This window comes from Geodermatophilus saharensis (genome assembly GCF_900188205.1).
In the GTDB taxonomy this organism is placed as follows: Bacteria; Actinomycetota; Actinomycetes; order Mycobacteriales; family Geodermatophilaceae; genus Geodermatophilus; species Geodermatophilus saharensis.
The window spans coordinates 1-55,461 of sequence record NZ_FZOH01000007.1 but is presented as its reverse complement, the minus strand read 5'-3'; the positions used below and the strand labels follow the sequence as shown (position 1 = coordinate 55,461).

Annotated in this window: 41 protein-coding genes and 1 pseudogene; 30 read left to right on the top strand and 12 right to left on the bottom strand. The window is 74.7% G+C overall.

Annotated elements, in window-relative coordinates; genetic code table 11:
* The 4 genes and pseudogenes from CHC04_RS24285 to CHC04_RS16685 all read left to right on the top strand — a co-directional run.
* Nucleotides 1-747, top strand: a pseudogene (locus tag CHC04_RS24285) (PKD domain-containing protein); the annotation flags it as partial.
* Nucleotides 744-1,763: a glycosyltransferase gene (locus CHC04_RS16695; RefSeq protein ID WP_176450061.1), complete on the top strand. Its 1,020-nt coding sequence runs from the start codon at nt 744-746 to the stop codon at nt 1,761-1,763. The pseudogene CHC04_RS24285 and the gene CHC04_RS16695, both read left to right, overlap by 4 nt.
* 13 nt (nt 1,764-1,776) lie before the next feature.
* Nucleotides 1,777-2,787 carry a glycosyltransferase family 2 protein gene (locus tag CHC04_RS25035; RefSeq protein ID WP_245817337.1) on the top strand — a complete coding sequence of 337 codons (1,011 nt, stop codon included), beginning with the start codon at nt 1,777-1,779 and terminating at the stop codon, nt 2,785-2,787.
* Nucleotides 2,784-3,539, top strand: a complete 756-nt coding sequence (locus tag CHC04_RS16685; protein ID WP_245817335.1) for a polysaccharide deacetylase family protein — start codon at nt 2,784-2,786, stop codon at nt 3,537-3,539. Before CHC04_RS25035 ends, CHC04_RS16685 begins: the two co-directional genes overlap by 4 nt.
* Nucleotides 3,540-3,562: 23 nt before the next feature.
* Here CHC04_RS16685 and CHC04_RS16680 read toward each other — a convergent pair whose 3' ends face one another.
* From CHC04_RS16680 to CHC04_RS16670, 3 genes are read right to left on the bottom strand one after another with little or no spacing between them, the layout of a single operon-like run.
* Nucleotides 3,563-4,600 carry a glycosyltransferase gene (locus CHC04_RS16680; protein WP_089405083.1) on the bottom strand — a complete coding sequence of 346 codons (1,038 nt, stop codon included), beginning with the start codon at nt 4,598-4,600 and terminating at the stop codon, nt 3,563-3,565.
* 56 nt (nt 4,601-4,656) lie between these two features.
* Nucleotides 4,657-6,129: a lipopolysaccharide biosynthesis protein gene (locus CHC04_RS16675; protein WP_089405082.1), complete on the bottom strand. Its 1,473-nt coding sequence runs from the start codon at nt 6,127-6,129 to the stop codon at nt 4,657-4,659.
* Nucleotides 6,126-7,430 carry a hypothetical protein gene (locus tag CHC04_RS16670; protein ID WP_089405081.1) on the bottom strand — a complete coding sequence of 435 codons (1,305 nt, stop codon included), beginning with the start codon at nt 7,428-7,430 and terminating at the stop codon, nt 6,126-6,128. The genes CHC04_RS16675 and CHC04_RS16670 overlap by 4 nt, the downstream gene beginning before the upstream one ends.
* A gap of 293 nt (nt 7,431-7,723) precedes the next feature.
* Between CHC04_RS16670 and CHC04_RS16665 the strand changes: the two genes are divergently transcribed.
* Together CHC04_RS16665 and CHC04_RS16660 are read left to right on the top strand one after the other, a co-directional pair.
* Entirely contained in the window at nt 7,724-9,208 is a 1,485-nt protein-coding gene (locus CHC04_RS16665; protein ID WP_176450060.1) for a tyrosine-protein kinase domain-containing protein, read from the top strand.
* A 2-nt stretch (nt 9,209-9,210) separates the two neighbouring features.
* Nucleotides 9,211-9,801, top strand: coding sequence for an arsenate reductase/protein-tyrosine-phosphatase family protein (locus tag CHC04_RS16660; protein WP_217897419.1), 591 nt, complete (start codon nt 9,211-9,213; stop codon nt 9,799-9,801).
* Between the two features lie 7 nt (nt 9,802-9,808).
* Here CHC04_RS16660 and CHC04_RS16655 read toward each other — a convergent pair whose 3' ends face one another.
* Nucleotides 9,809-10,963, bottom strand: coding sequence for a glycosyltransferase family 4 protein (locus tag CHC04_RS16655; protein ID WP_176450059.1), 1,155 nt, complete (start codon nt 10,961-10,963; stop codon nt 9,809-9,811).
* 270 nt (nt 10,964-11,233) lie between these two features.
* On the opposite strand from CHC04_RS16655, the gene CHC04_RS16650 reads away from it, so the two are divergent.
* The 15 genes from CHC04_RS16650 (at nt 11,234) to CHC04_RS16565 (ending at nt 32,585) form a co-directional block, all read left to right on the top strand.
* Nucleotides 11,234-12,040, top strand: a complete 807-nt coding sequence (locus CHC04_RS16650; RefSeq protein ID WP_245817332.1) for a CDP-alcohol phosphatidyltransferase family protein — start codon at nt 11,234-11,236, stop codon at nt 12,038-12,040.
* Nucleotides 12,037-12,810, top strand: coding sequence for a polysaccharide deacetylase family protein (locus CHC04_RS16645; RefSeq protein ID WP_089405078.1), 774 nt, complete (start codon nt 12,037-12,039; stop codon nt 12,808-12,810). Before CHC04_RS16650 ends, CHC04_RS16645 begins: the two co-directional genes overlap by 4 nt.
* 26 nt (nt 12,811-12,836) lie before the next feature.
* Nucleotides 12,837-13,646, top strand: coding sequence for an alpha/beta fold hydrolase (locus tag CHC04_RS16640; RefSeq protein WP_217897418.1), 810 nt, complete (start codon nt 12,837-12,839; stop codon nt 13,644-13,646).
* A gap of 137 nt (nt 13,647-13,783) precedes the next feature.
* The gene (locus CHC04_RS16635) at nt 13,784-14,242 is read left to right on the top strand and encodes an FAD synthase family protein (RefSeq protein WP_089405261.1); all 459 of its coding nucleotides are present in this window, start codon (nt 13,784-13,786) and stop codon (nt 14,240-14,242) included.
* 91 nt (nt 14,243-14,333) lie between these two features.
* Complete coding sequence (locus tag CHC04_RS16630) at nt 14,334-15,575, top strand: MFS transporter (RefSeq protein WP_089405076.1); 1,242 nt, start codon at nt 14,334-14,336, stop codon at nt 15,573-15,575.
* Complete coding sequence (locus CHC04_RS16625) at nt 15,568-16,605, top strand: TolB-like translocation protein (protein WP_089405075.1); 1,038 nt, start codon at nt 15,568-15,570, stop codon at nt 16,603-16,605. Before CHC04_RS16630 ends, CHC04_RS16625 begins: the two co-directional genes overlap by 8 nt.
* 331 nt (nt 16,606-16,936) lie before the next feature.
* Nucleotides 16,937-18,382, top strand: a complete 1,446-nt coding sequence (locus CHC04_RS16620; RefSeq protein WP_245817330.1) for a sugar transferase — start codon at nt 16,937-16,939, stop codon at nt 18,380-18,382.
* Complete coding sequence (locus CHC04_RS24280) at nt 18,382-25,269, top strand: DUF4082 domain-containing protein (protein WP_176450058.1); 6,888 nt, start codon at nt 18,382-18,384, stop codon at nt 25,267-25,269. Before CHC04_RS16620 ends, CHC04_RS24280 begins: the two co-directional genes overlap by 1 nt.
* Before the next feature lie 108 nt (nt 25,270-25,377).
* Nucleotides 25,378-26,439: a Gfo/Idh/MocA family protein gene (locus tag CHC04_RS16595; RefSeq protein ID WP_089405073.1), complete on the top strand. Its 1,062-nt coding sequence runs from the start codon at nt 25,378-25,380 to the stop codon at nt 26,437-26,439.
* Nucleotides 26,436-27,434, top strand: coding sequence for an NAD-dependent epimerase/dehydratase family protein (locus tag CHC04_RS16590; protein ID WP_089405072.1), 999 nt, complete (start codon nt 26,436-26,438; stop codon nt 27,432-27,434). The genes CHC04_RS16595 and CHC04_RS16590 overlap by 4 nt, the downstream gene beginning before the upstream one ends.
* Entirely contained in the window at nt 27,431-28,585 is a 1,155-nt protein-coding gene (locus CHC04_RS16585; protein ID WP_217897417.1) for a DegT/DnrJ/EryC1/StrS family aminotransferase, read from the top strand. The genes CHC04_RS16590 and CHC04_RS16585 overlap by 4 nt, the downstream gene beginning before the upstream one ends.
* Nucleotides 28,582-29,277 carry an acetyltransferase gene (locus tag CHC04_RS16580; protein ID WP_089405071.1) on the top strand — a complete coding sequence of 232 codons (696 nt, stop codon included), beginning with the start codon at nt 28,582-28,584 and terminating at the stop codon, nt 29,275-29,277. The genes CHC04_RS16585 and CHC04_RS16580 overlap by 4 nt, the downstream gene beginning before the upstream one ends.
* A gap of 17 nt (nt 29,278-29,294) precedes the next feature.
* Nucleotides 29,295-30,413 carry a DegT/DnrJ/EryC1/StrS family aminotransferase gene (locus CHC04_RS16575; RefSeq protein WP_217897416.1) on the top strand — a complete coding sequence of 373 codons (1,119 nt, stop codon included), beginning with the start codon at nt 29,295-29,297 and terminating at the stop codon, nt 30,411-30,413.
* The gene (locus CHC04_RS16570; RefSeq protein WP_089405070.1) at nt 30,406-31,011 is read left to right on the top strand and encodes an acyltransferase; all 606 of its coding nucleotides are present in this window, start codon (nt 30,406-30,408) and stop codon (nt 31,009-31,011) included. Before CHC04_RS16575 ends, CHC04_RS16570 begins: the two co-directional genes overlap by 8 nt.
* Nucleotides 31,012-31,085: 74 nt before the next feature.
* Nucleotides 31,086-32,585 (top strand): oligosaccharide flippase family protein, encoded by a 1,500-nt coding sequence (locus CHC04_RS16565; RefSeq protein WP_217897415.1) that lies wholly within the window; start codon nt 31,086-31,088, stop codon nt 32,583-32,585.
* Here CHC04_RS16565 and CHC04_RS16560 read toward each other — a convergent pair.
* Both CHC04_RS16560 and CHC04_RS23660 read right to left on the bottom strand, forming a co-directional pair.
* The gene (locus tag CHC04_RS16560; protein ID WP_217897414.1) at nt 32,518-33,816 is read right to left on the bottom strand and encodes a glycosyltransferase family 4 protein; all 1,299 of its coding nucleotides are present in this window, start codon (nt 33,814-33,816) and stop codon (nt 32,518-32,520) included. The genes CHC04_RS16565 and CHC04_RS16560 overlap by 68 nt on opposite strands.
* On the bottom strand, nt 33,813-34,565 hold the full coding sequence (locus CHC04_RS23660; RefSeq protein WP_141233832.1) for a glycosyltransferase: 753 nt from the start codon (nt 34,563-34,565) through the stop codon (nt 33,813-33,815). Before CHC04_RS23660 ends, CHC04_RS16560 begins: the two co-directional genes overlap by 4 nt.
* Before the next feature lie 674 nt (nt 34,566-35,239).
* Here CHC04_RS23660 and CHC04_RS16550 point away from each other — a divergent pair.
* The 5 genes from CHC04_RS16550 (at nt 35,240) to CHC04_RS16530 (ending at nt 40,503) form a co-directional block, all read left to right on the top strand.
* Nucleotides 35,240-36,235, top strand: coding sequence for a glycosyltransferase family 2 protein (locus CHC04_RS16550; RefSeq protein ID WP_089405067.1), 996 nt, complete (start codon nt 35,240-35,242; stop codon nt 36,233-36,235).
* A complete protein-coding gene (locus tag CHC04_RS16545) occupies nt 36,232-37,110 on the top strand; it encodes a DUF6492 family protein (protein ID WP_089405066.1) in 879 nt (292 codons plus the stop codon). Before CHC04_RS16550 ends, CHC04_RS16545 begins: the two co-directional genes overlap by 4 nt.
* A gap of 95 nt (nt 37,111-37,205) precedes the next feature.
* Nucleotides 37,206-38,540 (top strand): O-antigen ligase family protein, encoded by a 1,335-nt coding sequence (locus tag CHC04_RS16540; RefSeq protein WP_176450056.1) that lies wholly within the window; start codon nt 37,206-37,208, stop codon nt 38,538-38,540.
* A 3-nt stretch (nt 38,541-38,543) separates the two neighbouring features.
* Nucleotides 38,544-39,437 carry a Wzz/FepE/Etk N-terminal domain-containing protein gene (locus tag CHC04_RS16535; protein ID WP_089405064.1) on the top strand — a complete coding sequence of 298 codons (894 nt, stop codon included), beginning with the start codon at nt 38,544-38,546 and terminating at the stop codon, nt 39,435-39,437.
* A 121-nt stretch (nt 39,438-39,558) separates the two neighbouring features.
* Entirely contained in the window at nt 39,559-40,503 is a 945-nt protein-coding gene (locus CHC04_RS16530; protein WP_217897413.1) for a glycosyltransferase family 2 protein, read from the top strand.
* A 550-nt stretch (nt 40,504-41,053) separates the two neighbouring features.
* On the opposite strand, the gene CHC04_RS16525 is transcribed toward CHC04_RS16530, so the two are convergent.
* The 4 genes from CHC04_RS16525 to CHC04_RS16510 form a co-directional block, all read right to left on the bottom strand.
* Nucleotides 41,054-42,469, bottom strand: coding sequence for a hypothetical protein (locus tag CHC04_RS16525; RefSeq protein WP_217897412.1), 1,416 nt, complete (start codon nt 42,467-42,469; stop codon nt 41,054-41,056).
* A 91-nt stretch (nt 42,470-42,560) separates the two neighbouring features.
* Nucleotides 42,561-43,751, bottom strand: a complete 1,191-nt coding sequence (locus CHC04_RS16520) for a glycosyltransferase (protein ID WP_217897411.1) — start codon at nt 43,749-43,751, stop codon at nt 42,561-42,563.
* Nucleotides 43,748-44,530 (bottom strand): WecB/TagA/CpsF family glycosyltransferase, encoded by a 783-nt coding sequence (locus CHC04_RS16515; protein WP_217897410.1) that lies wholly within the window; start codon nt 44,528-44,530, stop codon nt 43,748-43,750. Before CHC04_RS16515 ends, CHC04_RS16520 begins: the two co-directional genes overlap by 4 nt.
* A gap of 247 nt (nt 44,531-44,777) precedes the next feature.
* Nucleotides 44,778-45,620 carry a methyltransferase domain-containing protein gene (locus CHC04_RS16510; RefSeq protein ID WP_089405062.1) on the bottom strand — a complete coding sequence of 281 codons (843 nt, stop codon included), beginning with the start codon at nt 45,618-45,620 and terminating at the stop codon, nt 44,778-44,780.
* A gap of 203 nt (nt 45,621-45,823) precedes the next feature.
* On the opposite strand from CHC04_RS16510, the gene mfd reads away from it, so the two are divergent.
* A complete protein-coding gene (gene mfd / locus CHC04_RS16505) occupies nt 45,824-49,354 on the top strand; it encodes a transcription-repair coupling factor (protein ID WP_089405061.1) in 3,531 nt (1,176 codons plus the stop codon).
* Nucleotides 49,355-49,512: 158 nt separating this feature from the next.
* Here the strand turns inward: mfd and CHC04_RS16500 are convergent, their stop codons facing one another.
* Nucleotides 49,513-52,428, bottom strand: a complete 2,916-nt coding sequence (locus tag CHC04_RS16500; protein WP_089405060.1) for an acetoacetate--CoA ligase — start codon at nt 52,426-52,428, stop codon at nt 49,513-49,515.
* Nucleotides 52,425-53,045, bottom strand: a complete 621-nt coding sequence (locus CHC04_RS16495; protein WP_176450054.1) for a 4'-phosphopantetheinyl transferase family protein — start codon at nt 53,043-53,045, stop codon at nt 52,425-52,427. Before CHC04_RS16495 ends, CHC04_RS16500 begins: the two co-directional genes overlap by 4 nt.
* Nucleotides 53,046-53,206: 161 nt before the next feature.
* Between CHC04_RS16495 and CHC04_RS16490 the strand changes: the two genes are divergently transcribed.
* From CHC04_RS16490 to CHC04_RS16480, 3 genes are all read left to right on the top strand, one after another.
* Complete coding sequence (locus CHC04_RS16490; RefSeq protein ID WP_176450053.1) at nt 53,207-54,208, top strand: SurA N-terminal domain-containing protein; 1,002 nt, start codon at nt 53,207-53,209, stop codon at nt 54,206-54,208.
* A gap of 3 nt (nt 54,209-54,211) precedes the next feature.
* The gene (locus tag CHC04_RS16485; protein WP_089405058.1) at nt 54,212-55,132 is read left to right on the top strand and encodes a nucleoside triphosphate pyrophosphohydrolase; all 921 of its coding nucleotides are present in this window, start codon (nt 54,212-54,214) and stop codon (nt 55,130-55,132) included.
* A 110-nt stretch (nt 55,133-55,242) separates the two neighbouring features.
* The coding region (locus CHC04_RS16480; RefSeq protein WP_141233828.1) for a helix-turn-helix domain-containing protein at nt 55,243-55,461 on the top strand (219 nt) is incomplete at its 3' end.

The following is a 55,461-nucleotide window of genomic DNA, read 5'->3' as shown; positions in this document are numbered from 1 at the left end:
TACACGGTGCGGTTGACGGTGTCCGACGCCGCGGGCCTGACCGGGACCACCACCCGGTCGGTGACCGTGACCGCGCCGCCCACCGGCCCGCAGCCGGGCGCGCCGCTGGCCGCCGACGCCTTCGAGCGCCAGGTCACCGGCGGGTGGGGCACGGCCGACACCGGCGGTCCCTGGGTGATCGGCGGCCCGGCGGCCAACGCCTCCGTGTCCGGCGGGCAGGGCCAGCTCCTGGTCCCGGCCGCGCAGTCGAACACGGCCGCCCTGACCCAGCTCTCCCGCCAGGACGTCGCGGTGCAGGTGGCGCTGACGCTGCCGCAGGCACCCACGGGTGGCGGCGTCTACGTCGGCGTGGCCACCCGCACGGTCGGCCTCACCGACTACCGGGCGAAGCTGCGGTTCCGTGCCGACGGCCAGGTCGAGGTCATGCTGGTCCGGACGGTGGACGACCAGGAGACGATCCTGGGCGGCTACCTGCTGCCCGGCGGCTACAGGCCCGGCACGTCGCTGACCGTCCGGTTCGAGAGCGCCGGCAGCGGCACCACGACCCTGCGGGTCAAGGCGTGGGCCACCGGCACCACCGAGCCGGCGGCCTGGGCGCTGGTCCGCACCGACGACGCCGCGGTGCTGCAGCGCGCCGGCACGGTCCTGCTCGACCAGTACGTGTCGGCCTCCGCCACCGCCCCCACCGCCGTCCGGTTCGACCAGCTGTGGGTCGGCGAGGCGGGCACGGCACCGGCCGCACCGTGACCGACACTGCCGTCGTGTCACCGGAGAACACCCTCCGCCTCCGGGCCGCCGCTCCCCGCGGCGGCCCGGAGGGGCTGGGCCTGGTCGTCGTCAACTACGGCTCCAGCGCGCTGCTGCGCCGGAACCTGGCGGCGGCCGGGCCGCTGGGACCCCACGTGCGCGTCGTGGTGGTGGACAACCACAGCACCGACGCCGAGCGCGCCGCGGTCACCGCGCTGGCCGCCGAGCACGGCTGGGAGCTGGTGGCGCTCCCGGACAACCGCGGGTTCGGCGCGGCCACCAACGCCGGGTTCGCCCGGGCCCGCGAGCTCGGCTGCGCCACCTTCTGCTGCCTGAACCCCGACGCCTCGGTGACGCCCGCGGTGCTCGAGGAGCTGCGCGTGGCCAGCCTGGCCGACCCGCTCGCCGTCATCGCCCCGCGGATCGTCGACTCCGCCGGGACGACCGTCTTCGCCGGGTCCACGCTGGGCCTGCGGGACGGCCGCACCGGCGCGCCGCACAGCCCCACCCGCTCCCGCGGGCCGGTCGAGGACTGGCTGACCGGGGCCTGCCTGGTGGTGTCGGCGGAGATGGCCGACCGGCTGGGCGGTGGCTACGACGAGGGCTACTTCCTCTACTGGGAGGACGTCGACCTCAGCCACCGGGCGCTGGCCGCCGGCGGCTCCCTGGTCGTCCGCCCCGACCTGGTGGCCGTCCACGACGAGGGCGGCACGCAGGGAGAGCGGCAGGGCGACGCCAAGTCCGACCTCTACTACCGCTACAACTGCCGCAACCGCCTCGTGTTCGCGGCGCGCAACCTGTCCCGCCGGCAGCTGCTCGGGTGGCTGCTGCGCACGCCGCGGGTCAGCTGGGAGATCCTGCTGCGCGGCGGCCGCCGCCAGCTGGTGCACTCGCCCCGCCCGCTGGCCGCCGCGGTCCGCGGCAGCCTCGAGGGCGCGGCGATCGCCCTCGCCGCGCTCGTCCGCGGCCCCTCATCCCCGCCCGTCGGGGTGAGGCGCGCACCGGCTCCCCGGTGATGGGATGCGGGGCGTGACCGCCACGACCACGGTGCCGTCGACTCCCGGCCTGCCCGACCCGGGCGGCGTGCGGGTCACCGTCGCCGTCCCGACGTTCCGGCGCCCGGACGAGCTGCGCGACCTGCTGCCGCGGCTGCTCGAGCAGGTGGCCGAGGTGACCGCCGGCGGCCGGTACGCCGCGGAGGTGCTGGTCGTCGACAACGACCCCGACGGGTCCGGCGCCGCGGTCGCGGCGGCCGTCCCGGGCGTCCGCGCCGTCGTCGAGGCCCGGCCGGGCATCGCCGCGGTGCGCAACCGGGCACTCGAGGAGGCGGCCGGGTCGCGGCTGCTCGCCTTCATCGACGACGACGAGCGCCCCTGCGAGAACTGGCTGACCGCGCTGCTGGCCACCTGGGAGGACTCCGGCGCCGCGGCGGTGTCGGGGCGGATCCTGGCCGAGTACGCCGGCCCGGTGGACCCCTGGATCCTCGCCGGCCGCTTCTTCGTCCGCCGCCGGATGCCCACGGGCACCGAGATCGACGTCGCCGCCACCGGCAACCTCCTCCTCGACCTCGACCAGGTGCGCGCCGCGGGCACCCGCTTCGAGTCGGCCCTGGGGCTGGCCGGCGGGGAGGACACGCTGTTCAGCCGCTCGCTGGCGCACGCGGGGGCCCGCATGGTCTGGTGCGACGAGTCGGCCGCGGTCGACCGCGTGCCGGCCGAGCGGACGACCCGCCGGTGGGTGCTCACCCGGGCCTGGAGCCACGGCAACGCCACGGTGCTCACCGAGCTGCGGCTGAGCGCCGGCGCGGTCGCCCGGCTGCGGATCCGCGCCCGCGGCCTGGTGCGCGGGCTGGTCCGGATCGCCGGCGGAGGGGCCCGCTGGGTCCTGGGCCGGGGAACCGGCTCGGCGGCCCACCAGGCCCGCGGGGCCCGCGCGGTCTTCCGCGGCCTCGGCATGGTGGGCGGCGCGCTCGGTGTCGTCTACGAGGAGTACGCCCGCGACGGGCGCCGGTGGCGCCTGGGCCGGGTCGCCCCCCGGTGAGCGCCACCGCGCTGGCCGCGCAGGCCACCCGCGCCGTCCGGCGCGGCGCGCTGACGCTGGCGCGCCGGGCCGCCGGCTCCGTTGCCGGGTCGATCGTGTCGGTCCGGACGGCGGCGCCGTCGGTGGCCCTGACCTTCGACGACGGCCCGGAGCCCGGCGGCACCGACCGGGTGCTCGCCGCGCTGGCCGACGCCGGCGCCACCGCCACGTTCTTCGTGCTCCTGACCCGGGTGCGCCGGTACCGGTCGCTGTTCGACGAGGTCGTCGCCGCCGGGCACGAGGTGGCCCTGCACGGCGCCGACCACCGCCCGCTGCCCACGCTCCCGCCCGGCGAGGTCCGGCCGCTGCTGCGCGCCGGCCGCGCGGAGCTCGAGGACGCCCTCGGCCGCGCCGTCCGCTGGCACCGGCCGCCCAACGGCCGGCAGACGCCGCGGACCTGGCGCGCGGTCACCGGCGCCGGGCTGACCCCGGTGCTGTGGGGCCCGACCACCTGGGACTGGCGGGACGTGCCGCACGAGCGGCGCCTGGCCAAGGCTTGGGAGGGGCTGCACCGCGGGGCGGTCGTGCTGGCGCACGACGGCTTCGCCGGCCCCGAGGACGGCGCGGACGACGGGCCGGCGCCGGTGCTGGACAAGGGCCGGCTGGTCCGCGAGGTGCTGGCCGGGTACGCCGCCGACGGGCTGCGCGCCCGGTCGCTGGGCGAGGTCCTGGCCGAGGGCACCGCCGTCCGCGAGGCGCGCTTCGTCCGCTGAGGTCCCTCGGGCCCCGCCGGCGTTCAGCGGCGCAGGGCCGCCCGGGCCCGCCGGTAGGCGGCCACGTGGGCGCGCCCGGCGTCGTCCCACTCCCGCCGGGACAGGTCCGGCGCGGCCGCCGGCGGCTCCGCGCGCAGCCGGTCGAGCGTGCCGGTCAGGTCCGCGCCGGTCAGCGGCGGCGTGTAGGTGTGCACCCAGCCGGCCCCGACCTCCTCGGCCAGCCGGCGGTTGACCGCGTTGTCCGGCACGAGGACCGGGGTGTCGAGCGACAGCGCGGCCAGCGCCCCGCCGGAGTTGTGCATCTCGCGGTAGGGCAGCACCACGAGCTCGGCCCCGGTGATCTCACCGACCAGGTCGGCGTCGGGGACGAACCCCAGTGACAGGCTGATCCGGGGGTCGGCCGCGGCGGCCTCCCGCAGCCGCTCGGCCAGCCCGTCGGAGGTCGGCCGGCCGGCGATGCGCAGGCTGAGCCCGGCGTCGGTCGTCTCGCCGAAGGCCTCCACCAGCCGGTCGACGCCCTTGTAGCGGCGCACCTGCCCGACGAAGGCCAGCCGGCCGGGACGGCGGTCGCGGCGCGGGTGCGCGGCGTACCAGTCGCGGTAGTGGCCGTGCACGATCGTCTCCACGGGCGTGCCGGCGTCGAGCTCGGTGCTGTCGTTGATCCGGATCCGCGCCGCCGTGACCCGCTCGGCCCACCGCAGCAGCACCCGCTCGCGCCGGGAGATGCCCTCGGGCAGCTCGAGGTTGTGCACCGTGCGCACCAGCGGCACGCGGGTGACCCGCAGGCGGAGCAGGAGGAGCACGAACAGCGCTTGGCGGACGAGCTTCTTCAGCGGGCCGTTGCCGTCGACGAGGATCTCCGGCCAGTGGGCGTGGAAGGCGTCGTAGCGGGCGGTCAGCGCCCGCCGCCAGGAGAAGGTGAGCACCCGCGTGCCGGGCACGGCGGCCAGCGCGTCCCGCAGCATCACCACGTAGGGGTTCGTCGTCTCCCGCGGCTCGGGGAAGGACTGCAGGACGGTGAGGGGCCGGCGCTCCGCGGCGGCCGGGACGTCGGCGCTCATGGCCGCGGTGTCCTCCTGGGTCGGGGAAGGGGCGGGCCGGGCCGCCGGCACGGCGGTCACCGCCGGGCCATCGAGCGGCCGAACGCGAGCACGCCGGCGAGGTCGGCCCGCACGGTGCGGGAGACGGCGGCCGCCAGGGCGACGATCGCGGCCCCGGCGAGCCCGGCGAGCAGGAGGACCACGGTGGTGGGCAGCGCACCGGCGGCCAGGGTGACCAGCCAGGCGGCGCCACCGGCGGGGACCGCGCAGCCGAGGACGCGCAGCGCCCCGGCCGCGAGCGTCCGGCCGGGGAAGTCGGTGATCCGCGAGAGCCACCACAGCGACAGCGGCCACTCCAGGCAGGCCGCCAGCGCGTAGCCGGCCGCCACGCCGACGACCCCCCAGGTGCTGCCGGCCAGGACGCAGGCCAGGCGCAGCACCGAGGTGCCCACCGTGTAGCGGAACAGCTGGGCGCCCAGGCCGCGGGACAGGTAGACCCACAGCCCGACGAAGGCCAGCGTCTGGGACGCCGCGGCCACGGCGAGCAGCGCGAGGATCGGCGCGACCCCGGACCAGCGCGGCCCCAGCAGCAGCTCCACCAGCGGCCCGGCGGCCCCGGCCACCACGCCCAGCGAGACGACGATCGGGAGGCCGAGGGCCAGCTGCCCGCGGCGCAGGTACTCGTCGAAGCGCTCGCGGTCGTCCTGCAGCCGCGCCAGCACCGGCAGGGCGACGGTGGTGGCGGGGGAGCGCAGCTGGTTCAGCGGGGTCATCAGCAGCTGGAAGCCGCGGTTGTAGAGCCCGAGCGCCGCCGCGTCGAAGCGCAGGCCGATGGTGACGGTGTCGACGTTGTTGCCGGCGTAGTTGACCAGCTGGGTGCCCACCAGGTGCAGCCCCAGCGTCAGGAACGGCCGCAGGCCCGGGGTGCGGCGCGGGCGCCCGGGCCACCAGCGCGCCGGGACGGCGACGAGGACCAGCAGGAGCGCGGACTGGACCAGCTGCTGGGCGACCAGCGCCCAGTACCCCGCCCCGAGGGCGGCCAGGGCGATCGCCACCGCCGCCGCGGTGGCCTGCGCGGCGACGTCGGCGGTCACCAGGGCGCCGAAGCGCATCTCGCGGGTCAGCGTCACCCGGTACTGGGTGGCCATCCCGTTGAGGACGAAGGTGGCCGACAGCGCGCAGGCGATCCCGGTCAGCGCCGGGCGGTCGAACAGAGCGGCCAGCAGCCCGGAGCCGGCGACGACGACGAGGCACAGCAGCACGCCGATCGCGGTGTTGATCCAGAACAGCGCGTCGCGGGTGTCCTCGGACAGCTCCGGTGCGCGGATCGCCGCGGTGCTCAGCCCGAAGTCGCGGACGATCTCCCCGATGCCCACGACGACGAGCACGATCGCCAGCAGGCCGTAGTCCTCCGGCAGCAGCAGCCGCGCCAGCACCAGGATGGAGCCGAACTGCACCACGGTGCGCAGCGCCTGCCCGACCAGCGTGATCCCGGCGGCCCGCGCGGCGCGCGGCGCGGCCGGCGGGCGCGGGGCCTCGGTGGCGGTCACGGCCGGACCGTTCCGGCCGGTGCGGCGAGCGGGACGGGGACGCCGTCGCGCGTCGCGGGGGCCTCCTGGTCCGGGTCCCCAACCCAGGGGCCGGCCGAGCCGAGCAGCACGAGGGCGACGAAGAGCACCGCCGTGGCGTTCCACTCCAGCAGGTCGAACGACATCACCATGCCGACGAGCAGGAGGGCCGCCGGGCGCACCTCGGGGACGCCGCGCAGCAGGCCGGCGACGACCAGCCCCAGCAGCGCGGCGAGGCCCACCAGCCCCGCGAGGGCGAAGGTGGTCACGAGCTGGTTGTCGACGGCGAAGAAGCCGTCGAGCTGCAGCAGGCCGGAGGCGAACAGGTCGTCCAGCGACCCCGTCCCGCTGCCGAGCAGGGTCTGCTCCACCGGGCGGTCGAGCAGCCGGCCGGCGGCGTCCAGCGCGGCCAGCCGGTGCGTCAGCGACCCGGTGCCCTCCAGGCTGGCGACCACCGGGAGCCGGGTGTCGTGCAGCACGAGCACCGCCCCGGCCAGGGCGAGCACGACCACCACGCGGGCGGTCGCGCCGATCCGCAGCGCCCGCGGCGTGAGGACGGCGACCACGGTGGCCAGGCACAGGACGAGGGCGGCGCTGCGGCTGCCCGACATGGCCAGGCCGTAGCAGGCCGCCGCGCCGGCGAGCACCCGGACGGGCACCGGCCAGCGGGTGACCGAGGTCAGGCACAGTGCGGCCGCCAGGGCCATCAGCGTGCCGAACGGGATGGGGTGGGCCATCGTCCCGGTGGACCGGCCGCCCAGCGCCGGGACCAGGTCGTTGACCCCGAACGTCGTCCCCGGGGTACCGAGGTAGCCCCACGGTGCGGGCACGCCCAGGTGCGCGCTGCCCAGGGCCACCGCCAGCTCGGCCAGGGCGAGCAGGACCAGGCCGCGGGCGAGCAGCCGCACGTCGGCGGGTCCGCAGTTCACCGCGAGCAGGCAGCAGCCGACGAGCAGCAGCGCCGTCGCCGTCCCGGCGACCAGCTCGTCGAGCGTGGCGTGGTGGACCGCGGACACGGTGGCCACCAGCAGCAGCACCGTCAGGAGCGTCACCGGCGTGGTCCAGCGCAGCCGGCGCGCGTGCTGCCACAGGGCCACGGCGACGGCGACCAGGAGCACCGCCAGCAGCGCCCAGGTGACCTTGCGCTCGGCGACCAGGGAGGGGACCGCGGTCCACGCCGTCACCACCGCGAGCAGGACCGCCCCGGGCCGGGTCAGCAGCGGACCGTGCCGGTCCCCGCGGTCGGATCCACCCCGGCGCTCGTCGCCGTCCCCCGTCGTCACGCGGCCAGTCTGCGGCCGGATCCGCGCCCTCCCGGCGTCCTCCGGAGGCCTGCCACCCGGAAGGGGCAGGACGCCGGCAGCCCCCCGCCGGTCACCCACGGTGCCGGACGACGGCCGCGTACGGCGGCCGGGCGGCCCGGGCTACCCGTTCGGGTCAGCCCCGGGCCGCGCGGGGTACGGGCACGGTCCCGTCTCGGTAACTTGCCGCTCGGATGGCAGCCGGCCACCCCACCGGGGCGCCGGCCGTCGCTGCCGAGCCCGTCCGATCGGTGCGTGCACGCACGGGGAGACTGATGAACCTGCACGAGTTCCTGCACATGCTGCGCCGCCGCTGGCGGTGGCTCGTCGCGGCCGCGCTGGCCGGCCTGGCCGTGGCCGGGGCCCTCTCCCTGACGACGCCGAAGTCCTACGAGGCCACCAGCAGCATCTTCTTCTCCCTGAGCTTCGGGGAGTCCGCCGACGACCTGGTGCAGGGCTCGGCGTTCGCGCAGAACCAGGTCGCCTCCTACGCGATGCTGGCCAGCACGCCGGCCGTGCTCGACCCGGTCATCGACGACCTGGACCTCGACACCACCGCCCGCCGGCTGGCCGGCCGCGTCGCCACCGAGGTGGTGGACGGGACCGTGGTCCTCGAGGTGCGCGTCACCGACACCTCCCCGGCTCGCGCGGCGGAGCTGACCAACGCCGTCACCGAGCAGCTCGTGGCGACCGTCGCCGACCTCGCGCCGGCCACCGCCGACGGGAACCCGACGGTGCGGGGCACCACGGTGTCGCCGGCGGTGGCGCCGACCGCGCCCAGCGCGCCCCGGACCACGCTGAACCTGCTCGTCGGCCTGATCGCCGGGCTGGCCCTGGGCACCGCGGCCGGGCTGACCCGCGACCTCACCGACACGCGGGTGCGCACCGCCGAGGACGTCGCCCGCGTCACCGACCTGCCGCTGCTGGGCGCGCTGGACACGCCGCCGGCGCGGGGCGGCCGCCGCGACCTCGTCGTCCTCACCGCGCCGCGCAGCCCCGCGGCCGAGGCCGTCCGCTCCCTGCGCACCGCCGTCCAGTTCTCCGCGGTCCCGGGCCGGCCGCTGTCGCTGCTGGTCACCTCGTCGCACTCCGGCGAGGGCAAGTCCACGGTGGCGGCCAACCTGGCCCTGGCCCTGGCCGACGCCGGCCTGCGGGTGGCGCTGGTCGACGCCGACCTCCGCCGGCCCTCCGTGGCCGACACCCTCGGCCTCGAGGGCGCCGCGGGCCTGACCACCGCGCTGATCGGCCAGGCCGACCTCGACGACGTCCTGCAGGAGTGGGGCAGCGTCGGGTTGTCGGTGCTGACCACCGGCCCGCTGCCGCCCAACCCGAGCGAGCTGCTGGCCTCGCCGGCGATGGCCGACGTCCTCGCCCGGCTCGAGCGGACCCACGACGTCGTGGTCGTCGACGGAGCACCCCTGCTGCCGGTCACCGACTCCGCCGTCCTGGCCCGGATCGTCTCCGGGACGATGGTCGTCGCCGACACCAGCCGGATCCGGCGCCCCGCGCTGGGCCAGTCCCTCGCGCTGCTGCGCCGGCTGGAGGTCCGCGTGGTCGGCGTCGTGCTCACCCACGTCCGCCAGCGGGCGCGCGACACCTACGGCTACGAGGCGGTCGACGCCCCGCCGGCCGAGCAGGTCGCGGACTCCTCCTGGCGGGCGCCGCTCACCCGCGGTCCCCGGTCCGCGCCCGCCCCGGTGGGGACGGCGCCGGCGGACACGCGCGGCGGCGCGCACGCCGAGCCGTCCGGCCGCTGGTGACGGTGCTGTCGTCCCGACCGCGCGGCGAGGACGGTGACCCCGCGGGGGTCACCGTCCTCGCCGTCTGCACCGCCAACGTCTGCCGGTCACCGGCGGCCGAGCGGCTGCTCGCCCGGCGGCTGGCCGGCTCCGGCGTCACGGTCACCAGCGCCGGCACCCGCGCCCGCCCCGGCGTGCCGGTGGACCCAGAGGTGGCCGCGCTGCTGGAAGCCGCCGGCGTCCCGGCGGAGCCCTCCGGGGCCCGGGAGCTGCGCCCGGCCGACGTCCGGCAGGCCGGGCTGGTCCTGGCGATGGCCCGCGAGCACCGCTCCGCGGTGGTCCAGCTGGTCCCGGCGGCCCTGCGCCGCACGTTCCTGCTGACCGACGCGGCCGACGTCGCCGAGGCCGTGGCCGCGGCCGGCTGGCCGCAGGACGTGCCCGCGTCGGCGGCGGCGCGGCTGGCGGCGCTGCCGGCGCTCGCGGCCCGGCACCGCGTGCCCGGCGCGACGCCCGAGGACGTCCCCGACCCCCACCGCCGTCCCCGGGAGGAGTACCTCCGGAGCTTCGCGGTGATCGAGGACGCCGTCGACCGGCTGGCCCGCGCGCTGGGCTGAGCGGGTCCTACGCGGCGGTCGGGAGGGTCCGGGCCGGGCCGGGCAGGACGGCGGCGGCCAGGGCCTGCGTGAACGCCGTCATCGAGAACCGGGCGCGGGCGTCGGCCCGGCCGGCGGCGCCCAGCGCCTCGGCCAGCCGCGGGTCGGCCAGCAGACGCAGCACCGCGTCGGCGAGCGCCCGCGGGTCGTCGGCGGGCACGAGCAGCCCCGTCTCGCCGTCGCGCAGGACCTCCGGCAGCCCGCCGATCCGCGTGGCGACGACCGGCCGCCCCAGCAGGAGGGCCTCGACCGCCACGAGGCCGAAGGACTCGACGCGGGAGGGCACGAGGACGACGTCGGCGGCGGCGACGTGCGGCGCGGGGTCCTGGAAGCCGGTGAAGACGGTGACGTCGTCGACGCCCTCCCGGACGGCGAGGTCGCGCAGGCCGTCCTCGACCGCCTCGTAGCCGGGGTAGCAGTCACCGACGAGGGTGAGCGTCACGTCGTGGCCGGCCTGCCGGACCAGCGCGGTCGCCCGGACGGCGGTGTCCTGGCCCTTGATGGTCGACAGCCGGCCGACGACCACGAGGCTCCGCGGCCGCCCCGGGGCCCGCTGCACGGCGGGGGCCACCGGCTCGCGGACGCCGTTGTGCACCACCCGGGTGCGCCGGGCGGCCCGCGCGCCGAGGGAGGCGCGGATCCAGGCCGCGGTGTCGCCGCTGTTGGCGACCACCGTGTCGGCGGCGAGCAGGGGGGACAGCAGCAGCGCGGCGGCCGGCCGCGGCATCGGCATGCTCTCGTGCACGTGGCACACCACGCGGACGCCGGCCAGCCGCCCGGCCAGCAGCCACTCGGGGGCGGTGACCGTGCTGACGTAGAGCACGTCGGCCCCCTGGGCGCGCAGCCAGGACGCCAGCGTCCCCACCGAGCGCAGGAAGCGACCGGCGAAGACGACGGCCCGGCGCGGGTCGCGCAGCTCGACCTTGCGCAGGACGGGGAACTCCTCGACCCGGACCTCGTACCCGCGGGCCCGCACCGCCTCGACCAGCGGGCCGGAGGTGGACAGCACGGCCAGGACGTCGGGGCCCAGGGCGGCCAGGCTCTCGAGGAACATCCGGTCGCTGCCGTAGAGGTCGGCGTGCGGGTGCACGGCCACGACGCGGCCGGTGCGAGGTCGTCCCACGGGGAGCTCCAGGTGTCGTCGGCCGGTGGCCGTCGCACCCGGCGACAGCGGCATCCCGACCGTGTCGGTGTCGCGTCCGGACGCTAGCCGGGGGCCGCGGGTGGTCACCACGTCCCGTGACCCCTCCGGGGGAGGCCTCCCGCGGCGGGGGTGGCCGGTCCCGCTCCTTCGGATGAGACCGGTCCCCGGGACCCCTCCCGCGGAGCCGCCGACGGCGAGACTCGGCGGGCCGGTCCGCACCCGCGGACCGCCCGATCCCCCGGAGGACCCGTGCTGCAGGACGACGTGGCGGTCGCGGACGCGCACACGCCGCCCGTGATCCCGACCCGGGCCCCGGCGCGTCCGGCTCCCGGCGAGACGCTGGCCGACACGGTCCGCCGCCTCGCCGGTGCCCAGAAGGGCGCGCACGGGGCCCCGGCGTACAGCCGGTTCGTGAACCGGCCGGCGGGACGGGTCCTGGCCGCGCTGGCCTTCCACCGCGGGCTCACCCCCGACGCCGTGACCGCCACGAGCGCCGTCGTCACCTTCTCCGCCATCGCGACGGTGGCGCTCGCGCCGCACTCCTGGTGGGTCGGCGTGCTCGTCGCCCTGGCGCTGGCCCTCGGCTACGCGCTGGACTCCGCCGACGGCCAGCTGGCCCGCCTGCGGGGCGGGGGCACACCGGCGGGGGAGTGGCTGGACCACGTGGTCGACGCGGCGAAGACCGTCTGCATCCACCTCGCCGTCCTCGTCGGGCTCTTCCGCCAGGGCGAGGTCGGTGACGGCTGGCTGCTGGTGCCGGTCGGGTTCGCCGCCTTCGACGTCCTCTACTTCTCCGCGATGCTCCTCAACGACGCGCTGCGCGGCGCCCACGGCGCCCCCACCCGCGCGGCGCCGGGCGCCGGGCGCGCCGGCGTCCTCCGCTCGCTGGTCGTCCTCCCCACCGACTACGGGGTGCTCTGCCTGGTGTTCGCGCTCCTCGGCTCCGCCCCGGCGTTCCTCTCCGCCTACGGCCTGCTCGCGGTCTGCACCGCCGCGTTCGTGCTGGCCGGCCTGCCGCGCTGGCGGCGGGAGATGACGCGCCTGGGCGCCCGGTGACCGCGACGTCGTCCCGGGGTGCCCAGACCCCGGAGGGCCGGGAGCGGCTGCGGGTCCCGCCCGTGCTCATGTACCACTCGATCAGCCCCTCGGCCCTGCCCGACCCGCACCGCGTGCGCGTGCACCCGCACCGGCTCGACCGCCACCTGCGGCTGCTGCGCCGGCTGGGCCTGCGCGGGGTGTCCCTCGCCGAGCTGGTCCGTGCCCACGACCGCGGCACGGCCGCCGGGCTGGTGGGGCTGACCTTCGACGACGGCTACACCGACTTCCTCGAGCACGCCGCGCCGGTGCTCGCCCGCCACGGGATGACCGGCACGGTGTACGTGGTCGCCGGCCGGCTGGCCGGCCGCAACGAGTGGGACGACGGCCCCCGGCTGGACCTGCTCGACGCCGGCGGCGTGCGCGCCGTGGCCGCCGCCGGGCACGAGGTCGGCAGCCACACGCTGCACCACGTCCACCTCCGGGGCGCCGACCCGGCCGTGCTCGCCGACGAGGTCGGCGGGAGCCGCCGCGTGCTGGAGGAGGTCCTGCAGGCGCCGGTGCCCGGCTTCGCCTACCCGTGGGGGGAGTTCGACGCGGCCGCGGCCGAGGCGGCGCGCGCCGCGGGCTACGACCACGCCTGCGTCACGGGCGACTACCTGCCCGGTGACCGGTTCACGATCCCGCGGTTCTACGTGGCGCCCGGCGACGGCGCACCGCAGCTGCTGGCCAAGCTCGCCCGGCACTCGTGGCGCATGCGTGGCGTGGAGGCCCCCGGGCCCGTCCGGTGAGCCGGCGGGCGGGCGTCCTCGCGGCGGTGACCCTGCTGCTCGGCGGGTGCGCCGCCGGCGCCCCGGGCAGCGCGCCCGGGGTGGTGGCGACCGCGTCCGGCCCGGCCGCACCGGCGCCGGTCCCCGGCACGGCGGCCGGCGAGCGGCTCGGACCGGGGACGCACTCCCTGCAGGTGGCCGGCGAGGCCGCCGTCGTCCTGGTGCCGGAGCGGCCCAACGGCCGGCTGGTGGTCTACGCCCACGGGTACGGCGCCGACCTCGGCGCGCTCGCCGACGACGAGGCGTTCGGCGGCCTCGCCCGGGGCCTCGTCGCCGCCGGCTACGCGGTCGCCGCCTCCGACGCCGGAGGGGACGCGTGGGGCAGCGCGGCGAGCGTCGACGCCCACGCCGCGCTGGCCGCCACGGCCCGGGAGCTGACCGGCGCCGGCGAGGTGTTCCTCGTGGCCGAGTCCATGGGCGGACTGGCCGGGGCGCAGCTGGTCACCGGCCGGCGGATCGCGGGGCTGCGCGCCTACGCCGGGATCGCGCCGCTGTGCGACCTCGGCTCGGTGTACGGGGCCTTCGCCGGGTCGGTCGAGGCGGCGCACGGCGCGGACGTCGACGCGGCCCTGGCCCGGCTCTCCCCGGTGCGGCTGGACGCCGACGTGCCGGTGCGGCTGTGGGCGTCCGACGAGGACACCGTCGTCGCCCGCGACCGCAACGCCGACGCGTGCGCCGGCCAGGTCCTCGCCGACGGCGGGACCGCGCGGGTCGTGGCGGCCCGCGGCCAGCACGGCGACCCGTCGCACTACGACCTCGACGGCGTGCTGGCCTTCTTCGCCGACCCCGCGGGCTGACCCCGCCGGCGCTCACGCGGCGTCACCGTGTCCCCCGACCGGGTGCATCCGGGCAGGGAGGACCCGTCCGGGGGATGACGGAGAGTGACCCCGGCTGGTCGACTGCCCGGGACGTCGGACGAGGTCCTGGGGGAGACATGACCGTCATCGGGTACGCGCCTGGCGCGTACGACCTGTTCCACATCGGCCACCTCAACGTGCTGCGGCACGCCGCGGCGCACTGCGACCGGCTGGTGGCCGGGGTCGTCGCCGACGACGTGCTCCTGGAGACCAAGGGCCGGCTGCCGGTGGTCCCGCTGGCCGAGCGGATGGAGATCGTGCGCAACCTGCGCTTCGTCGACGACGTCCACGCCGAGGTCGTGCCGGACAAGCTCGAGGCGTGGCGGGCGGTGCGCTTCGACGTCCTGTTCAAGGGCGACGACTGGCGGGGGACCCCGAAGGGCGAGCGGCTCGAGCGGGACATGGCCACCGTCGGCGTCACGGTCCACTACTTCCCGTACACGATGCACACCTCGAGCACCGCGCTGCGCCGGGCGCTGCAGGCGCTCGAGACCGCCGAGCCGGCGAACCGGACGGCGCCCGCGCGCCCGCGCTGAGGCCGGAGGGGCTCCCGGCGGCCCCGGAACGCACGCATACTGCGCCCGGCGCGCGGCGGCAGCACACCGACCGCCGCCGGGAGGAGGCCGGGTGTACGCCAGCGTGCGCGACGTCCCGCAGGCGGGCACGCCGACCGGGCGGGCCCGCACCCGGGTCGGCGGCACGGTGCTCGCCCTGGGCACGGTCAGCCTGCTCACCGACGTCTCGTCGGAGATGGTCGCCGCCGTCCTGCCCGTGTACCTCACGCTGACCCTCGGCCTCTCGCCGCTGGCGTTCGGCGTCGTCGACGGCGTCTACCAGGGCACGACGGTGCTCGTCCGACTCGCGGCCGCGGCCGCGGCCGACCGGTGGCAGCGGCCCAAGGCGACCGCGGTGCTCGGCTACGGGCTCTCGGCGCTGTGCAAGCTCGGCCTGCTGCTCGCCTCGGGCGCCGCCGCGCTGAGCGCGGTGCTCGCCGTCGACCGCACCGGCAAGGGGCTGCGCACCGCGCCGCGGGACACCCTCATCGCCGACGCCGCGCCGGCCGGGGCGCTCGGCCGGGCGTTCGGCGTGCACCGCGCCATGGACACCACCGGGGCGCTGCTCGGGCCGCTGCTGGCCGTCGCGCTGCTGTTCTACCTCCCCGGCGACTACGACAGCCTGTTCCTCGTCAGCGCCGTGTTCGCGGTGCTGGGGCTGGGCGTGCTGGTCACCTTCGTCCCCGAGCGCCGCCGCGCCGCCGACCGCCCGCCGGTCCGCTGGCGCCAGGTCGCCGCGCTGGCGGGCCACCGGCCGGTGCGGCGGGTCGCGCTCACCGGCGCGGTGCTGGGCCTGCTCACCGTCAGCGACGGGTTCCTCTACCTGCTCGTCCGCGAGCGGGAGGCGGTCAGCGCCGCGCTGTTCCCGCTGCTGTTCGTCGGCACCGCGGCGGTCTACCTGATCCTCGCCGTCCCGCTGGGCCGGCTCACCGACCGGGTGGGCCGGGTGCCGGTCATCGTCGCCGGCCACGTCGCCCTGCTGGCCGCCTACGCCGCGCTGCTCCTGCTGCCCGCCGACGGGCTGCTGCTGGCCGGGGTCGTCGTCGCGGCCCTCGGCGTCTACTACGCCGCCACCGACGGCGTCCTCGCCGCGCTGGCCGCCGAGATCGGTCCCGACGACGTCCGGACGTCGGGGATCGCCCTCGTGCAGACGGCGGTGGCGGCCGGCCGGTCGGCGTCGGCGCTGCTCTTCGGCCTGCTGTGGACGCTGACCGGGCAGTGGACCGCGCTCGCCGGGTTCGCCGTCGCGCTCGTCGTCGTCCTGCCCGCGGCCCGGTGGGCGCTGCGCGACCTGCGGGTCGGTCCCCGTGCGTGACCGCCGCCGGCTGCTGGCCTTCGTCCTCGCCGCGGTGCTGGTCGTCGCCGGCACGGTGGCCTACCTGCTGGTCCAGCGGCAGGGGGACGAGGCGGCCGCGGCCGCGGCGGCGGCGGCGGAGGCCGGCCGCACCCGGCTGGCGGTCGAGGACGTGCAACGGGTGCCGCACGTCGTCGTGCGGAACACCGAGCCGGGGCCCTCCTACGGCGAGGTCGCGCTGGTCCCCCTCGACGACCCCGGCGGCCCGCGGGCGGTCGTCGACCTCGCCTGCGAGCGCGTCGCGGCGGCCCGGGGCGGCGCCGTCTGCCTGCAGTCGGTGGCCGGGGTGGTCACCACCTACCGCGCCGTCTTCCTGGACGGGTCCTTCCGCGAGACCGGCACGGCCGACCTGCCGGGCGTCCCCAGCCGGGCCCGGGTGTCTGCCGACGCCAGCTACGCGGCGACGACGGTCTTCGTCACCGGGCACGCCTACACCGACGCGCAGTTCTCCACCGAGACCGTGGTGACCGACCTGACCGGCGGGACGCCGGAGTCGCTGGGGAACCTCGAGTCGTGGACGGCCACCGCCGCCGACGGGACGCCGGTGACCGCGGAGGACCGCAACTTCTGGGGCGTCACGTTCGTCGGGGACGGCCCGGACCTCTACGCCACCATGGGCACCGGCGGCGTCCGGTACCTGGTCCGGGGGGACGCCGAGACCCGCACGCTCACCGTCGTCGCCGAGGACGGCGCCTGCCCGTCGGTGTCGGCCGACGGGTCGACGATCGTCATGAAGGGGACCGACCCCGTCTCCCGCGCCCCGGTGCTGACCGTCTACGACGTGGGCACCGGCGAGCGCGCCCCGCTGGCCGAGGGCCGCGAGGTCGACGACCAGGTGGCCTGGTGGGGCGGGGACCGCGTCCTCTACCCCGTCGCGAGCGGCCTGTCCGGGTCCGGGGACTCCGACGTCTGGGTCACCGCCCCGTCCGGCGACAGCCAGCCGGCCATCCTCGTCCCCGACGCCGCCTCCCCCACCGTCGTCCTCCCCTGAGGCGGGACCTCCTCGGGCGTCGTCACTCGGTGTCACTGCAGCGGCACGGCAGCCCCGGGACCAAAGGCCTCAACAGCGGGATCGGCGCGCAAGGGGGTTGCGCTGGGTGACAGGCCTCTGGTTCGTTGGCGCCGCTCCAGCGCACGGTCGTGGCCTCTGGCCCGCGGTCCGGACGCGGAGGGCGGGGGCAGGCGCACGGCGTGCGCCCCCGCACACCTGAGTAGACAGGGGCGGGTCGATGGTCCTCCGTGACGTCCGGGAGGCGCAGTCGGCCGCGCTCGTGCCGGTCCCGCGATCGGCCCCCCCGGCGGAGGCACTCACGCCGGCGGCGGTGCCGGCTCCCACGTGGGCGACGGCCTCCGACGGCCTCCGCCGACCGGTGCCCCGCTGGCTGCGGGCCTACCACGTCGCCGTCGTCGGCAGCGACCTGGTGGCCGGTGCCGTCGCCGGCTCGCTGGCGCAGGTCGTGCGGTTCGGCACGGAGGTCGTGCCCTCCACCTGGATGGTCATGGGCCTGTTCCCCGTGCTCTCGGTCGTGGTCGTCGCGCTCGCCGGCGGCCACCGCAGCGCCCACCTCGGCACCGGGACCGAGGAGTACCGGGCCGTCATCCGCGCCGGCGTCGGGTGCCTGGCCCTCGTCGCACTCGCCTCCTACGCGCTGGCGCTCGAGCTGTCGCGCGGGCTGGTCGTGGTGGCGGTGCCCGCGGCCCTGCTGCTGACCGCGGTCGGGCGCCACGTCCTGCGGCGGTGCGTGCACCGGCTGCGCGCCCGCGGCCGGTGCCTGAACACGGTCCTGGCCGTGGGCCGGACGAACGCCGTCGCCGACCTCGTCCGGCAGCTCGAGCGCGACCGGCACTGCGGGATGGTGGTCGTCTCCGCCTGCGTGCCCGAGCCCCCGGTGGGCACCACGCTGGCCGGCACCGACGTCCCGGTCGCCGGGGACCTGCGGGCGGCGGCGCGGCTGGCCCGGGAGCTCGACGTCGACGCCGTCGCGGTCACCAGCTCCAGCGAGACCGCCGCGGTCTACCTCCGGCGGCTGTCCTGGGAGCTGGAGGGCAGCGGCATCGAGCTGCTCGTCGCCCCGGGGCTGATGGAGATCGCGGGCCCGCGGATGCACGTGCGCCCCTTCATCGGCCTGCCGCTGGTGCACGTCGAGGAGCCGGACTTCACCGGCCCGAAGCGGCTGGTCAAGGAGCTCATCGACCGGGTCGCCGCGGGCCTCGCCCTCGTCGTCCTGCTCCCGGTGCTCCTGTCGGTCGCGGTGGCCGTGCGGCTGGACAGCTCCGGCCCCGTCCTCTTCCGGCAGGTGCGGGTCGGCCGGCAGGGGCGCACCTTCTCGATGCTCAAGTTCCGCACGATGTGCGTCGACGCCGAGCAGCGGCGGGCCGAGCTGGCGGCGCGCAACCAGAACGGCGACGGGCCGCTGTTCAAGGTGGCCGACGACCCGCGGGTCACCCGCGTCGGGCGGGTGCTGCGCCGCTACTCCATCGACGAACTGCCCCAGCTGTGCAACGTCCTGACCGGTCGCATGTCGCTGGTCGGCCCCCGGCCGCCGCTGCCCGACGAGGTCGCCGTCTACGACGACTCGGTCGCCCGGCGGCTGCTGGTCAAGCCCGGGCTGACCGGCCTGTGGCAGGTCTCGGGGCGCAGCGACCTCACCTGGGACGAGGCCGTGCGGCTGGACCTCCGCTACGTGGAGAACTGGTCGCTCGCCCTGGACCTGCAGATCCTGTGGAAGACGTTCCACGCCGTCGTCCGGCCCCTGGGGGCGTACTGATGGACAGCGTCCACGCCGTCCGGCGGCTCTTCGTCGTGCTGGTCGCCGTCGCGCTGGCGACGGTGGGTCTCGCCACCGTGCCCCAGCGGGCGGTCGCCGCGGACCCCTGCGCCGCCCCCGTGGTCAACCAGGTCGCCTGCGAGAACACGAAGCAGGGGAGCACCGACTGGGTGGTGACGCCCGACAGCAGCATCGAGGGCTTCACCACGGACATCAGCGCCGACCTCGGCGACCGCGTCGACTTCAAGATCCGCACCAACTCGCGCGACTACCGGGTCGACGTCTACCGGCTGGGCTGGTACGGCGGCGCGGGCGGCCGCCTGATCGGGTCCGTGCGTCCCAGCGCACCGCTACCTCAGCAGCAGCCCGACTGCCTGCGCGAGGCGGCCACCGGCATGGTCGACTGCGGCAACTGGGCGGTCTCGGCGAGCTGGACGGTGCCCAGCACCGCGGCCTCGGGCGTCTACGTCGCCGTCCTGCACCGCAACGACACCGGGACGGAGAACCAGGTCACCTTCGTCGTCCGTGACGACGCCAGCCGCTCGGACGTCGTCTTCCAGACCTCGGACACCACCTGGGCGGCCTACAACGACTGGGGCGGTGCCAGCACCTACTACGGGGACGGCCCCGGGGGAGCCGGCCGGGCCTACTCGGTCAGCTACAACCGGCCACTCGCCGCGGGCGCGTCCGCCGGACAGGTGGCCTACGCCGAGTACCCGATGATCCGGTTCCTGGAGCGCAACGGCTACGACGTCTCCTACATCGCCGGGGTCGACACCGACCGCCACGGCAGCCTGCTGACCAACCACCGGCTGTTCCTGTCAGTCGGTCACGACGAGTACTGGTCCGGTCCGCAGCGCGCCGCCGTCGAACGGGCGAAGGCGGCCGGTGTCCACCTGGCATTCTTCAGCGGCAACGAGATGTGGTGGCGGTTCCGCTGGGGCCCGTCGATCGACGGCTCCGGCACCGGCCACCGCTCGCTGATCGTCTACAAGTCCAGTCTCGACGGCGCACAGACCGACCCCTCGGGCGAATGGACCGGCACGTGGCGCGACCCGCGCTTCCGCCAGCCCGGTGTCACGCCGGAGAACGCACTGATCGGCCAGCAGTTCCGGGTCAACGGGAACGGAGCGGGCTCCCGCGCCGACTCCCTCAGCGTCCCCGCCGAGTACGGGAAGGCACGGCTGTGGCGCAACACCGCCGTCGCCGCCCAGTCCTCCGGCGGCACCTACACCTTCGGGCCCGGGACGCTCGGCTACGAGTGGGACTCCGACGTCGACAACGGGTTCCGGCCGGCCGGGATCGCCCACCTGTCCGACACCGTGGTGGACGTCGCCGAGGCGGACGTGCTGCAGGACGACTACGGCGTCCGTTACGCCCCGGGGAAGGCCACCCACAACCTGACGCTCTATCGCGACCAGGCCAGTGGCGCGCTGGTCTTCGGGGCAGGGACCGTCCAGTGGTCCTGGGGACTGGACGACGAGCGCGCCGGTGGCGGTCCGGCCGTCGCCAACACCCCCATGCGGCAGGCCACGGTGAACCTCTTCGCCGACATGGGAGTCCAGCCCGCCACGCTGCAGAGCGGACTCGTGGCCGCGACCGCGAGCACCGACACCAGCCCGCCGCAGGTGACCATCACCGCGCCCGGCGGCGACGGAGTCGTCGTCGGATCAGCGGTCACCGTCCGCGGGACGGCCACCGACGTCGGCGGCGGCATCGTCTCCGGGGTGGAGGTGTCGGTCGACGGCGGCACCACCTGGCACCCGGCGCAGGGCCGGGCCGAGTGGTCCTACACCTGGACGCCCACCGCCTCGGGACCTCTGGCCGTGCGCGTGCGCGCGGTGGACGACAGCGCGCGCCTGTCCGCGCCGGTCAGCCTGGACACCTCGATCGGCCAGCGCACCTGCCCCTGCAGCATCTGGCCGGACTCCGCCGTGCCCGCCACACCGGCGGCGGCGGACACCACGCCGCTGGAGCTGGGGCTGCGGTGGCAGTCGCAGGTCGCCGGCTACGTCACGGGGATCCGCTTCTACAAGGGCGCGGGCAACAGCGGGACCCACACCGGCAGCCTCTGGACCAACGACGGTCAGCTGCTCGCCACCGGCACCTTCACCGGCGAGACGGCAACCGGATGGCAGACGCTGACGCTCAAGACACCGGTGGCCGTCTCGGCCGGGACGACGTACGTGGTGTCCTACTTCGCGCCTGCCGGGCACTACGCCGCCGATGCCGGGTACCTCACCGCGGCGGCCACCACGAACGAGCCGCTCACCGCCCTCCGCGACGGCGCCGACGGGCCCAACGGTGTGTACCGCGTCGGCGGGCCGGCCTTCCCGACGAGCACCTACCAGGGCGCCAACTACTGGGTCGACGTGGTCTTCCAGAGCACCGCGCCGCCGGACACCACCGCACCGTCGGTGGCCCCCGGCAGCCCGCTCGACGGCAGCAGCAGCGTGCCGCAGTCGACGGCGATCACCGCGGTGTTCGACGAGCCGGTGGAGGCGACCAGCATCCGCATCGGCGTCACCGGAGCCGGCGGCTCGGCCATCGCCGGTGCCACCAGCTACGACCCCGGCACGCGGACCGCCACCTTCCGGCCCGCGGAGCAGCTGGCGCCGGCGACCCGCTTCACGGTCACGGTCTCGGCCGCCCAGGACGCCGCAGGGAACCCCCTGGCCTCGCCGGTCACCTGGTCGTTCACCACAGCGCGGCCGCCCGCTGCGCCGGGCGTGTGCCCGTGCAGCGTCTGGGACGACACCGCGGTCCCGGCCGTGGTCAGCGTGGCCGACCCCGCAGCGGTCGAGCTCGGGATGCGCTTCCGTGCCGACACCGACGGGACCGTCTCGGGCGTGCGCTTCTACAAGGGGCCGCAGAACACCGGGACGCACACCGGGACGCTGTGGTCGGCCGACGGCCGACAGCTCGCCCGTGCCACCTTCTCCGGCGAGTCGACGGCCGGCTGGCAGGAGGTCGCGTTCGACCAGCCCGTCGAGGTGACCGCCGGGACGACGTACGTGGTCTCGTACCACACCGACACCGGCTGGTACTCCGCCACGGCGAGAGGCCTGTCCGAGGCCGTGGTCCGCAGTCCCCTCACCGCCCTCGCCGATGGTGCTGACGGTCCCAACGGCGTCTACGTCTACGGCGCCAGCGCCTTCCCCACGCGGCCGGGTTCGGCCAACTACTGGGTCGACGTCGTCTTCCGGCCGGCTCCGGACACCCTGCCGCCGACGGTGACGAGGACGGCGCCCGGCACCGGGACCACCAGCGTTCCCGTCGACGCCGCCGTGTCCGCGGCGTTCAGCGAGCCGGTTGACCCGGCCTCGATCACCGTCGCGGTGTCCTCCGCCGCCGGTGCCGCAGTTCCCGGGACGACGGCCTACGACGCGCAGACCCGCACCGTCCGGTTCACGCCGACCGCACCGCTGGCGCCTGCCACCGGCTACACCACGACCGTGTCCGGGGTGCGCGACACCTCCGGCAACGCCATGGCCGCGCCGTGGACGTGGTCGTTCACCACCTCGGGTGTCGGGGCCTGCCCCTGCACGCTCTTCAGCGACGCCGTCCCGGGTAACCCGGCCACGGACGACGGCCGGTCGGTGGAGCTCGGCACCCGGCTGCGCTTCGAGGTCGACGGCTGGGTGACCGGTGTCCGGTTCTACAAGGGCCCGGGCAACACCGGCACCCACACCGGCACCCTGTGGAGCAGCGACGGGCAGCCGCTGGCCACGGGCACCTTCACGGCCGAGACGGCCTCGGGCTGGCAGCAGCTGACCTTCGCCAACCCCGTGCAGGTGACGCAGGGGACCACCTACGTTGCCTCCTACCACGCGCCCTCCGGGCACTACTCCGCCGACGTGGGCTCCTTCACCGACCGCGGTCGGGTCAACTCCCCGTTGCGTGCCCTGGGCGACGGTGAGGACGGCCCGAACGGGGTCTATGCGTACGGGCCGGCCACCACCTTCCCGACGGGCACCTACCGCAGCTCGAACTACTGGGTCGACGCGGTCTTCGTGACCGACCCGCCCACCGACACCACCCCGCCGACGGTGACGACGACCTCGCCCGGGGACGGCTGGTCCAGCGTCCCCGTCGACTCGCCGGTGCAGTTCAGCTTCGACGAGGGGATCCGGGCCGACACGGCGGTCGTCCGGGTCACCACGACGCAGGGGATCGAGCTCGCCGGCGCCGTGACCGGGTTCGGCGCGCGCACCGTCGTCTGGCGGCCCGACGCCCCGCTCCCGCCGGGCACCGGGATCACCGCGACGGTCGAGGGGACGCGGGACCTGGCCGGCAATCCCATGGCCGGACCCATCAGCGTCTCCTTCACCACCGCGGCCGGGCAGTCCGCCGGCTGCCCGTGCACGCTGTTCCCGGAGAGCACGGTGCCGACCGTGGCCGCCGACAGCGATGCGAGCCCCATCGAGCTGGGCGTGCGGTTCAGTTCCGACACACCCGGGTCGGTGACCGGAGTGCGGTTCTACAAGGGGCCCGGCAACACCGGCACGCACACCGGCAGCCTGTGGGCGCCCGACGGGACCAGGCTCGCGACGGCCACCTTCGTCGGGGAGACCTCCGGCGGCTGGCAGCAGGTGCTCTTCGACAGCCCGGTGCCGGTGACTCCCGGGGTGACCTACACGGCGAGCTACCACACCGACACCGGGCACTACAGCTACACACGGGGTGTCTTCGAGTTCACCGGGGTCGACCGGGGACCGTTGCACGCGCCCCGGGCGACCGCGACCGAGCCCAACGGCGTCTACGTCTACGGTGCCTCGGCCATGCCGACCCGCGGGTCGAGCACCGACTACGGCGTGGACGTCGTGTTCGTGACCGATGGCAGCACCACTCCGCCGCCGCCACCGGGCGCGGACACCACGCCACCCCAGTTGGTGCGCACGGCGCCCGTCGACGGGACGACGGACGTGAGCACGACCGCGCCGGTCAGCGCCACGTTCTCCGAGCCGCTGGCCGCGTCCTCGGTCCGCTTCACCCTGAACGGGCCGGCCGGGCCCGTCGCCGTCGTCGCCGGGCTGGACGCCGCGGGCACGACGGTGACCGCCACACCGACCGCGGCACTCGGGGCCCAGACGACGTACACGGCGAACCTGGTGGTCGCCGACCCGGCCGGGAACCCCGTGCCCACGCCGGTGACGTGGACCTTCACCACGGGCGCGGCCACGAACCCGCCGGCTGCGGGCAGTTGCCCGTGCACGCTGTTCGCCGACGGCTCGACACCCGCGGCGGTCGCCGACGGCGACTCCGCGGCGGTGGAACTGGGCGTGCGCTTCAGCGCCGACACCGCCGGCGTGGTCACCGGGGTGCGCTTCCACAAGAGTGCTGGCAACACCGGCACGCACACCGGCAGCCTGTGGGCGCCCGACGGGACCAGGCTCGCGACGGCCACCTTCGTCGACGAGACCGCGAGCGGCTGGCAGACGGTGCTCTTCGACACGCCCGTCCCGGTCTCGCCGGGAGTGACCTACACCGCCAGCTACCACACCGACACCGGGCACTACAGCTACACACGGGGTGTCTTCGAGTTCAGCGGGGTCGACCGCGCGCCGCTGCACGCACCGCGGGCGACCGCGACCGAGCCCAACGGCGTGTACGTCTACGGTACCTCGGCCATGCCGACCCACGGGTCGAGCACCGACTACGGCGTGGACGTCGTGTTCGTCCCGCAGGCTCCGCGGCTCACGGCGGCGGCGACCGGGGAGGCGGCCCCCGCGCCGACCGGGCCGGCGACGACGTCGGAGCCGTCCCCGTCGACCACGACTGCGCCGCCGCCCTCGACGTCGGCCGAGTCGCCGGCGACGACCTCCCCGCCGTCCACCACGTACCCGGGGACCCCGGCGTCGCCGCCGGCGACGACCACGCCGCCGACGACCACGCCGCCGACGACGACCGCGCCACCGGCGACGACGTCCGAGGCACCGGCGACGACCTCCGAGCCGCCCCCGACGACGACCCAGACGCCGACGACGACGGCGCCACCGACCACGACGGCGCCGCCCCCGACGACGACCCCGCCACCGCCCCCGACGAGCGCCCCCGCCCCGCCGCCCCCGACGACGACCGCACCCGCTGAGCCGTTCTCGCTGTTCGGGCCCGGGGACACGCCACCGGTCGCGGCGGTGGGTGACACCGCCGCGACCGAGATCGGCACGAGGTTCACCACCTCGGCCGCCGGCTGGGTGACCGCGCTGCGCTTCGCCAAGGGCACGGGTGCCACCGGCACGCACGTGGGCAGCCTGTGGACCGCGGACGGGCAGCGGCTCGCCACGGTGCGCTTCACCGATGAGACGGTGTCGGGCTGGCAGACCGCCGTCCTCGCGCAACCGGTCGCCCTGCGCGCGGGCCAGGAGTACGTCGTCAGCTACACCGCCCCGCAGGGTCGGTGGTCGCAGACGCCGTCCTGGTTCACCGCCGACCGCAGCAGCGGACCGCTCACCGCGCCGGCGGACCGGCAGGGTGCTCCCAACGGCGTCGCGGGTTTGGCCGGCGTCTTCCCGGACAGCCCGGCGGACGGGGCGGCGTTCTGGGTGGACGTCGTCGTCGCCACGACGGAGCCGCCGGGCGTCGGCACCGACACCGCGGCGCCGTCGGTGACGGTCACGGAGCCGCAGGGCACCGGCCCCGTGACCGCGACACCGAGTGCGGTGTTCAGCGAGGCGGTGCAGGACGTCCGGATGACTATCACCGGACCGGACGGCTCGCCGGTCCCGGCGACGCTCAGCTGGGATCCCAGGACCCTCGTCGCCCGGCTCCAGCCCGAGCAGCCGCTGACGGCGGGAACCACCTACACCGTCACCGTCGACGCCGCCCGTGACGCCGCCGGCAACGCCCTGGCCGGACCGGTGACGTGGACCTTCGACGGTCGGTGAGCCACGGGGCGCGGATCTGAAAGAGGCGCGACGCGAGGCCACCCGAGACGGGCGGACGCACACCAGACTGGCGCGGCGCGACCGGTCGAGGACCACGGGGAGAGAACAGTGACGACACCCACCGGCATCGCCGTGATCGGCGCGGGCTACTGGGGACCGAACCTGGTCCGCAACGCGCAGGCCACCCCTGCGCTCCGGCTCGAGTACCTCTGCGACCTGGACGTCAACCGGGCGCGCGCCGTCCTGGGGGACTACAGCACCGTGCGGGTCACCGACGACCTGGACGCGGTGCTGTCCGACCCCGCCGTCGCCGCCGTCGCGGTGGCCACGCCGGCGGCCACCCACGCCGGCATCGCGATGGCGGCGCTCGCCGCGGGCAAGCACGTCCTGGTCGAGAAGCCGCTGGCGGCCAGCCTCGCCGACGGCGCGAAGATCGTGCGCACCGCGGAGGACGCGGGCCTGGTCCTCATGCTCGACCACACCTACTGCTACACGCCGGCGGTGTCCCACCTGCGCGGGCTGGTGCGCGGCGGCGAGCTCGGCGTCCTGCAGTACCTGGACTCGGTGCGCATCAACCTGGGCCTGGTGCAGGCCGACGTCGACGTCGTCTGGGACCTCGCGCCGCACGACCTGTCGATCCTCGACTCGCTGCTCCCCGACGGCGTCACGCCGGTGAGCGTGGCCGCGCACGGTGCCGACCCGCTCGGCTGCGGGCAGGTCTGCGTGGCCCACCTGTCGATCCAGCTCAGCTCGGGTGCGCTCGCCCACGTGCACGTCAACTGGCTGTCGCCGACGAAGGTCCGCACGACGATCGTGGGCGGCTCGCGGCGCACCGTCGTCTGGGACGACCTGAACCCGACCCAGCGGGTGGCGGTCTACGACCGCTCCATCGAGACCCGCGACCCCGCGGAGCTGGGGGTCGAGGCCCGCAACCAGACGCGGGTGTCCTACCGGATCGGGGACATGGTCGCCCCGGCCCTCCCCGAGAGAGAGGCACTGCGCACGATGATGGGCGAGTTCGCCGCCGCGATCACCGAGGGGCGGCCCCCGCTCACCGACGGCCGGTCCGGGCTGCGGGTGCTGGCGATGCTGGAGGCGGCGAGCGCCAGCCTGCGCGCCGGCGGCACCGCGGTCCCGGTGGAGCAGGTCGCCGCGGAGGTGGCCGCGTGAGCGCCGCGGTGGAGCTCGCCGGCAGCCGGGTGCTGGTCACCGGCGGCGCGGGCACGATCGGGTCGCACGTCGTCGACCAGCTCGTCGACGCCGGGGCCGCGGAGGTCGTCGTCCTGGACAACCTCGTCCGCGGCCGGCTGGCCAACCTCGACCGGGCCCTGGAGCTCGGCGGCGACGTCGTCCGCGTCGTCGAGGGGGACATCCGCGACGTCGCCCTCGTGCACGAGCTGACCCGCGGGAAGGACCTGGTCTTCCACCTCGCCGCGCTGCGGATCACCCAGTGCGCCGAGCAGCCCCGGCTGGCGCTGGAGTCGCTGGTCGACGGCACCTTCACGGTGCTCGAGGCCGCCGCCGAGCACGGCGTGGCCAAGGTGGTCGCCTCGTCGTCGGCCTCGGTCTACGGCCTCGCGGAGGAGTTCCCGACCACCGAGCGGCACCACCCGTACAACAACGACACCTTCTACGGGGCGGCCAAGGCCTTCAACGAGGGCATGCTGCGCAGCTTCAAGGCCATGTACGACCTCGACTCGGTCGCGCTGCGCTACTTCAACGTCTACGGCCCGCGGATGGACGTGTACGGCGTCTACACCGAGGTGCTCATCCGCTGGATGGAGCGCATCGCCGCCGGTGAGCCGCCGCTGATCCTCGGCGACGGCCTGCAGACGATGGACTTCGTCCACGTCGAGGACATCGCCCGCGCCAACCTGCTGGCCGCGCGCGCCGACGTCACCGACACCGTCTTCAACATCGCCTCCGGCACCGAGACCAGCCTGCGCGAGCTCGCCGACCGGCTGCTCGCGGCGATGGGGTCGGACCTGACGCCGGTGCACGGCGAGGCCCGCAAGGTCAACGCCGTCACCCGCCGGCTGGCCGACGTCACCGCGGCCCGGGAGCAGCTGGGCTGGACCGCGCAGATCGGCCTCGACGAGGGCCTGCGCGGGCTGGTCGAGTGGTGGCGCGCCGAGTCCGCGCCGGCGCAGGAGACCCTGGCATGACCCTCGTCGACGTGCCCGCGCTGCCCACCATCCCGGTCATGAAGCCGTGGCTGGGGGAGGAGGAGGCCGAGGCCGCCGCCGAGGCGGTGGCCTCGGGCTGGGTGGCACAGGGGCCGCGGGTCAAGGCGTTCGAGGAGACCTTCGCCCGCCGGATCGGGGTCCCCGAGGCGGTCGCCGTCTCCAACTGCACGACCGGGCTGCACCTGGCGCTGCACCTGCTCGGCGTCGGGCCCGGCGACGAGGTCGTCGTCCCGTCCTTCTCGTTCATCGCCACCGCCAACGCCGCCCGGTACGTCGGGGCGCAGCCGGTGTTCGCCGACGTCGACGCGCTCACCGGCAACCTGACCCCCGCGACGGTCCAGGCGGTGCTGACCCCGCGCACCCGCGCCGTCGTCGTCGTCCACCAGGCCGGCGTCCCCGCCGACGTCCCCGCACTGGAGGCGCTGCTCGCACCGCGGGGGATCGCCGTGGTGGAGGACGCGGCCTGCGCCATCGGCAGCACCCTGCGCGGCCGGCCGGTGGGCGCCGGCGCGCACCTGGCCGCCTTCTCCTTCCACCCGCGCAAGCTGGTGACCACCGGCGAGGGCGGCATGCTGACCACCACCGCGCCCGAGGTGGCCGCCCGCGCCCGCCGGTTGCGGGAGCACGGCATGAGCGTCAGCGCGGCCGACCGGCACGCCACCGGCCGGGTCGCCCCGGAGCAGTACCTCGAGCCCGGCTTCAACTTCCGCATGACCGACGTGCAGGCCGCCATCGGTCAGGTGCAGCTGACCCGGCTGGACGCGATGGTCGCCCGCCGCCGGGAGCTGGCTGCCCGCTACCGCGAGCTGCTCGCCGACCTGCCCGGCCTGCGGATGGTCGCCGACCCGCCCTGGGGGACGACGAACTTCCAGTCCTGCTGGGTGCTGCTCCCCGAGGACGCCCCGGTCGGCCGGGATGCCGTCCTCGAGCGGATGAGCGCGGCCGGGATCTCCTGCCGCCGCGGCATCATGGCCGCCCACCTCGAGCCCGCCTACGCCGACCGGCCGCGGGTGAGCCTGCCGGTCACCGAGCGGCTCACCGCCGACAGCCTGGTCCTGCCGCTGTTCCACCAGATGACCGAGGCCGACCAGGACCGCGTGGTCGATGCCCTCCGCGCGGCACTGCGGTGAGCGCGACCGCGCGGCCGCTGGTCGTCCTCGGTTCGGGCGGCGCCGCCCGAGAGGTCGCCCAGCTGCTGCGCGCCTGCCCCGACGCCGCCAGCGTCCCCGTCGCGGTCGCCGGCTTCCTCGACGACGACCCCGCCCGCGCGGGCACCGCCGTCGACGGCGTGCCGGTGCTCGGGCCGACCGGCGAGGCCGCCGACCACGCGGCCCGCGGCGCGCTGCTGCTGGCCTGCGTCGGCAAGCCCGGCGCCCCGGCCTCCCGGCAGCGGCTCGTCGACCGGCTCGGCCTGCCCGACGAGGTGTGGGCCACCGTGGTGCACCCGCTGGCGAGCGTCTCCCCGGACAGCACGGTCGGCGCGGGCTCGGTCCTGCACGCCGGCGTCGTCCTCACCGCCGCGGTCACCGTCGGCCGGCACGTCTACCTCATGCCGCACGTCGTGCTCACCCACGACGACGACGTGGGTGACGCGGCCACCTCCGGCGCCGGCGTCCGGCTGGCCGGTGGCGTCTCGGTCGGCGCCGCCGCCTACCTCGGCTCGGGCGCCCTCGTCCGCGAGCACCGCCGCATCGGTGCCGGCGCCGTCGTCGGCATGGGCAGCGTCGTCCTCCGCGACGTGCCGCCCGGTCAGACCTGGGCCGGCAACCCCGCCCGTCCCCTCACCCCGTCCCCGGCTGCCCTCCTGGAGGCCTCCCTGTGACCACCGTCGACCGACCCGTGACGACCCGCCCGGTCCCGCTGGTCGACCTCGGCATCCAGCGCGACCGCATCGCCGACGAGGTCGCGGAGGGGTTCGCGCGGGTCCTGGCCACGACCGCGTTCGTGCAGGGCCCCGACGTGGGCGCCTTCGAGGAGGAGTTCGCCGCCTTCACCGGCCGGGCGCACTGCGTCGGTGTCGGCAACGGCACCGACGCGCTGGAGTTCGCGCTGCGGGCCGCGGGCGTCGGCGCGGGCGACCCCGTGGCGCTGCCGGCCAACACCTTCGTGGCCAGTGCCGAGGCGGTGCTGCGCGCCGGCGCCCGGCCGGTACCGGTCGACGTCGACGACGAGCACCTGCTGCTCGACCCGGGAGCCCTCGAGGCGGTCGGGGGGGAGTGCCGCGTGGTGCTGCCGGTGCACCTGTTCGGCCAGATGGCCCCGATGGCGCAGATCCGCGAGGTCGCCGAGCGGCACGGGCTCGTGGTGGTCGAGGACGCCGCGCAGTCGCAGGGCGCCACCCACCGCGGCGTGCCGATGGGCGGGTGGGGCACCGCGGCCGGCACGAGCTTCTACCCGGGCAAGAACCTCGGCGCCTACGGCGACGCGGGCGCGGTGACCACCGACGACGCCGGCGTCGCCCGCACCGTGCGGCTGCTGGCCAACCACGGCAGCGAGGTCAAGTACGAGCACCCCGTCCTGGGCTTCAACTCCCGCCTGGACACCCTGCAGGCGGTGGTGCTGCGGGCCAAGCTGCACCGGCTCGCCGGGTGGAACACCGAGCGGGTGGCCGCCGCCGACCGCTACGCGGACCTGCTCGCCGGCGTGCCGGGCGTGCGGCTGCCCTCGGTGGCGCCCGGCAACGAGCACGTGTGGCACCTCTACGTCGTGCGGGTGGCCGCCCGCGACGCGGTGCTGGCCGACCTCAACGCGGCCGGGATCGGGGCCGGCGTGCACTACCCGGTGCCGGTGCACCTGACCGGCGCGCTGGCCCCGCTGGGTCACGGGCCGGGCGACTTCCCGGTCGCCGAGCGGGCGGCCGGCGAGATCCTCTCCCTGCCGCTGTTCCCGGGCATCACGCCCGCCCAGCAGGAGCGCGTCGCCGAGGTGCTCGCCGGGGCGGTGGTGCGGCATGGCTGAGCCGCCCGGCGTGCAGGTGCACCGGCTGGGGTTGTGCGAGAGCGACGACGTCGGCCCCGGCACCCGGATCTGGGCCTGGGCGCACGTGCTGCCCGGCGCCCGCGTCGGCGCCGACTGCAACGTCTGCGACCACGCCTACGTCGAGGGCGGCGCCCGCCTCGGCGACCGGGTGACGGTGAAGAACGGCGTCCTCGTCTTCGACGGCGTCGACGTCGGCGACGACGTGTTCCTCGGCCCCGGCGTCGTGTTCACCAACGACCTGCGGCCCCGCGCGCACGTGAAGAAGGGTGCCGACGCGCTGCTGCCGACCGTGGTGGAGGACGGCGTCACGCTCGGCGCGGGCACCGTCGTCGTCTGCGGCACCCGCATCGGCCGGCACGCCTTCGCCGCCGCCGGGTCGGTCGTCACCCGCGACGTCCTCGCGCACGCCTTCGTCGCCGGCAACCCCGCGCGGCAGCGCGGCTGGGTCTGCTCCTGCGGCGAACGGCTCGACGACGAACTGACGTGCCCAGCGTGCGGGCGTGCGTACGCCGGCACGGCCGACGGCCTCGCGGAGCTCGGTGACGTAGAGCTGGTGCGCGCGGCCGAGCCACGGTGACCGGGACCCCGGAGCGCGCCGGCCTGCACGGTCGTGCAGGGCGTGCCCTGGGGTGGAGCTTCGCCAACACTGCCGTGAGCCGGCTGAGCACCCTGGCGATCGGGATCGTCCTCGCACGCATCCTGGGGCCGGCCGAGTTCGGCACCTACGCCGTCGCGCTCCTCGTCCTCATGGCGCTGCTCAGCATCAACGAGCTCGGCGTCAGCCTGGCGATCGTCCGCTGGCCCGGGGACCCCCGGGAGATCGCGCCCACGGTGGCCACTCTGTCCGTGGCCGGAAGCGTGCTCGTCTATGCGCTCTGCGCCGGGCTGGCTCCGGTGCTGGCCGGGCTCGTGGGCGAACCCGATGCCGTACCGGTCATCAGGCTGCTGGGTCTCGGTGCCGTCATCAGTGGCGTGGTGGCCACCCCTGCGGCGATGCTGCAACGAGACCTGCGCCAGCGGCGGAAGATGGTCATCGACCAGGTGGGCGCCTGGGTCAGTGCCTTGACGTCGCTTGCCTGCGCCCTCTCGGGGCTGGGCGCGGTCAGCCTGGCCGTGGGGCACCTGGCCGGCACGCTCGTGGGGGCGGCGCTGTTCATCGCCGCGGTGCCGGGGGCCGTGCGGCTCGGTTTCGATCGCGTACACGCCCGGGCACTGCTGAGGTTCGGCCTCCCGCTCGCAGGCGCCAGCGCCGTCGTCTTCGCCGTCGGCAATGTGGACCGGCTCGTCGTGGGGGCTGTCCTCGGGCCCGTCCCCCTCGGGGTCTACGTCCTCGCGGCGAACCTCTCGCTCTGGCCGGTGAGCGTCTTCTCCCAGCCGGTCCGAGCCGTCGCACCGGCGCTGTTCGCCCGCCTGCAGCACGACCCCGTGGCGATGCGGTCCACTTTCACCGCGTGGGCCGCGCTCCTCGCGGCCGTGGCGCTCCCCGCCTGCGCGCTGCTCGCGGGAGCAGCGGGCTCGCTGGTGCCCCTGGTGTACGGATCGGCCTGGTCGGCAGCAGCCGGCGTACTGCCCTGGTTGGCGGTGGCCGCCGCACTGCGCATCCTGTTCGAACTCGCCTACGACCTGCTCGTCGTCCTGGCCCGGACGAGGACGGCGCTCGTGGCCCAGGTGGCGTGGCTGGTCGCGGCTGTCCCGGCGACCGTGGTGGGCGCACACCTGGCCGGGTTGTCCGGGACGGCGGCCGCACAGGTCGCGGTGACGGGCCTCGTCGTCCTGCCCGTCTACCTGGCCGGTCTCCGCCGGGCCGGCATCTCCGTCGGGACGCTCGCCGCGCGTGTGTCGCCCGCCGTCCTCGTGGCCGCGGCGGTCGCCGTACTCGGCTGGGTCGTGGTCGTCCGGGTGGACAGCGATCCAGTCGCCGTCCTGACCTCCACGGCCATGGCTGGGGCCGGGGCGCTGGTCCTCCTCTTCCGTGAGCGGAGCACACTGCGCGGCTTCCGCGCTTCCCGGTCGGTGGACTCACCGTCCGACGAAGCCGTGGCGGCTGGGGAGGTGCCGGTCGACGGCGCTCTGGGCTTGCCGCTCAGCGCGGACTCGACACCGATGTCCCCGCCTGTCGCAGGGCCGCTGCGGCATGCTCCGTCGCGTTGAAGTCGTCCCGCGCGACGTCGCCACGGAGCCGCCGGGACCGCTCCCGGACCTTGTGGCCGAACAGTCCGCCGAGCGATCGGCCGAGGTCGGCAGCGCGACGTAGAACGTCCGGCCGGGCCGCGACGGCGCGCCGGTAGATCCCCTCCTGGGTGCGTGCGGCCGCTTGGAGGCTGAACCGTTCGACGGCGAGCTCCCGCCCGAACCGGCCCAGCGACGCGCGCAAGGAGGGGTCGGCCACGAGCGGCAGCAGGATGGACGTCAGCCGCTCGACGGCGCCCTCACCGTCCCCGATGCCATACCACCCCTGGTCCAGGAAGGTGTCGACCGACCGGGGAGTCAGCAGTTCCCAGAACGCCCGCTCGCCCTGCACGACGAGTGGGCGCCCGAAGGCCAGCGCACGCAACGCCGAGCCGCCCATCCCCAGGACGACGTCGGCCGCGGCGTAGGCCGGACGCGGGTCGGTGAGTTCGCCGGTGAGCACGACGGCCCGGCGGCCGGCTCGCGCATTGGCCCATTCGGCGTGCTGCGCGACCGTTTTCCGCGCGCCACCGTCCCCGACGACGACGAGGCGGACCGGGCGTCCGGCCGCGGCGAGCGAACCGACGGCATCGACGGCAGTGAGGATCCCCTCGAGCTTGAGCTCGGGTACCAAGCGGGAAACGACCGTGACATCGACCAACTGCTCGCCGGTGGTGGACAGCGTGCGGTCCTCGAGGCCGAAGCGGACGCGGAAGGCGTCGGTCGGGACCCCGGGAGCGTTCGCCACCACGTCGACCGGAGGTTCCAGGAGATCCACCGGGCCCGGACGCCCGATCTGCGAGCTCCGTCGGATCGCCTCGGTCCCGACGACGAGCGGCAGGTAGCGGGGTAGGAACGGGGCCACTGCCATCGACATGACCGTGCACACCGCCGCAGCCCTCGTCCCCAGGCACGCGGCCGCCGCCTCCACCCCCGGGGGCCACTCGTACCCGTGCACGACGTCGACGCCCGAGCCTCGCACGAGGCCGCGGATCCGACGGGCGACCCCAGGGGACGGCCGTCGTCGTCGTCCGGGGAGGGGGAGACGGGGGAGGCCGAGCTCGTCCACGCGGGTCAGCAACGGGCCGTCATCGCTGAGCACCGACACGTGGTGTCCGAGCTCCCGGACCGCAGCAGCGAGCTCGATGGCGTTGAGCTGACTGCCGCCGATCTCCATCGCGTGCGGGTACACGACGATGCGCAGCGCCGTCACCGGATCACCTCGACGGAGGTCTGCAGCGACAGGAGTGCCTCCAGCGCCTCCGCTCGCGCGGCCCAGCTGTGGCTGCCTGCGAAGGCGCGACGAGCTCGTACCTGCTCCGGGATGCGCCCGGACGTCGACAGCGCCACTACCTGAGCTGCGAAGTCCGCCGGCTCGATGGCCGTCCGGATCAGGTCCGTGTCAAGCCACTCGGTGGCCGGCAGGGGGGTCGAGACGACAGGCCGCCCTGCAGCGAGGTACTCGAGCGTCTTGAGCGGAAAGCTCGCCCGGTTGAACGCCGTGTCGGCATACGGCGTCAGACCGACGTCGATGAGGCGCAGGTAACCCGGCAGTTCCTCGAACGCCCGGGCGCCCACCCAGCAGACGTTGGGACGGGCGGCCAACGCGTGGACCCGGTCGGAGCGGTGTCCGCTCGCCTGTGGGCCGACGAGCAGCAGTGAGATCCCCGCGTCCGCGACCGCCTCGAGGAGCGTGAGCTCGATCCGGTCGTTGAGGAACCCGACGAACCCCGCGACAGGAGGACGGAGGGACACATCGGTCGGCAGGGGAGCGTCATCGACGTCGGCGTAGGCCTCGGGAGCGCAGCCATTGGGCACCAGGTGCACGCGCCGGCCTCCCTCCGCTAGGCGCTCGGCGAGCACCGGCGACACGGCCGCGACGGCATCGGCTCCGCGCAGGGTCGCCCGCTCCTGCCGGGCCAGGCGTGCCCTCGGCACTCCCAGGAGGTCGGCGCCGGCCACGTGGTCATCCGTGGCGAAGTAGACCCGGCGGAGGGCCGGGACGGCCGACCACGGGGCTGCGACGTGCGCGGACACGACGCCGCGAACTGGTGCCGATCCCGGGTCCTGGGGCGCCAGGCGCCTCAGTGCCTGTCGGATCGCTCGCGCCACCAGCGGGGCCTCCAGTGGGTGCACGAGGGCTCGTGAGATGGCTGGCGGGACACGGGGGGAGATCACGGCCAGGGTCTCACTGACGACGCGGGGGCCACGCCCCGGCGGGGAGGTGCCCGTCGACCGCCGGGTGCGGACCCGGTTCACGAGCGACGTCGGGGGGTCGACGTAGACGACAGGGGCACGGCGGGAGAGCGCGTCGGCCACGTGGCGGTCGGTTCCCGCCGGGCCGTGATACGGCGTGGTGGCGACGTACACGAGCAGGTCGCGACGACTCCTGGTGAACGCGCTGCTCACCGTGCTCCCGAGCACCACGCCTCCCACGGTCCCCGTCACCGTCCGAGCCGGAGATTAGCCGTGCTGAAGAGGGACCGGGACGCTCCGCGTCCTGCGATCTCCCACTGCCGCGGCCTCGGTCACGATCCATCGCCCGTCCGGTACGCCAACCCGCTGACGTGGGGCGATTCTCCCCGTACGGTCGCGGCGACCAGGCCAGTTCTGGGCCGCGCGGACGGAGGTGACCCGTGTTCCCCCTCGATCACGACGGTGCTCTGGCCCCAGCCGCTCCGGCGCGGGCCGGTCTTCCGCCGGTCGAGCATGCGCCTGCCGTGGACTGCGCGGTCGTCGTGGTCACCTACGAGAGCGCCCAGTTCCTTCCTCGGCTGCTCGACAGCCTCCCTGCGGCGGCCGGTGGACGCACGTACTCCGTGGTGGTGGTCGACAACGCCTCGACCGACCGGGTCCGCGATGTCGTCCGTGGGCGCAGTTGCGTCAGGTTCGTGCAGTCCGATCGCAACCTCGGCTACTCCGGAGGCATCAACCTCGCTGCCCGGGACCTACCGGACTGTCGCTGGGTCCTCGTTCTCAATCCCGATCTCACCCTGGGTCCCGGCGCGATCTCAGCGATGATCGAGACGGCGCTCCGAACCGGAGCCGCGGCCGTCGTCCCACGCATCGTCGACGGCGACGGCCAGACATCCTTCTCGCTCCGGCGGGAGCCGACCCTGCGCCGGTCCGTCGGCGAGGCGCTGCTCGGTGACCACGTCCCCGGCCGGCCCGGGTGGGCGTCCGAGATCGTGCGGGGCCCAGCGGTCTACGGGCAGGAGCGGACCGTCGACTGGGCGACCGGTGCCGCGATGTTGGTGAGCCGGTCGGTGTTCGACCACGTCGGCCCGTGGGACACGCGCTACTTCCTCTACTCCGAGGAGACGGACTTCTGCCGCCGGATCCGGGCGGCGGGGGGTCGGATCCGCTACACCCCGACGGCAGTCGTCTCGCACAGCGGGGGCGGTTCGGGGACGTCGCCTGCGCTCGTCGCCCTCTGTGCGCTCAACCGGGTGCGCTATGCGCACAAGTGGCACGGCGGCGGGGTCGCGTCGGCCGCGTGGGGGGTGGCCGTCGTGCACGCACTGTTGCGGATCACCCGTCCCGGGGAGCGCGCCTCCCTGCGCGTCCTCACGTCGGCCCGGGCTCGCCGGCTGCTGCCCGGCGCGTCGACGGCTGCGGGGGGACGGACGTGACCCGGCTGGCCGTGGTGACACCGAGCTACGGCCCTGACCTCGAGTTGTGCGCCGACCTGAACCACTCGGTCCTCCGCCACTGTCCGCAGGACGTCGTCCACGAGATCGTCGTCCCTTCCGCGGACGCGCCGCGGTTCCGGTCGCTGGCCGGGGACCGGACGCGCGTCCGGGAGGTCGGTGACTTCCTGTCCCGCAGCATCCGGCAGGTCCCGGGCGCCAACGTGTGGATCGACCTGCGCCGCCCATTCCCGCCGGTGCGGGGATGGATCACCCAGCAGATCGTCAAGCTCGCCGTCGCAGCGCGTTCGGACACCGACGTCGTCCTGCTCGCGGACTCCGACATCGTCTTCGTGCGGCCGGTCCTGCCGCAGTCCTACGTCTCCGGCGACGACGTGGTCCTGTACCGGTCGGACGACGTCGTAGGGCCGCACATGCCCCGTCACGTCCGCTGGCACGCCGTGGCCCGAGCGCTCCTGGGTCTACCACCGACGAGGACGGAGAGGCTGCCGGACTACATCGCCACGCCTTGTCCCTGGGATCCCGCCGTCGTGCGCAGCCTGCTCGCCCACGTCGAGAGGGTGGCCGGTCGGCCGTGGCAGCGGGTCATCGGCGCTCAGCTGCACTTCTCCGAGGAGATCCTCTACGGCGTCTACGTCGACGAGGTGCTCGGATTCCGCACCGGATCCACGGTGACTAGTGACATGCGCTGCGGCACTCACTGGGAGGAGCGAGCGCTGGACCTTGAGGGGGTGCGGCAACTGCTGGCCACGTCTCCTCCCGACCACCTCGCCGTGATGATCTCGGCCAAGTCCGGGACTCCGGTGGACGTTCGTCGCACGGCACTGCTCGAGTGGGAACGGTCGGCGGAGGGATGACACGGGACTTGGGTCAGAAGACTCGACGGCGCGAGGGCCCACGAGTCGATGCACCTGGCCGTTCGACGTCCCGGCCCGCGTTGACGGGTGTCTCCGTGACGGCGTTGAGCTCGTTTCCGCACCAGAGTCGCGAATCGCACGTGGTCGCTGCAGTCGGCACATACGCGCTGTGCCTGTTCGTGTTCCCATCCGACTTGGTGCTGCGTGTGGTCGGGGGTCAGGGGTTCGTGGCCAGCCTCGTCGCTCTGGGCCTACTCGGAGGCTGGGGGTTGTCGGTCCTGCTCGGGCTCCACAATCCCCTGCTGGTGCGGCACCCCACGCGGGGCGTCGTCGGACTGTGGGCGGTCACGAGCCTCGCGTGTTGGGCAATGACGCCCTTCCATGGCCTGAGCGGAACACAGCAGCTGAGTGCGGATCGCTGGATCATGCTCATCGCATCGTCAGCCGGCGTGGTGCTCGTCGCAGCGGAAGGACTCGAGACCCGCGAGGCGCTTCTGTCGGTGCTGAGGTTGGCCGTGTTGGGCGCGGCTTTCTGTTCCCTCGTTGCGGTTCTGCAGTGGGTCCTCACGCTGGACCTCAGCGGCATCATCCGCCAGTCCCTCCCGGGATTCGAGGTGAACAGCACGTACAGCGTCTACCAGCCGCGCGGGGCCCTCACGCGCGTGACCGGGACCACGCTGCACCCGATTGAGTTGGGCGTGGTCGCAGGGATGATGATGCCTCTCGCCCTGGCCCTGGCGATCCAGGATCGCAGCCGGGGGGCGTGGCGACGGTGGGGTCCGGTGGCTCTCATCGGCCTGTCCGTACCGGCCTCCGTATCTCGCTCCGCGGTGCTGTCGGTCCTGGTGGCGTTGGTGGTCTTCGTCGTGTTGCTCCCCGCGCGGACGCGAGCGAGCGCCGTCGTGTTCCTCCCCGTGGGAGCGCTGCTGCTCGTCTTGGCCCGGCCGGGGTACATACGAACCCTGGCGACCTTCATCGGTGCAGGTAGCGATGACCTGTCCGTCTCATCTCGCCTGGACGACTATCCGATGGTCCAGAAGATGGTCGCTGAGCACCCGTGGCTCGGGACGGGTGGCGGCACCTTCATGCCGCTCGACGCGCTCGACATCCTGGACAACCAATACCTGAAGGGCGCCGTGGAGCTCGGGGTAATCGGGCTGACCGGCGTGGTGGCCTGGTTGGTCATCCCGGTGGTGACAGCGCTGCACGCGCGGCATCGGAGTGCGGATCCCACGCTGCGACTGGTGGCTGCGGCCTTGGCGGGTGCCGCCTGCGCAAATGCCGTTTCATCCGCGACATTCGATTCCCTGTCCTTCAACATGTTCGCTGGCTTGCATGCGCTCGTAGTGGGGTGCATCGGCGCCTGTTGGATTCAATCCGGGCGGCAGCCACCACCCGTTCCCGACCCCTCGCCGCCCAACAGGAGTTGACCCGTGGATCTCTTCGCCATAGCGCGTACCCTGCGCCGACACTGGCTTGTCAGTGCAGTGGTTATGTTGCTGACGGCGCTCGCGGCTGGCTGGGTGCTCTTCGTGATGCCGCGTACCTACGAGGCCACCGGTACGTATGTCCTCGTCAATCCGGCCGCTCCTCCGACGGATGCACAGATGGCCGCCGACCCGTCTCTGGTCGCTGTGAACCGCAACAACCCGTATCTGCGCTTCAGCAACCAGGCCACTGTCAGCCAGGTGTTGGCAGGCCGAGTCAGTGGGGACACCGTTCGGGAGGCGCTCAGGGCACAGGGCGCCAATGTCGACTACACCATCGCTCCATCGGTCGACTTCGGGGGGACCGGGCAGGTCATCGAGATCGTCGGTACGGGGATCAGTCCCGGGGAAGCGCAGGAGACGCTGCGACTCGTCACCGAACGCATGGAGGCAGAGCTATACGACATGCAGAAGGTCTACGGCGCCGATGACAGCGCGTTGATCTCGGTACTCCCAGTGGCAGAACCGACCTCCGCACGACTCAAGGTCTCCGGCCTCGTGCGTTCGGTCGTCGGCCTCGGAGCCGCTGGCGTGATCGTCCTGTTCATGTGCATCTCCATCGCCGAGGGGCGCGCTCCTCGTCCACGCGCGCCGGGCGGGCGGGACACCGGGACCGGGAATGGCATCGGTACCTTGCCTCTCTCCGCCCCGGACATCACGCGCTCCCGGACCGGTCGACTCGCGCATGTCGAGTCCTCGGAGTTCCTCTCGGGGCTCGAGGTCGCGCCGCGACCGCAGGGGCCTGAACAGGACGGTCCGCCGTCGGGACGCCACTCCGCGGAGATGGAGGAGGATCCCCGTGTCGGCTCTGCCCGCCTCTCGTCTGCTGATCTGCACTGAGGAGACCGTGGCGATCGTCTGGCCATCCCGTGGTCATCCCGACACCGCATCCCGGTCCGTCCGGGACGCGTGGCTCTCGAGGGGCGCCGAGTTCGCTCGATCAGTCGAGGGGAGGTGAAGTGTGAACGCTCCGATGGGCCTGCGGGTCAGCGTGGTGATTCCCACCTACAACTCCGCGACCTTCCTGGTGGAAGCCCTGGAGAGTGTGCTGGCGCAGACCTGTCCGGTGCATGAGGTGATCGTCGTCGATGACGGCAGTACCGACGGGACCGGCGCGGCGCTGCGGCCGTACGCCGATCGAGTCGTCCTGCTGCGTCAGGACAACAGCGGCGTCTCCGCCGCGCGCAACAACGGATTGGCCCGTGCCACGGGCGACTGGGTCGCCTTTCTGGATGCTGACGATATATGGCTGCCCGACAAGATCGAGCGACAGTTGCAGTGTGCCGGTGATGACAGCGTCGTCTGTATCCATGCTAACTTCTTCCTCTTCGGCGATCGGACGGAATCTCATCCGCCCTTTCGGTCGTTCGTCGAAGGAAGTCACGGCGCGAAGGCGCTGCTCAGCGGTGAGGGGTGGGTCTGTCCGTCGTCGGCGCTGGTCAGGCGGAGTGCTCGAGCCCGCTTCCGGGAATGGACGGGTCAGGCCGAGGACGTGATTTACTTCGCCGATCTCACGTTCGAGGGAAAGTTTCGCTACATCGCTGAGCCGCTCGTCGGTCATCGGACCCACACGGGGCAGGCGACGAGACAGGCTGACGCCACCGTGCGAGGGACGCTCGCCGAACTGAGATGGGTCCGAGAACTCGACGCTCCCCGCGACGTGCAGGACGAACTCGAGCAGGTGTTCTTCATGAGCGTTGCGAGGGCCGTGACCAACGCCAAGAGCGCCGGGAACTGGCGCTTCTACTGGCGCTGGCGTTCGTGGTTGCGGGAGCACTGGCCTGCACGCATCCCGCGAGCAGCCGTACTGGATGAACGCGTCTCCCTGTCCCTCGTCTTCCGGACCCTCGGCAACCTCACAGGCCGCCTCGGGGTGCGACTGCGCTCGAGGCGCGCCGGCTCCTGAGACATCGACTGATCCGGCAGGTGCTCCACCGAGGGGCGCGGCGGGCGTACCTGCTTGCGGCAGAGCCCTGGGGAACGCTCTCCAGTGGTCCGCAGGTGGTCGGTACGGTCCTCAGCACATCCGGGGTTGCGAGCAGGTTCGCCGCTGCTTGCCCGAGGCAGGCAGTCCGGGCAGCGCCAGTGCCGTGGGCATCGGTGGCGCTGCTGCTGGCCGAGAGCGCCGACGATCCGTGAGCAGCCGCGAACGTCACAGACCCTCAACCGTCCGGATCCCGCTACGACAGCGACGGCTGGTCGGGCGTGTCGGCCCTCGTGGCCAGTCTCTCTGTCCCTGCGCGACGGCACGCCAACTGACGACCTGCCGGCACGTACGAGCGGTGGCGAGTGCTGTGTAGGCGATCCCCCGTCGTCTTCCCGACGATCGGCAGGTCTCCCAGACGTCGCGTCGGCTGCGATCGCCGTGGATTGGACCGAGCCTCAGCCGATCCAGTCCGCGCCCTCCGCTAGTGGGGGCCGATGCGAGCGTCGAGAGCGCAGCCGTGACATCTGGGTCACTGCTGAGCCGAGAGAGGGCATGACGGTTGACCCTCGAGTCGGTACAGGTGCACCGCTTCACCGTTAACAAAGTCGTCGGTGAAGCGACCGTCGACCATGTCCAGACTTCGGGACTCGTCCACGACTGTCACCTGTGTGTCGTCGAAACAGCGGACCGAGAAGGTGGCCTCGCCCCCGGACTGATCAGTTGCCGCGGCAAAGACATACACGCTCTCGTCGGCGTACTTAGTCATGAAGTCAACTGAACCATCCGCGGTGGTCATGTCATCGACGAATGGCGCATTGAGGACAGGGGCCAGGCGGGTAATCTGGTTGTTCAGGCGCGTAACGGTCTCGCGAGTGTCGGCGTAGCAATCTTCACGGAGAACGTGCTGAGTTGCACACGGCCCGCCGAAGCTGTGGTTGAAGTACACGATGCCCCGTGCGCCGTGGATGAGACTGCTCCACACCGCGGCCCGGACCTGTTCCGGCGTGATGGTCGGCCAATCGTCCTCACTGAACGGATGTCCCAGCTCGACGAACGCCCAGACGGGCTTTGCGCCGGCGGGGCGGACGAGGCTGCGCACGTGGTCAACTGTCAGGCCGTAGTTCGCTGCGCGGTGACACTCAGAGTCCGGCAGCGTCGAAGGGGCCCCGAGGAGTGCTCCGCCTTCGGTGGGGCTGCACACATTCGCGTCGGTGTACCAGTAGGCGTCGGCTGACACGACGTCCTGGAACTGGTTGACAAACCGTGCAGCCTCCTCTCGGGTCTGCCAGAAGAGGACCCCCTTGCCGTAGTTCATGTAGCGCAGGCGTTGGTCGTTCGGTAGCTGCTCACCGAGCCTCTCCAGCACCGTGTAGCCGCAGCGTGCCCCCTGTGGGAGGCACACCTCCCCCTCGCCCGGGTGGTTGCCACTCCAGTCAGCGTCTCCGGCTCCCGCCCACATGTCCGTCTCGTCCGAGAGGAGCCATCCCACGGTCTCAGGGCCAGCGATGCTCACTTGACTGTGGATGGCGTGCATGCCTGCCGCATGGATGACCTCTGGCCGACTGTTCGAGGTGAGTTCGACGTACAGGTTCAATCCCGCCGCTTTGTCGAGCTCCGCATCTCCTGGTTCCAGGACGCTCTCGAAGTAGACCCCGATGGGGAAGAAGTCAGGGTCACTGGGCAGCGAAGGCTCGAAACGAGCGTAGTACTCCTGACCGCCATCGACCGCACGAAGTCGCGGCTGCCCTCCGGGGTCCGGCTCGGTCTGAGCGGACGGCGCTGGCCGGGTCTGAGCGGACGGCGCTGGCCGGTCCTGAGTGGCGATGAGCGCGCCAGTGGCGGCACTCGCGGCCAGGATCGCGGCGGCAGTGATGACCAGCGGGCGCCGCCGCAACGTTGCCCGACGGCGGGTCGACCCACGGTCCTGTGGGGGAGGCTGAGTCATCGATCGGACATCTCCTGCCGGGGTCGAGACCAGGACGTGGATCGTGGAGCCGTCGAGAGGCGGGCAACGTGGCGTCCCGTCGCCCCATGGCTCAACTGGGTGACTTCTCGATGCGGGACAGGAGGACCTCCGACCGGGACTCCCATGAAAAGGGGATGACAGAGGCGCGGCGCGTCTCCGCCGTGATCGAGCCGCCATCGGCAAGCGTTTGCGTGATGGTCGCGACGAAGGCTTCCGGCGTCGTGGCCACCCGGACACGGTCGCGGTAGCCGGCCAGTTCGGCGAAGTCGGTGCTGACCACGGGGAGCCCGAGGGCCAGGTACTCCTTGAGCTTGATCGGGTTGGCGTGCCGGATCCACTCGTTGTCCAGCCACGGCATGATCGCGACGTCGAAGGCCGATCCGTACGCGGGGATCGACTCGTAGGGCCTCGGGCCGAGCCAGTGAACGTTCGGGTAGCGCGCGAACCGGCTCATGTCGTGCGTCGAGTCGCCGATGAGAACGAGGGATGTGTCGGGCAGCTCAGCGGCCAGTCGCTCGAGCAGGTCGAAGTCCACGAGGAAGTCGTCGAGGGCGCCGTAGAAGCCGACCCTCGGACCGGGGATGTCGCGGACGTCGGCGGGTTGCTCCTCGACCCGCCGGCGCCGGAAGTGCGCGACGTCCACCCCGTGGTCGAGGAAGACGCCTCGGTCACCGGTGCGTCCGGCCTCCTCGGCCATGAGGGCCCTGCTGACGTAGAGCACGTGGTCGGCGTGCTCGAGCAGGCTCGCCTCCAGCGCCTCGATCGCCTCGGTGTCGGCCTCGGGGAACGCCGAGTGCCGGTCAGACCGGTTGAACACCAGGCAGCGACGCCGCATCGAGCGCACGACGTCCCAGGCGGTCGGGAGGGTGACGACGACGACCGGGTCGCTGATGCCCAACCACCACATCGCGACTCGGACCTGGATGCGTACCAGCCCGGCGTTGAGCCACCGGGTCAGGGGTGAGGAGTAGAAGGGGAGTGGGATCGGTGAGACGACCGCGAAGCCCGGCAGGTCGGGCAACGGGTGCCGGACCAGGCGGAGGACGCTGCGCAGCTTGCGGACGAGGCGGCGGGCGACGTGCGTGCTGACTCCCGGCCGGGGCATGCGCATGCCGATGCTGTTGACCACCAGCACCTTGCGGTCGCGGGCCACCGAGCGCATGAGCTGGAAGTCCGAGTGGGCCTGGTTGTGGTACCACCAGTCCTGCGCCGCGAAGCAGACGTAGTCGGCCGGCTGCTCGATCACGGCGTGTCGCGTCACGACCACTTCCCGCGGGCGGCGTCGATGTGGGTCGGCCGAGTGGCGAAACCGTAGGCAGCGGCGCGGCTGAGGAGGTCCAGCGCGAAGGGGAGGTCGTGGACCAGGTACCGCCGGGCCAGTCGCCGTGGCTCGAGAGCGAGGCGGTGAGCCCACTCGGCCCCCACCCGCTGCAGCAGGTCCGGTGCTCGCCGGTACTGGCCGGCGGCGAAGGGGATACCCGCGCCGCAGCCGAGCAACCAGGCCCGCGGCACCAGCGGCCGCAGGCGCCCGATGAGCCGCTCCTGCTTGGGGAACCCGAGACCGACGAGGACGAGGTCCGGAGCCGCCTGCACGACCCGGTCGACGACGGCGCTGACCTGCTCCTCGTCGGTGTCGAACCCGAACGGCGGCGCGTCCGTGCCGACGACGCGGGTGCCCGGGAACCGGACGGCGAGTGCGGCAGCGGCCGCCTCGGCCACACCCGCGTCACCGCCGAGCAGGTACAGGGAGCGGCCGCAGCGGGCCGCGGTCTCCGCCAGGGTGCTGACCAGCGAGGCACCGGTCACGCGCTCGGGCAGCGGGTCACCGGCCAGCCGGGACGCCCACACCAGCGGCATGCCGTCTGCCACCGCCAACGTGGCGCTCGAGACCAGCTCGGCCAGCTCGGGATCGCGACCGACTGCGCGCAGGATGTCGACGTTGACGGTGACGATCCAGCCGCCCCTGCCGGCGTCCCAGCCGGCGACGACCTGCCCCGCGACGGCGGACTCGGTGACCGCGGCGATGTCGGTGCCGGCCACCGAGCAGAGATGGGCTCCTGGGAGCGGTGGCTCCACCGACGGTCCATCGGCAGTCGCCCTCCGTGGCGGGGGGACGGGGTGAGCGGTCACGCTCGTCATGGCGTCGCATCGTGGCGGCGCGTCCGTCAGGGATGCCCCCGCTCGGTCCTGCCCCGTCCTCGATCGTGCGTGTCGTCACGCGGGGTGATTGACGTTCCCGGAGCCATGTGATCCAAGAGCCGTCCGGCGCAGCGTCACGCCGCCCCGGTCACCGAGGGTGAGAGGCATCCCGTCCGGCCCTGCACGGTGACGGCGCACGTGCGTGCCCCGAGTCCGTCGTGGCGGTGTCGTCCCCGGGTGCCGTCGCGACCACCACGAGGTTGTCGCGGAACCGGGGAACGGCGCGCAGGGGACGTCCCGCGGCGGACAGGACCCGGTCGAGCCGACGGTTGGGCACGTGGCCGAAGTCCACGAGGTCGACCGTGGCGTCGGTGAAACCGGCCCGCCTCAGCTGCCAGTCCAGATGCTCGCGGGAGTACTCCAGGACGTGGCCGAAGCCGTCGTCGGACGGGGTGTCGAAGACGTCGAAGAGGGGCCGCCCCGTGGCGAGGAAGACGACGTTGCGCAGCCGGTAGAGGTTGGGGGTGGTGAGGAGCAGCAGCCCGCCAGGCCGCAGGCGCCGGCGGAGGCGGGCCAGTGCGACGTGACCGGGGACGGGGAGGTGTTCGAGCACCTCGGAGCAGAGCACCACGTCGAACGGCCCGTCGACGGTGCCCCTGTCGGCATCCTCGACCGGGTCGGGGCCGTCGTCCTTGGCGAGGTTCCACCGGAGGCAGGGGATCCCTGCCGAGGCCAGGGTCGGGAAGCAGGTCCGGCTCACGTCCGCCACCACGGTCCGGTCGCCCCACAGGTGGTGGGCCATGAACGCCAGCTGGCCGCCGCCGACCTCCAGGACGTCGAGCGGCGGCGGACCGGCCTCGGCGGCGAAGCGGTGGAGGACGGCCTCGTACCGTGACCGGTACCGGACGTAGTAGTCCGGCGTCTCTTGCCACGGCAGCCGGACGACCTGGTTGAACGCCGCCGTGAACTGGTCGGTCGTCAACGTCCGCATGACGTCCTCCTCGGCGGTGTCGCCGGTGTGCGAGGTCCGGCTGCGCGGCCGCGGCGCCGGGGCGCGGACTCTAGTGCGCGCGGGCCGTTCGTGGTCGCTCTCGGCCCCGGCGGGGTCGGCGCAGGCCGTCTAGCCTGGGAGGGGGCCCGGCGCCGCACTCGGCGGCGCTCTCTGCGGGCCGTCGTCCCCAGGAGGAAGTCCCCGTGAGCCTGCGCGGCGTGCTCGACGTCGTCCTCAGCGATCCCGGCACGGCCCGCGTGGTCGCCGCCGCGGGGTCGGCCGAGCTCGCCGTCCCGGCCCCGCCGCCGGTGCAGCCGCTGGTCGCCGCCGCGCTGGCGGCGGCGGAGCCCGGTGCGAACGTGCCGGTCCTGCTCGTGACCACCGGCGAGCGCGACGCCGACGTCGCCGCCGACCTGCTGCGCTGCTTCGTGCCCGACCGCCGGGTGGAGACCTTCCCGGCGTGGGAGACGCTGCCCCACGAGCGGCTCTCCCCGCGCGCCGACACGGTCGGCCGCCGGCTGGCGGTGCTGCGCGACCTGACGGACCCGGGCCAGAACGGCCGGATCGACGTGCTGGTCGCGCCGGTGCGCAGCGTGCTGCAGCCGCTGGCGCCGGGCCTGGGCGACCTCGTCCCGGTCGAGCTGCGCCCCGGTGACACCGTCGAGCTCGACGACGTCGCCCGCGCGCTGGCCGACGCCGCCTACACCCGCGTGGAGCTGGTGGAGAAGCGCGGCGAGTTCGCCGTCCGCGGCGGCCTGCTCGACGTCTTCCCGCCCACCGAGCCGCACCCGGTCCGGGTGGAGTTCTGGGGCGACGAGGTCGACGAGCTGCGCTACTTCTCCGCCGCCGACCAGCGATCCCTCGACGACCGGCCCGAGCGGCTGTGGGCCCCGCCGTGCCGCGAGCTGCTGCTCACCGACGCCGTCCGGGCGCGCGCCGCGGAGCTGGCCGCCGAGCACCCCGGCCTGGCGGAGGTCCTCGGCAAGCTGGCCGAGGGCATCGCCGTCGAGGGCATGGAGTCCCTGACGCCGGCGCTGGTCGAGGGGCAGCTGCAGCTGCTCACCGACCTCGTGTCCGCCGGCACGCACGTGCTCGTCGCCGACCCCGAGCGGGTGCGCAGCCGCGCCGCCGACCTCGTCCGCACCGCCGAGGAGTTCCTCGCCGCGTCCTGGGCCACCGCCGCGGAGGCGGGGGAGGCGCCGCTGGACCTCGGGGCGTCGTCGTTCCGCACCCTCGAGGACGTCGAGGCCGCCGCCCGCGGCCGCGGGCTGCCGTGGTGGACCACCGGCGCCTTCACCCTCGGCGACGACGACGCCGCGCTGGAGGCCACCACCGTCGAGCGCTTCGCCGGGGACCTCGACCGCGCCGTCGGGACGCTGCGCGACTGGACCCGCGAGGGCTGGCGGGTCGTGCTGACCTTCGCCGGGCCCGGCCCCGCCCAGCGCGCCGCCGAGCAGCTCGGCGCCGCAGACCTCGGCGTGCGGCTGGTGCCCGGCCTGGAGTCCGCGCCCGAGCCCGGGCTGACCTCCATCACCCAGGGCAACCTGGAGTCCGGCTTCGCCCTCCCCGGCGTGAAGCTGGCCCTGGTCACCGAGCACGACCTCACCGGCCAGCGCGGCACCACCATGCGCGACGCGCAGAAGATGCCCGCGCGCCGCCGCAACGCCGTCGACCTGGTGCAGCTGCAGCCCGGCGACCTCGTCGTGCACGAGCACCACGGCATCGGCCGCTACATCGAGATGGTCAGCCGCACCGTCAACGGCGGGCAGCGCGACTACCTCATCGTCGAGTACGCCCCGTCCAAGCGGAACCAGCCGCCGGACCGGCTGTTCGTGCCGACCGACGCCCTCGACCAGCTCACCCGCTACGTCGGCGGGGAGCAGCCGGCGCTGTCCAAGCTCGGCGGTGCCGACTGGCAGAAGACCAAGGGCCAGGCCCGCAAGGCGGTCAAGCAGATCGCCGCCGAGCTCATCCGCCTCTACTCCGCGCGCATGGCCACGAAGGGGCACGCCTTCGGCCCGGACACCGTCTGGCAGCGCGAGCTCGAGGACGCCTTCCCGTTCCAGGAGACGCCCGACCAGCTCGGCGCCATCGACGAGGTCAAGCGGGACATGGAGAACCCGGTCCCGATGGACCGGGTCATCTGCGGCGACGTCGGTTACGGCAAGACCGAGATCGCCGTGCGCGCGGCGTTCAAGGCGGTGCAGGACGGCAAGCAGGTCGCCGTCCTCGTGCCGACGACGCTGCTGGCCAACCAGCACTTCAAGACCTTCTCCGAGCGGATGGCCCAGTTCCCGGTCACCGTGAAGGTGCTCTCGCGGTTCCAGTCCGACGCCGACAGCGCCGAGACGCTGCGCCAGCTCGCCGCCGGCGAGGTCGACGTCCTGGTGGGCACCCACCGGCTGCTGCAGCAGACCACCCGGTTCAAGGACCTCGGGCTGGTGATCGTCGACGAGGAGCAGCGCTTCGGCGTCGAGCACAAGGAGTACCTCAAGACCATGCGGACGGCGGTCGACGTGCTGTCGATGTCGGCCACCCCGATCCCGCGCACGCTGGAGATGTCGCTGACCGGCATCCGCGAGATGTCGACGATCCTCACCCCGCCCGAGGAGCGGCACCCGGTGCTCACCTACGTGGGCGCCTGGGACGACAAGCAGATGGCCGCCGCGATCCGCCGCGAGCTGCTGCGCGACGGCCAGGTCTTCGTCATCCACAACCGGGTGCAGTCGATCGACAAGGCCGCGGCGAAGATCCGGCAGCTGGTGCCCGAGGCGCGGGTGGCCGTCGGCCACGGCCAGATGAAGGAGCACGAGCTCGAGCGGATCATGGTCGGCTTCTGGGAGAAGGAGTACGACGTCCTGGTCGCGACGACGATCGTCGAGTCCGGTCTGGACATCCCCAACGCCAACACGCTCATCGTCGACCGCGCCGACACGTTCGGCCTGTCGCAGCTGCACCAGATCCGCGGCCGCGTGGGCCGGGGCCGCGAGCGGGCCTACGCCTACTTCACCTATGACCCCTCGCGGCCGCTGACCGAGACCTCGGTCGACCGGCTGACCACCATCGCGCACAACACCGACCTCGGCGCCGGCATGGCCGTGGCGATGAAGGACCTCGAGATCCGCGGCGCGGGCAACCTGCTCGGCGGCGAGCAGTCCGGGCACATCGCCGGCGTCGGCTTCGACCTCTACGTGCGGCTGGTCGGCGAGGCGGTGGCCGACTACCGCGCCCAGGTCACCGGCGAGCAGGCGCCCGCCGAGCCGGTCGAGGTCCGGGTCGACCTGCCGGTCGACGCGCACCTGCCGCACGACTACGTGCCCGGCGAGCGGCTGCGGATGGAGGCCTACCGCAAGGTCGCCTCGGTGCAGGACGACGACCAGGCGCAGGCCGTGCTCGACGAGCTGACCGACCGCTACGGCGCCCCGCCGGCCCCGGTGCTCAACCTGCTGGCGGTGGCCCGCTTCCGCGCCGCGATGCGCGCCCTCGGCGTCACCGAGGTGTCGCTGCAGGGCCGCGCCATCCGGGTCTCGCCGGTGTCGCTGCGCGAGTCGCAGCAGATGCGGCTGTCCCGGCTGGCCGACGGCGCCACCTACAAGTCCACCGTCTCGACGGTGTCGCTGAAGGTGCCGGTCGGCCCGGACCGGCGCACCCCGCTGCGCGACGTCGCGCTGCTCGAGCACCTGCACTCGCTGCTCAAGGCGGTGCTCGAGCAGCCCGTCGCGGCCGCGAGCTGAGGGGAGCCCGCGGGGTGACCCGGGCCGAGTGACCCCGGCCCGGTGACCCCGGCCGAGTGACCCCGGCCCGGGGACCCCGGCCGAGTGGGCAGTCGTGCCGGCCGAGCACGGCGGGTCGCCCCGTGTCGCCGACCGCGACCGCCCACTGGGGCCGTTCCTCAGTCGAGGGCGGCGGAGACCTCCGCGGCCAGCGTGCCGACGTGCCGGTCGCTGAGCATCCCGATCCGCTCGTCGTCGAGGTCGCCGTGGTAGCCCGGGACCTCGACCACCCGCAGCTCGCCGACCCGGCGCCGCCAGGCGCCCAGGGTCCGGCGCGCCGCGGCGCGGGACCCCTCGGCGAGGAAGTAGTCGACCGGGCCGTCGAAGCGGCCGGGTCGGTACGCCTCCGAGACCTCCTGCGTCCCGAGGAAGAACCGCAGCTCGGGGTCGGGGGCCGCGGGGGCCGCCACGGGCGCGGCGGGCCGGCGCGGGCCGGTCAGCCGGTGCAGCGCCGCCTGCAGCGCCCCCCGCAGCGTGGCCCGGCGGCCGGCCCAGCGGACCCGCTCGGTCTCCCACCGGCTCAGCGCCGCCCGCGGCGGACGGACGTCGAGGAGGCCGAGGCAGCCGACGTCCTCCCCGGCCGCCCGGAGCCGGGTCGCGACGTCGTAGGCCACCAGGCCGCCGAAGGAGTAGCCGAGCAGCGTGTGGGGCCCCTCCGGCTGGGCGCCGCGCACCTGCTCGAGGGCGTCGGCAGCGACCTCCTCGATCGTGCGGTGCCGTCCTGCGGCGTCCCGCAGCGGCAGCCGCAGGCCCAGCACCGGCCGGGTGGTGGCGAGCCGGTCCACCAGCCCGGCGTACAGGTTCAGCTGCCCCCAGGCGTCCGGGACGAGGAAGACCGGGCGGCCCTCCCCGGCCCGCAGGACGGCCACCCCCGCCGGGGCGGCGGTGAGCGCGGCCTCCGCGGCCCGGGCCAGGCCGGCCGGCGTCGGGTCCTCGGCGAACCGCTGCACCGGGACGTCGGCGTCGAGCTCCAGCCGCACCCGCCGGAGCAGGCTCAGCACCTGGCGGGAGGTCCCGCCGAGGTCGGACCAGTCGTCGTCGGGGGCCGCGGAGCGCACGCCGAGCACCTCGCACCAGATGCGCGCGACCCGGCCGGGCAGTCCGTCGTCCTCATCCGGCGCGGCCGGGACGGCGGCGGCCTCGGCGACCGCCCGGCGGATCTCGTCCAGGCAGCCGGGGTTGCGCAGGGCGACGGCGTTGGCGATCGGGTCGCCGTTGACCGCGTCGCGGGCGGCGCGCTCGGAGCGCTTGCCGTTGTGGGTCAGCGGGAGCTCGCCCACCGCGACGACCAGCGAGGGCACGTGGGCGGCGGAGGCCTCCCGGCGCAGCGTGCGCCGGATCGTGCGGTCCAGCCCGCCGTCGAGCCGGGCGCCGGGCCGCAGCACGACGAGCAGCACCATCCGCGTGCCCCCGGGCCGGCCGTCGTCGCGCTGCTCGACGGCCATCGCGTCGGCGACCTCGGGCAGCTGCCGCAGCACCGTGTAGATCTCGCTGGGCCCGATGCGCAGCCCGTCGATGTTGAGGACGCCGTCGGAGCGCCCGTGCAGCCGTGAGGACCCGTCGGGGTCGAACTCGATGAGGTCGCCGTGGGTCCACATGCCCGGGTGGTCGGCGAAGTAGGCGGCGTGGAAGCGGCTGCCGTCGGGGTCGCGGAGGAACCCGACGGGACGGCTGGGGAAGGGTCGCCGGCAGACCAGCTCGCCGACCTGCCCGACGACCTCGGTGCCGTCCTCGTCCACGGCGGCGACGTCCAGGCCCAGGCTGCGGGTCTGGCAGCGGCCGCGCCGGACCGGGACGTCGGGGGCGCCGAGCACGAAGCAGCCGATGATGTCGGTGCCGCCGGAGACCGACTGCACCGGCACCGGCCCGACGGTCTCGGCCACCCAGTCGAACTGCCAGTCGTGCAGGACGGCGCCCGTCGACAGCACGGCCCGCAGCCGGGAGAGGTCGCCGGCCTCCGCGGGCCGGTGACCGGCGTCCTGGCACAGCTGCAGGTAGGCCGGGCTGGTGCCGAACACCGTGACGCGGTGGTCGGCGGCCAGCTGCCACAGCGTCTCCGGGCCGGCGACGGGCCCGTCGTAGACGACGACGGCGGCGCCGGTGGCCAGGGCCGACAGCTGCCAGTTCCACATCATCCAGGCGGTCGTGGTGTGGAAGTACAGCGTGTCGCCGGGGCCGAGGTCGACGTGCAGCCGGTGCTCCTTGACGTGCTCGAGCACCGTGCCGCCGACCCCGTGCACCATCGCCTTGGGCGGCCCGGTGGTGCCCGAGGAGAACATCACGAACAGCGGCGTGTCGAAGGCGTGGCGCGGCCACTCGGTCGTCGGCTCGGCGCCCGCGGCGGCGTCGGCCAGCCGGTCCACCGGCAGGTCCAGCTCCGGCAGCGGCCGGTCGTCGATCAGCAGCACCCGGCGCAGGGTCGGCAGGCCGGCGACGACCTCGCCCACCACGTCGTCGGGCACCGCCCGGCGGTCGAGGACGAGCAGGGCCGGCTCGACCTGCGCGAAGCGGCCGAGCAGGGACGCCGCACCCATGTCCGGCGCGGCGGTGGAGACGGCGGCCCCGATCGCGGCCACGGCGAGGGCGACGACGGCGGTCTCCCCGGTGTTGGCCGCGATCAGCACGACCCGGTCTCCTGCCGCGAGCCCCAGCCGCCGCAGGGCGGTCACCGTCCGCGCGACGGCGTCGCGCAGCTCCCCGCGCGTCCAGTGCTCGGCCGGGCGGTCGGCGTGCACCGCGGTGAGCGCCGGAGCGTCGTCGCCGGCGTCGTCGAGGGGCCGCAGCAGCACCTCGGCGTAGTTCAGCCGGAGGTCGGGGAAGAAGCGGGCGGTCTCGACGTCGGTGCCGGTGAGGACGGTGTCGGCCGAGCCGGACCAGGGCAGCTCCGTCCAGTCCAGCAGCGTGCGCCAGAAGAGCTCGGGCCGGTCCACGGAGAACGCGTGGAGGGCGCCGGGTGCGTCCAGGGCGGTCCCGGTCACCTCCTCGCAGCGGGCCCGGAATCGGGCGAGCTGGGGGACGGCGGGGGCGAGCGTCATCGGGGGGTCTCCTCGTCCGGGGCGGCCGCCAGGCTGGCCACCCACCCGTCGGGCACGGGCACGTCGTGCAGGGTCCAGCCGGCCACCGGTCCGCCGGTGCGCCCGACGCCGGTGACCACGGTGGCCGGGTCGTCCCGCAGGCCGGTCCCGCGGGCCTTGAGGACGGCCTCCCTGCGGGTCCAGGCGCGGGCCACCGCGACCGGGCGGGCGCCGGGCGGCAGGAGGGCGATCGCCCGCAGCTCGGTGGCGTGCAGCCAGCCCTCGTCGGCCACGTCCGGCGTCCAGGGCGCCACCGGCTCGAGGTCGACGCCGATCCGGCGGCCGCGGCCCACCGCGACCAGGCCCAGCAGGCCGCCGGCCGAGCAGCCGGCGTCCAGGCGCGTCGCCGCCGGCAGCTCCGGGCGGCCGGTGGGAGCCGTGCGCAGCGGCACCCCGCGGGGGTCGGTGCCCAGCTCGGCGGCGAGCACCGAACGCAGCGCCGCGCGCAGCAGGACCCGGCGCCGGTGGACGGCGGGCGTGCCGCGCCGGGCGCGCGCCAGCTCCTCGGGGGCGAGCAGCGCCTCGGCGCGGGCCAGCTCCTCGTCGTCGGCCACCAGGGGCACGACGGTGACGGTCACGCCCGGTGCCACCGTGCACGCGGGCACGGGGGCGGGCGGCGGCATGCCGGCGATGCTCGCAGCGGTCGCGCCCGCGGCCATCACCCCTCGGGAGGACTCCACCCCGCCGGGTGGCCCGCCGCCTGCACCGGACCCCGCGCCGGGTGTGGCAGGCTCCGCTGGTGCGCACCCGTCGGCTGACCGCGTCGATCGCCGTCGGCCTGGCCGCCGTGGCCCTGGCCGGCTGCCGGACCTCGCCGTCGGTGGCCGCCTACGTCGGCGACGAGCAGGTGACCGTCGCCGAGCTGCAGGCGGCCGTCGACGATCGGCTCGCCGACCCGGCGATCGCCGAGGCCGTCGGCGGCCAGGGGACCGACTACACCCGCCAGGTGCTCACCCTGCTGGTGCGCGAGGAGGTCTACGCCGCAGCCGCCCGGCAGCACGACGTCGAGGTCACCGACGCCGAGCTCGACGCGTTCATCGAGCAGGCGCTGGCCGGCCAGGACGCCTCGGCGCTGTACGCGCAGGCGGCCACGCAGGGCTACTCGGCCGAGGACGTCCGCGAGAGCGCCCGCCAGCAGCTGCTGCGCCGCGAGCTGGGGGCCGCCACCGGCGACGCCGCCGCGCTCGACGAGGCCGCGCTGCGCGCCCGCTACGAGGAGGTGCGCGGCAGCCTCGAGCAGCTGCAGCTGGGCTACTTCGTCGTCCCCGACCAGGCCACCGCCGACGCCGCCCTCGCCCAGCTGACCGCCGATCCCGCCTCCTACCCGGCGGTGGCCGCGCAGCATCCCGGCGACAACACGCTGCCGCAGCTGCAGCCCACCACCGCCAGCGAGGTCAGCGGGCCGCTGGCCGAGGGCATCGCGGCCGCGCCGGCCGGCACCGGCTTCACCCAGACCCTCCCGCAGGTGCCGGGCGTGGTCGTGGTCTTCGTCGGGAGCCGGACGACGCCCACCTTCGAGCAGGTCCGCCCACAGCTGGAGAGCGAGGCCGCGAGCGGGATCGAGGAGGCCGGCGCCGCCGTGGTGCAGGAGGTCAGCGACGACCTGTCGACCAAGGTCAACCCGCGCTACGGCGTGCTCGAGGACGACGTGGTGCAGGAGGCCGACGGGGGCGTCGTCGACCTCCTCGAGGACACGACCGGGGACACGGCCGGGGACACGACCGCCCCGGCCGGGGGCTGAGGCGTGCCGCCGGTCGTCGTCACGGTCAGCCCGCGGCTGCCCGGGCTGCTCGGCCAGGCGGGCTGGGCGGCGCTGGAGGGCCGGCGGGTCACCGCGCTGCCCGGCGCGGCGGCCACCGCGGCGGCGCTGCGCACCGCCGGCCGGGAGGTCACCGACGTCGACGACGCGGCCGGGCTGGACGGCGACGTCGCCGTGCTGGCCGCGCCGGGGGAGTCCGTGCCCGGCGCCGAGGTGGTCGAGGGGGCTCCCGAGCCGCCCGGCGCCCGGCTGCTCGACGTCGTCGCGGTGATGGACCGGCTGCGCTCGCCCGGCGGGTGCCCCTGGGACGCCGAGCAGACGCACTCCTCGCTGCGCGGCTACCTGCTCGAGGAGGCGCACGAGGCCTACGACGCGATCGTCGACGACGACCCCGCGGCCATGCGCGAGGAGCTCGGCGACGTGCTGCTGCAGGTCGTGTTCCACGCGCGCGTCGCCGCCGAGGCCGGCCCCGACCGGCGCTTCGACGTCGACGACGTCGCCGGTGACCTGGTCGACAAGCTCGTCCGCCGGCACCCGCACGTCTTCGGGAACGCCGGCCCCCGGGACGTGGCCGGCGTCGAGGCGGGCTGGGAGGAGATCAAGCAGGCGGAGAAGCAGCGGCGCTCGCCCACCGAGGGCGTCTCCCGCTCGCAGCCGGCCACCGCGTGGGGGACCGCGCTGGTACGCCGGGCCGCACGCGCCGGGTACCCCACACCCGAGCCGGCCGACCTGGGCTCAGCCTCGCCGGAGGAGCTGGGGGAGCGGCTGCTCGCCGTCGTCGCCGCGGCCGCGGAGCGCGGCTGGGACGTCGAGGACGCCCTCCGCGAGGCCGTGCGCCGCTACGCCGGCGAGCTCGACGCCGAGGCCCGCCGCCGGGCGTCGTCGGCGGAGCCGGCCGGGTCCTAGCTGTCGCAACCAGGGACGTTGTTGACGTTCGGCGCGTCGGCTTGATCATGAAGGAGACCTCCGGGAGGAGTGGTGGTGCTTGACGTCACCATCGCCAACCGGAGGTCTCCGTGGCTCACGCTAATGCCCGCACCACCGTCTACGCCCGCAAGCTGATCATCGCTCGTGTCCTGGCTGGTCATCGGCCCGGTGAGGTGGCCAAGCAGCTGGGGATCAGCCGGCAGACGGTCTACAAGTGGGTGCGCCGCTGGCGGACCGAGGGTGCGGCCGGGCTGGCCGATCGCTCCTCGCGGCCGCATCGGATGCCCCGGCGGACCTCACCGGAGACG

Coding starts and splice junctions, on each gene's coding strand:
- CHC04_RS16680 (WP_089405083.1), bottom strand. CDS start 4,600: ATGAGCGCCGACGTCCCGGCCGCCGCGGAGCGCCGGCCCCTCACCGTC.
- CHC04_RS16665 (WP_176450060.1), top strand. CDS start 7,724: ATGAACCTGCACGAGTTCCTGCACATGCTGCGCCGCCGCTGGCGGTGG.
- CHC04_RS16635 (WP_089405261.1), top strand. CDS start 13,784: ATGACCGTCATCGGGTACGCGCCTGGCGCGTACGACCTGTTCCACATC.
- CHC04_RS24280 (WP_176450058.1), top strand. CDS start 18,382: ATGGACAGCGTCCACGCCGTCCGGCGGCTCTTCGTCGTGCTGGTCGCC.
- CHC04_RS16585 (WP_217897417.1), top strand. CDS start 27,431: ATGACCCTCGTCGACGTGCCCGCGCTGCCCACCATCCCGGTCATGAAG.
- CHC04_RS16570 (WP_089405070.1), top strand. CDS start 30,406: ATGGCTGAGCCGCCCGGCGTGCAGGTGCACCGGCTGGGGTTGTGCGAG.
- CHC04_RS16525 (WP_217897412.1), bottom strand. CDS start 42,469: ATGACTCAGCCTCCCCCACAGGACCGTGGGTCGACCCGCCGTCGGGCA.
- CHC04_RS16510 (WP_089405062.1), bottom strand. CDS start 45,620: ATGCGGACGTTGACGACCGACCAGTTCACGGCGGCGTTCAACCAGGTC.
- CHC04_RS16500 (WP_089405060.1), bottom strand. CDS start 52,428: ATGACGCTCGCCCCCGCCGTCCCCCAGCTCGCCCGATTCCGGGCCCGC.